The 42,396-nt window shown below is 63.9% G+C and carries 47 protein-coding genes and 1 tRNA gene (1 of these 48 cut by a window edge); 28 read left to right on the plus strand and 20 right to left on the minus strand.

The window, feature by feature from the left end; all coding sequences use genetic code 11:
• The 5 genes from IAE40_RS10490 to IAE40_RS10510 all read left to right on the plus strand — a co-directional run.
• Positions 1 to 204, plus strand: the 3' portion of a protein-coding gene (locus tag IAE40_RS10490) for a hypothetical protein (RefSeq protein ID WP_200603136.1). Its footprint begins 45 nt before the window's first position; only the last 204 of its 249 coding nucleotides appear in the window; the start codon falls outside the window, past its left edge; it ends in the stop codon at positions 202 to 204.
• A 10-nt stretch (positions 205 to 214) separates the two neighbouring features.
• Positions 215 to 460: a DUF3077 domain-containing protein gene (locus tag IAE40_RS10495; RefSeq protein WP_153772492.1), complete on the plus strand. Its 246-nt coding sequence runs from the start codon at positions 215 to 217 to the stop codon at positions 458 to 460.
• A 131-nt stretch (positions 461 to 591) separates the two neighbouring features.
• Positions 592 to 668 (plus strand) — tRNA-Arg (locus tag IAE40_RS10500).
• A 157-nt stretch (positions 669 to 825) separates the two neighbouring features.
• Entirely contained in the window at positions 826 to 2,556 is a 1,731-nt protein-coding gene (locus IAE40_RS10505) for a dipeptidase (protein ID WP_197889740.1), read from the plus strand.
• Between the two features lie 156 nt (positions 2,557 to 2,712).
• On the plus strand, positions 2,713 to 3,150 hold the full coding sequence (locus IAE40_RS10510; RefSeq protein ID WP_063542152.1) for a CBS domain-containing protein: 438 nt from the start codon (positions 2,713 to 2,715) through the stop codon (positions 3,148 to 3,150).
• A 9-nt stretch (positions 3,151 to 3,159) separates the two neighbouring features.
• Here the strand turns inward: IAE40_RS10510 and IAE40_RS10515 are convergent, their stop codons facing one another.
• The 5 genes from IAE40_RS10515 to IAE40_RS10535 form a co-directional block, all read right to left on the minus strand.
• Positions 3,160 to 3,798 carry a hypothetical protein gene (locus tag IAE40_RS10515; protein ID WP_054891625.1) on the minus strand — a complete coding sequence of 213 codons (639 nt, stop codon included), beginning with the start codon at positions 3,796 to 3,798 and terminating at the stop codon, positions 3,160 to 3,162.
• 70 nt (positions 3,799 to 3,868) lie between these two features.
• A complete protein-coding gene (locus IAE40_RS10520; protein WP_200603137.1) occupies positions 3,869 to 4,111 on the minus strand; it encodes a DUF2789 domain-containing protein in 243 nt (80 codons plus the stop codon).
• Positions 4,112 to 4,245: 134 nt separating this feature from the next.
• Positions 4,246 to 4,878, minus strand: a complete 633-nt coding sequence (locus IAE40_RS10525; RefSeq protein WP_054891623.1) for a LysE family transporter — start codon at positions 4,876 to 4,878, stop codon at positions 4,246 to 4,248.
• Between the two features lie 133 nt (positions 4,879 to 5,011).
• Positions 5,012 to 5,599, minus strand: a complete 588-nt coding sequence (locus IAE40_RS10530) for a mechanosensitive ion channel domain-containing protein (protein ID WP_054891622.1) — start codon at positions 5,597 to 5,599, stop codon at positions 5,012 to 5,014.
• The gene (locus IAE40_RS10535; RefSeq protein WP_200603138.1) at positions 5,599 to 7,509 is read right to left on the minus strand and encodes an ATP-binding cassette domain-containing protein; all 1,911 of its coding nucleotides are present in this window, start codon (positions 7,507 to 7,509) and stop codon (positions 5,599 to 5,601) included. Before IAE40_RS10535 ends, IAE40_RS10530 begins: the two co-directional genes overlap by 1 nt.
• Positions 7,510 to 7,579: 70 nt before the next feature.
• Between IAE40_RS10535 and IAE40_RS10540 the strand changes: the two genes are divergently transcribed.
• Positions 7,580 to 8,062 carry a TIGR02444 family protein gene (locus IAE40_RS10540; protein WP_197889739.1) on the plus strand — a complete coding sequence of 161 codons (483 nt, stop codon included), beginning with the start codon at positions 7,580 to 7,582 and terminating at the stop codon, positions 8,060 to 8,062.
• On the opposite strand, the gene IAE40_RS10545 is transcribed toward IAE40_RS10540, so the two are convergent.
• The gene (locus IAE40_RS10545; protein ID WP_200603139.1) at positions 8,038 to 9,153 is read right to left on the minus strand and encodes an AlgP family protein; all 1,116 of its coding nucleotides are present in this window, start codon (positions 9,151 to 9,153) and stop codon (positions 8,038 to 8,040) included. The two genes, IAE40_RS10540 and IAE40_RS10545, sit on opposite strands and share 25 nt — an antisense overlap.
• Positions 9,154 to 9,378: 225 nt before the next feature.
• Between IAE40_RS10545 and IAE40_RS10550 the strand changes: the two genes are divergently transcribed.
• Positions 9,379 to 10,044: an FKBP-type peptidyl-prolyl cis-trans isomerase gene (locus IAE40_RS10550; RefSeq protein WP_200603140.1), complete on the plus strand. Its 666-nt coding sequence runs from the start codon at positions 9,379 to 9,381 to the stop codon at positions 10,042 to 10,044.
• 9 nt (positions 10,045 to 10,053) lie between these two features.
• Here IAE40_RS10550 and rsd read toward each other — a convergent pair whose 3' ends face one another.
• The 7 genes from rsd to IAE40_RS10585 form a co-directional block, all read right to left on the minus strand.
• Complete coding sequence (gene rsd, locus IAE40_RS10555) at positions 10,054 to 10,524, minus strand: sigma D regulator (protein ID WP_153772497.1); 471 nt, start codon at positions 10,522 to 10,524, stop codon at positions 10,054 to 10,056.
• Positions 10,525 to 10,745: 221 nt separating this feature from the next.
• Entirely contained in the window at positions 10,746 to 11,246 is a 501-nt protein-coding gene (locus IAE40_RS10560) for a disulfide bond formation protein B (RefSeq protein ID WP_200603141.1), read from the minus strand.
• 264 nt (positions 11,247 to 11,510) lie between these two features.
• Positions 11,511 to 12,752: a heme biosynthesis HemY N-terminal domain-containing protein gene (locus tag IAE40_RS10565; protein ID WP_200603142.1), complete on the minus strand. Its 1,242-nt coding sequence runs from the start codon at positions 12,750 to 12,752 to the stop codon at positions 11,511 to 11,513.
• A complete protein-coding gene (locus tag IAE40_RS10570; protein WP_054891616.1) occupies positions 12,749 to 13,849 on the minus strand; it encodes a uroporphyrinogen-III C-methyltransferase in 1,101 nt (366 codons plus the stop codon). The genes IAE40_RS10565 and IAE40_RS10570 overlap by 4 nt, the downstream gene beginning before the upstream one ends.
• Positions 13,850 to 13,895: 46 nt before the next feature.
• A complete protein-coding gene (locus tag IAE40_RS10575; protein WP_063542134.1) occupies positions 13,896 to 14,663 on the minus strand; it encodes a uroporphyrinogen-III synthase in 768 nt (255 codons plus the stop codon).
• Positions 14,660 to 15,601, minus strand: a complete 942-nt coding sequence (gene hemC, locus IAE40_RS10580) for a hydroxymethylbilane synthase (RefSeq protein WP_112897100.1) — start codon at positions 15,599 to 15,601, stop codon at positions 14,660 to 14,662. Before hemC ends, IAE40_RS10575 begins: the two co-directional genes overlap by 4 nt.
• A 115-nt stretch (positions 15,602 to 15,716) precedes the next feature.
• On the minus strand, positions 15,717 to 16,457 hold the full coding sequence (locus IAE40_RS10585) for a LytR/AlgR family response regulator transcription factor (protein ID WP_054891613.1): 741 nt from the start codon (positions 16,455 to 16,457) through the stop codon (positions 15,717 to 15,719).
• Positions 16,458 to 16,766: 309 nt separating this feature from the next.
• Between IAE40_RS10585 and argH the strand changes: the two genes are divergently transcribed.
• On the plus strand, positions 16,767 to 18,161 hold the full coding sequence (gene argH / locus IAE40_RS10590) for an argininosuccinate lyase (RefSeq protein ID WP_063542128.1): 1,395 nt from the start codon (positions 16,767 to 16,769) through the stop codon (positions 18,159 to 18,161).
• Between the two features lie 116 nt (positions 18,162 to 18,277).
• On the opposite strand, the gene IAE40_RS10595 is transcribed toward argH, so the two are convergent.
• The gene (locus tag IAE40_RS10595; protein ID WP_200603143.1) at positions 18,278 to 18,937 is read right to left on the minus strand and encodes a glutathione S-transferase; all 660 of its coding nucleotides are present in this window, start codon (positions 18,935 to 18,937) and stop codon (positions 18,278 to 18,280) included.
• A 146-nt stretch (positions 18,938 to 19,083) separates the two neighbouring features.
• Here IAE40_RS10595 and IAE40_RS10600 point away from each other — a divergent pair, with 146 nt between their 5' ends.
• The 4 genes from IAE40_RS10600 (at position 19,084) to IAE40_RS10615 (ending at position 23,688) form a co-directional block, all read left to right on the plus strand.
• Complete coding sequence (locus IAE40_RS10600) at positions 19,084 to 19,389, plus strand: hypothetical protein (protein ID WP_054891610.1); 306 nt, start codon at positions 19,084 to 19,086, stop codon at positions 19,387 to 19,389.
• Positions 19,390 to 19,434: 45 nt separating this feature from the next.
• Positions 19,435 to 19,680, plus strand: coding sequence for a TIGR02647 family protein (locus IAE40_RS10605; protein WP_197889736.1), 246 nt, complete (start codon positions 19,435 to 19,437; stop codon positions 19,678 to 19,680).
• Between the two features lie 226 nt (positions 19,681 to 19,906).
• On the plus strand, positions 19,907 to 22,768 hold the full coding sequence (locus tag IAE40_RS10610) for a class I adenylate cyclase (RefSeq protein WP_200603144.1): 2,862 nt from the start codon (positions 19,907 to 19,909) through the stop codon (positions 22,766 to 22,768).
• Positions 22,769 to 22,845: 77 nt separating this feature from the next.
• Positions 22,846 to 23,688, plus strand: coding sequence for a hypothetical protein (locus tag IAE40_RS10615; RefSeq protein WP_200603145.1), 843 nt, complete (start codon positions 22,846 to 22,848; stop codon positions 23,686 to 23,688).
• 46 nt (positions 23,689 to 23,734) lie between these two features.
• Here the strand turns inward: IAE40_RS10615 and rnk are convergent, their stop codons facing one another.
• From rnk to cyaY, 3 genes are all read right to left on the minus strand, one after another.
• The gene (gene rnk, locus IAE40_RS10620; protein ID WP_197889734.1) at positions 23,735 to 24,145 is read right to left on the minus strand and encodes a nucleoside diphosphate kinase regulator; all 411 of its coding nucleotides are present in this window, start codon (positions 24,143 to 24,145) and stop codon (positions 23,735 to 23,737) included.
• A 131-nt stretch (positions 24,146 to 24,276) separates the two neighbouring features.
• Positions 24,277 to 24,498 carry a DUF1289 domain-containing protein gene (locus tag IAE40_RS10625; RefSeq protein WP_054891606.1) on the minus strand — a complete coding sequence of 74 codons (222 nt, stop codon included), beginning with the start codon at positions 24,496 to 24,498 and terminating at the stop codon, positions 24,277 to 24,279.
• 1 nt (position 24,499) lies between these two features.
• Complete coding sequence (cyaY, locus tag IAE40_RS10630) at positions 24,500 to 24,832, minus strand: iron donor protein CyaY (RefSeq protein WP_054891605.1); 333 nt, start codon at positions 24,830 to 24,832, stop codon at positions 24,500 to 24,502.
• 211 nt (positions 24,833 to 25,043) lie between these two features.
• On the opposite strand from cyaY, the gene lptM reads away from it, so the two are divergent.
• From lptM to IAE40_RS10660, 6 genes are read left to right on the plus strand one after another with little or no spacing between them, the layout of a single operon-like run.
• Positions 25,044 to 25,247 (plus strand): LPS translocon maturation chaperone LptM, encoded by a 204-nt coding sequence (gene lptM / locus IAE40_RS10635; protein ID WP_054891604.1) that lies wholly within the window; start codon positions 25,044 to 25,046, stop codon positions 25,245 to 25,247.
• Between the two features lie 9 nt (positions 25,248 to 25,256).
• Complete coding sequence (gene lysA, locus IAE40_RS10640) at positions 25,257 to 26,504, plus strand: diaminopimelate decarboxylase (protein WP_200603146.1); 1,248 nt, start codon at positions 25,257 to 25,259, stop codon at positions 26,502 to 26,504.
• Positions 26,505 to 26,508: 4 nt separating this feature from the next.
• On the plus strand, positions 26,509 to 27,339 hold the full coding sequence (gene dapF / locus IAE40_RS10645; RefSeq protein WP_112897096.1) for a diaminopimelate epimerase: 831 nt from the start codon (positions 26,509 to 26,511) through the stop codon (positions 27,337 to 27,339).
• A 13-nt stretch (positions 27,340 to 27,352) separates the two neighbouring features.
• Positions 27,353 to 28,063: a DUF484 family protein gene (locus IAE40_RS10650; protein WP_054891601.1), complete on the plus strand. Its 711-nt coding sequence runs from the start codon at positions 27,353 to 27,355 to the stop codon at positions 28,061 to 28,063.
• Positions 28,063 to 28,962, plus strand: coding sequence for a tyrosine recombinase XerC (xerC, locus tag IAE40_RS10655; RefSeq protein ID WP_063542116.1), 900 nt, complete (start codon positions 28,063 to 28,065; stop codon positions 28,960 to 28,962). The genes IAE40_RS10650 and xerC overlap by 1 nt, the downstream gene beginning before the upstream one ends.
• Complete coding sequence (locus tag IAE40_RS10660) at positions 28,959 to 29,654, plus strand: HAD family hydrolase (RefSeq protein ID WP_200603147.1); 696 nt, start codon at positions 28,959 to 28,961, stop codon at positions 29,652 to 29,654. The genes xerC and IAE40_RS10660 overlap by 4 nt, the downstream gene beginning before the upstream one ends.
• Before the next feature lie 91 nt (positions 29,655 to 29,745).
• Here the strand turns inward: IAE40_RS10660 and sutA are convergent, their stop codons facing one another.
• From sutA to glnK, 3 genes are all read right to left on the minus strand, one after another.
• Positions 29,746 to 30,075, minus strand: a complete 330-nt coding sequence (sutA, locus tag IAE40_RS10665; protein WP_054891598.1) for a transcriptional regulator SutA — start codon at positions 30,073 to 30,075, stop codon at positions 29,746 to 29,748.
• 438 nt (positions 30,076 to 30,513) lie between these two features.
• Positions 30,514 to 31,848: an ammonium transporter gene (locus IAE40_RS10670; RefSeq protein ID WP_200603148.1), complete on the minus strand. Its 1,335-nt coding sequence runs from the start codon at positions 31,846 to 31,848 to the stop codon at positions 30,514 to 30,516.
• Between the two features lie 47 nt (positions 31,849 to 31,895).
• Positions 31,896 to 32,234 (minus strand): P-II family nitrogen regulator, encoded by a 339-nt coding sequence (glnK, locus tag IAE40_RS10675; protein ID WP_002555808.1) that lies wholly within the window; start codon positions 32,232 to 32,234, stop codon positions 31,896 to 31,898.
• Between the two features lie 411 nt (positions 32,235 to 32,645).
• Here glnK and IAE40_RS10680 point away from each other — a divergent pair, with 411 nt between their 5' ends.
• From IAE40_RS10680 to IAE40_RS10725, 10 genes are all read left to right on the plus strand, one after another.
• Positions 32,646 to 32,909 carry an accessory factor UbiK family protein gene (locus IAE40_RS10680; RefSeq protein ID WP_065861730.1) on the plus strand — a complete coding sequence of 88 codons (264 nt, stop codon included), beginning with the start codon at positions 32,646 to 32,648 and terminating at the stop codon, positions 32,907 to 32,909.
• Positions 32,910 to 33,809: 900 nt separating this feature from the next.
• Positions 33,810 to 36,524 carry a magnesium-translocating P-type ATPase gene (gene mgtA, locus IAE40_RS10685; protein WP_200603149.1) on the plus strand — a complete coding sequence of 905 codons (2,715 nt, stop codon included), beginning with the start codon at positions 33,810 to 33,812 and terminating at the stop codon, positions 36,522 to 36,524.
• A gap of 20 nt (positions 36,525 to 36,544) precedes the next feature.
• Complete coding sequence (locus IAE40_RS10690; RefSeq protein ID WP_200603150.1) at positions 36,545 to 36,931, plus strand: DUF2493 domain-containing protein; 387 nt, start codon at positions 36,545 to 36,547, stop codon at positions 36,929 to 36,931.
• On the plus strand, positions 36,921 to 37,088 hold the full coding sequence (locus tag IAE40_RS10695; protein WP_153772505.1) for a hypothetical protein: 168 nt from the start codon (positions 36,921 to 36,923) through the stop codon (positions 37,086 to 37,088). The genes IAE40_RS10690 and IAE40_RS10695 overlap by 11 nt, the downstream gene beginning before the upstream one ends.
• Positions 37,089 to 37,578: 490 nt before the next feature.
• Positions 37,579 to 37,827, plus strand: a complete 249-nt coding sequence (locus IAE40_RS10700; protein ID WP_054893665.1) for a hypothetical protein — start codon at positions 37,579 to 37,581, stop codon at positions 37,825 to 37,827.
• Between the two features lie 27 nt (positions 37,828 to 37,854).
• Positions 37,855 to 38,106, plus strand: a complete 252-nt coding sequence (locus tag IAE40_RS10705; RefSeq protein WP_153772506.1) for a DUF3077 domain-containing protein — start codon at positions 37,855 to 37,857, stop codon at positions 38,104 to 38,106.
• Positions 38,107 to 38,265: 159 nt separating this feature from the next.
• Positions 38,266 to 39,012 carry a hypothetical protein gene (locus IAE40_RS10710; RefSeq protein WP_200603151.1) on the plus strand — a complete coding sequence of 249 codons (747 nt, stop codon included), beginning with the start codon at positions 38,266 to 38,268 and terminating at the stop codon, positions 39,010 to 39,012.
• Between the two features lie 380 nt (positions 39,013 to 39,392).
• Positions 39,393 to 40,880, plus strand: a complete 1,488-nt coding sequence (locus IAE40_RS10715) for a YifB family Mg chelatase-like AAA ATPase (RefSeq protein WP_200603152.1) — start codon at positions 39,393 to 39,395, stop codon at positions 40,878 to 40,880.
• A gap of 143 nt (positions 40,881 to 41,023) precedes the next feature.
• Entirely contained in the window at positions 41,024 to 41,278 is a 255-nt protein-coding gene (locus IAE40_RS10720; RefSeq protein WP_200603153.1) for a DUF2790 domain-containing protein, read from the plus strand.
• 33 nt (positions 41,279 to 41,311) lie between these two features.
• Complete coding sequence (locus tag IAE40_RS10725; RefSeq protein ID WP_200603154.1) at positions 41,312 to 42,328, plus strand: alpha/beta hydrolase; 1,017 nt, start codon at positions 41,312 to 41,314, stop codon at positions 42,326 to 42,328.
• The last annotated feature ends 68 nt before the right edge of the window (positions 42,329 to 42,396 follow it).

Below are 42,396 nucleotides of genomic sequence, written 5' to 3' on the forward strand. Positions count from 1 at the left end.
AATCCCGCCTTCTCCATCCAAACCGACATGATCGCCCCCGACGCCCTGGTCCACGCCAGCGCACTGCTGCTCGGCGTTGCCGAAACCATCGACGAGCATTGCCGCGCCTGCGCCGGAGCGCCCGGCCTGAACATGCTGGCCAACGCTGCCCAAAGCGCCGAAACCGCGCGGGCACTGGTTGAACATGCCTTGAACCGGATCTGAGGGAATGTCCATGGACGATCAATCGAATCACTACACCACTGCCGGCATCGCCACATTCCTGGACATGTTCAGGGTGCAGCCCGGCGTACCGCTGGAGCGGGTGCTGGAGGAAGTCTCGGTCGTGCTCGGCTGCATCCGTGACCTGAGCGACCAGGAAGACGCGCGCCCTGCCGCAGTAACGGCACTGCACTACCTCAGCGCCCTGGCCAAGGGGTTGATGAATGATCTGGAGATAGCGCGCAACAGCGTGCATTGAGCCATCCAGTACTCTGGTGACCTCTTCGCGGGTTTGCCCGCGAAGCAGGCAGCGCCGGTCCCCCGGGAAAAACACCCACGGATCAAGGCGATGGACGCCACCGGCGCAGATGGGTATCATTGCGCCGCGTTGCACTCGTAGCTCAGCTGGATAGAGTACTGCCCTCCGAAGGCAGGGGTCGTGGGTTCGAATCCCGCCGAGTGCGCCATCTCCGAAAGCCCCGGGAAATCTCCCGGGGCTTTTTCGTTTGTGCGCCACGTCGCGTTCCCGCCACTCCCCCGACACCGCCCATTGGTGTTAGCGTGGGCATGTTTCCTACCAATGGACATCCCTTTTAAACCCTTCGCGAAGGAATGCGCTTACCCATGCCCTTGCCCAAGCTTTCTGCCGTCTCCGTGATGCTCGCCAGCCTTGCGCTGTTCACCATCCCAGCCCACGCCAACCTCAGCCCGCAACAGTCCGCCGCCATCCTCAAGGCCTACGACGGCAGCGACCCGGCCGACTTCAAGCAATTCATCGGCAAGCTGGCCAACAGCGACCTGGCCAAGGCCGACAAGCTCGACGAAACCCTCAAGGCCTATCTGGCAGGCAAACCGCTCGCCGCCGAGCAGCAGAACGAAATCAACCGCCTGCTGGGCCTGTACACCCGCATCAAGTACGGCAAGGCCGCCACCGAGACCCTGCGCGAGCTGGTAGAGATCCCGACCTTCCAGGTCGAGGGCCTGCCACAGCACGAGAACCCTGAATTCCACAAGATCGCCGACAAGATCAAGGCACTGGCCGAAAGCTTCGGCCTTGAGTTCCGCAACATCGACAACCGCGTCTACGAGATCACCCTCGGCGAAGGCAAAGAAGTGATTGGCATCCATGCTCACGCCGACGTGGTGCCGGTCAATCCGGACAACTGGAAGCTGGAAGACGGCACGCGCCTCGATCCGTTCAAGGTCACCCTGGTGGGTGATCGCATGTACGGCCGTGGCACCGAGGATGACAAGAACGGCATCGTCGTCGCGCTCTACGCACTGAAGGTCGCCAAGGACGAGAAGCTGCCACTGGCGCGTCAGTTCAAGCTGTTGGTGGATACCACCGAAGAAACCTCCGGCGACGCCATTCCCTACTACTTCGCCCGCAACGCCACACCGGACTACAACCTGGCGCTGGATGGCGGCTACCCGGTGGTGATCGCCGAGAAGGGCTATGGCACCGTCATGGCCAGCTTCAGCAAGCGCGCGGGTGAAGGCAAGGGCGCCGAGGTGATCAACCTCACTGGCGGCCTGGCCACCAACCAGATCCCCACCACCTCGGTGGCGACGCTGATCGGTGACCATCCGGCCGATCTGGCCCGGCGTCTGAAAAAGGCTGGCAACGAGTACCGCAAGGCCAACGGCAAGGACTTCAAGATCGACACCGTGGTCTCCGGCAAGCAGGTGATCCTGACCGTGACCGGCGTCTCCGCGCACTCCTCCTCGCCACAGTCAGGGGTCAACCCGGTGGCACGCATGCTCGACTTCCTCAACGGCCTGGGCGATCGCGTGCCGCTCAAGCACAACCACATCACCGATGCCGCACGCTACGCCGCCGACAACTGGGGGCTGGACTACCTGGGCACCAAACTGGGGGTCGGTTTCAAGGACGATTTCATGGGGCCGCTGACCGCCTCGCTGACCTACGTCGGCCTGGACCAGAAAGCCCTGAAGCTGGCGGTGAACCTGCGCATCCCCAAAGGCAAGCCGATCGACACGATCAAGGACGAGTTGGCTGACAAGCTCGGTGATTGGGCGCGTACCAGCCACACCTCGGTGGCCTTCGAGTACACCCTGGACGAGCCGATGTACCGCAACCCCGAAGGCGAGTGGGTCAAGGCGCTGCTGGATGTGGCCACCGAGAACCTCGGCCTGCCCCATGAGTTCGGCACCTCTGCTGGCGCCACCTCGGTGCACGACTTGCCCAACGGCGTACAGTTCGGCCTGTCGATGCCCGGCGTAAAGTACACCGGCCACAACGACAACGAGTTCAAGACCGTGGAGCAGTTCATGCTCGACCTGCAGGTGATCAGCGAAATGGTCGCGCGGATCGGGCAGATGCCCAAGCTCTGAGCGACTCCCGGCGAGGGCCGCCCGTCGGCCCTCGTGCGCTGCGACCAATGACGTTTTTCAATCGCCTCGATGCCGTTTCCTGCATTGCCGTGCAGAGCGCGGTCCCGGATGCTTTTATTAATCCAGGACAGCGCTTTTTCCACCCACGAGGCCCCCATGAAGAACGTCGAACAGATTCTCAAGACCAAGTCCCAGCACCAGACCGTCTACACCATAGGGCCTGACGACTCGGTGCTCGAGGCGCTGAAGCTGCTGGCAGAAAAGAACATCGGCGCGCTGCCCGTGGTGGAGAACAAACAAGTGGTGGGCATCGTCAGCGAACGCGACTATGCGCGCAAGCTGGTGCTCAAGGGCCGCTCGTCGGCAGCCACGCCCGTACGCGAGATCATGAGTTCGCCGGTGGTCACCGTCGATCCCAAGCAGAACCTCGAGTACTGCATGAACCTGATGACCAACCGTCACCTGCGCCACCTGCCGGTGGTCGACAATGGCCAACTGCTGGGCCTGCTGTCGATCGGCGACCTGGTCAAGGAAACCATTGCCGAACAGGCCAACCTGATCCTGCAACTGGAACAGTACATCCGCGGCGAATGAGCCGCCGGTTCAGTGGTAGGCGCGCTCCAGCTCGTCCAGCTGATGGTCGAAGCTGCGCAGACGCGCCGACCAGGTGTACACCAACACCTCCAGGTCACGATTGAGCACCGCGGTATTACCACCGTCACGCCCCTGCGGGTCGCACAGGTCGAGCTGATACCGCTCGCGCGCCATGGCCGTGGCCACACTCGACAGGTCACGGGCATTGGCCAGCCAGTGGTGATGGTGATCGTGCACCTCCCGGTCCAGCGCTCGACATTGGCGCTTGAGCGCATCAAGGCACTGATCCAGCGGCGTGCCCTTGAGCTCGCCCATGACCTCCTCGAAGGTGCGTCCGGAATGCCAGTAGCTGCCCCAGAAATAGCGGTCGAACACCGTTTCGACCCGACGCAGGGCGACCTTGGTGTTCCAGATGGCCACCAGCGTTCGGCCCTGGGCCACTTCACGCTTGTTCAGGTGCAACTGCTGCCAGGCGATCCACGCCAGGCCGCAGAGGGCCACCGCCGCGGTGACCGCAGCGGCGGCATACAGAAACTGCACCGCCTGGTTCATCTGATGGGTGTGCCGGATACCGTAGAAGTAGCCAGCCGTCAGGGTGCCCAGGATCATCACGGTGCACCAGAAGCCTGGTGCGTAGGGATCTTTCATCGCGCTATCCCCTTTTTGTTTTCCTGAGCATAGCAACGCTGAAATCAACCATCAGGTGCCGCTCGGCGCTTTATTGCTTGCGTGGGTGCAGCGCCTCGTTCAGTTGATCAATCATGACTATCCAATCGGAATCGGCGATGTAGTTTTCCGTGAGGAACGCGCGCTGGGAATCGTTCCAGAACGGCGCATCCACCAGTTTCACGCCATCGTCCAGCGGCGAGTGGGTAGTGATGAAACGGTCGATCTCGACCGGGTCGTCATCAAGGCCCAGTTGCTTGAAGATTTCAGAGAACGGATGAATCGGTGCGTCCATGGTGCATGCCTCCGGCTTGGCCTGGTTTGAATTGCCTACCACTAGACAGCGTAGACCCCACCCTGACTCGATCGAATGCGCTGCACCATGAAAAAAGGGGCCGCTGTGGGCCCCTTCATGGCATGACCGGACGATCAGATCGGCGCGCGACGCAAGGTGGCGAGGAAGGTCGCCGCACCGATGAACAGCCCCGCGAAGGTACGGTTCAGGCGCTTCTGCTGTTTCGGCGTGCGCAACAGGCGCAGCACCCGCGAGGCCAAGCCGGTGTAACCTGCCATCACCAGCATGTCGACGCTGATCATGGTCGCGGTGATCGCCAGGTATTGCGCCAGCAGTGGCTGGTGCGGGTCGATGAACTGCGGCAACACCGCGAGCATGAACACCAGCGCCTTGGGGTTGCTGACGTTGACCAGAAAGCCCCGGAACACCAGGCTCAATGGCTTGCCGATAGGGCGCACGGCAGACTCTTCGCTCATGTCCATCGGCAGCGCACGCCATTGCCGGTACGCCAGGTACACGAGGTAGGCGACACCGAACCACTTGATGATCTGGAAGGCAGTAGCCGATGCGGCGAGGATCGCGCCGACACCGGCGGCGATGATGGCGATCTGCACGATCAGGCCCAGTTGCAGGCCCAGGGCGTTCCAGTAGCCACGCCAGAAACCGTATTGCAGGCCGCTGGACATCGAGGCGATGGCCCCGGCCCCCGGCGACAGGCTGATGACCCAGCACGCGGCAAAGAAGGCCAACCAGGTTTCCATCGACATCACACACCTCGCTCGAACGAATGTTGCAAAACGTTAAGCTAAGGTTTTGGTGAAAAAATAACCAGTGGAATTTGTGGCGAGGCCTTGGTTTTTTCTGTGCCTTGGCCGGCCCCGCGACAGGGTCGGCAGAGGTTCAATCAGTCTCGGCCGATGTACCGTTGTTGGCGCCCTGCACCTCAGTCCCCCGCCAGCGCCGCACCGACTTCTGGAAGAACTGACTGTTGGGTACCTGCACCAGCGCCCCACCCGCCTCCGGCGTTTCCATCAGCGTGGTGTACAGCAGGTTGATGGCGATCACCCGTCCCTTCACCCCCGGCTTGTCGAGGGTATCGACCAGCTCGACCACGTCGCCAATGCGAAACGGCCCGACGGTGAAGATCAGCACCGCGCACAGCAGGTTCGACAGCACGCTCCAGATCGCGAAGAACGCCACCGCCGCCACCGCGACGAAGCCCGACAGCGCCGTCCACAACACCGTAGCCGACACCCCCATGCGCTCCAGCACGAACAGCAGCGCACTGCCCATGATCAGCCAGCGTAAACCGCCGCGCACCGGCACCAGCAGCTCCGGCGGCAGCGGGTAGCGCTGGCCAAGACGGCTCAAGGTGCGGGCGACAACGCGCTGCAGCACGAAGGCCAGCGCCAGGATCAGCAGGATCTGCAAGCCCAGCCAGAACGCATCCATCCATTGCCCCGGCAACAGCGAGCGCAGCTCCTCCATCAGGACAGCGCCTCCAGCTCGGCCTGCATGCTTTCCAGCGTTTCCAGCGCCTCCATCCAGGCCTCTTCAAGCTCGCCTTCGCGCTGCTTGAGCTTGGTCTGGCGGGCCAACAGGTCGCGCAGCTCATCCTTGCGGGCGGCGTCGTAAAGGCCGCTGTCGCCCAGCGCGGTCTCGATCTCGGCCAGTTGCGCGTGCACCTGGCCCAGTTCGTTCTCCAGCTTGTCGGCGGCCTTCTTGTGCGGTGCCAGTTGCTGACGCAGGGCGGCGGCGGCCTGGCGCTGGGCCTTCTTGTCGGTCTTGTCCGGGTTGACCGGCGTGTTGCTGACCGGGGCGGTGCGCTGGCGGTAGTCGATCAGCCAGCGGCTGTAGTCGTCCAGGTCGCCATCGAAGGTGTCGACCTTGCCATCGGCCACCAGCAGGAAGTCGTTGGTGGTGCTCTTGAGCAGGTGACGGTCGTGGGACACGACCACCACGGCACCGGCGAACTCCTGCAACGCCATGGTCAGGGCCAGGCGCATCTCCAGATCGAGGTGGTTGGTCGGTTCGTCGAGCAGCAGCAGGTTCGGCCGCTCCCAGGCGATCAGTGCCAGGGCCAGGCGGGCCTTCTCGCCACCGGAGAAGTTGACCACCGGCTCGTCGATGCGATCGCCACGGAAGTCGAAGCCGCCGAGGAAGTCGCGCAGGGTCTGCTCGCGCTCTGCCGGGGCGAGGCGCTGCAGATGCAGCAGCGGGCTGGCCTTGTCGTCCAGCGAGTCGAGCTGATGCTGGGCGAAGTAGCCGACAGCGAGGTTCTCGCCACGCGCCAGGCGCCCGGACAGCGGTTCGAGTTCGCCGGCCAGGTTCTTGATCAAGGTGGACTTGCCGGCACCGTTCGGGCCGAGCAGGCCGATGCGCGCACCGGGGGTGAGTTGCAGCTTGACCTTCTCGAGAATGGTCTTGTCGCCATAACCCAGGCGTCCTTCGGCGAGGTCGAGCAGGGGGCTGGAGATCTTGTGGGCTTCGCGGAAGACGAAGTCGAACGGCGAGTCGACGTGCGCTGCCGACAGCTCCTCCATGCGCTCCAGGGCCTTGATCCGGCTCTGCGCCTGGCGGGCCTTGGTGGCCTGGGCCTTGAAGCGGGCGATGTACTTTTCCATGTGCGCGCGCTGCGCCTGCTGCTTCTCGTAAGCCTGCTGCTGCTGCGCCAGACGCTCGGCGCGGGTGCGCTCGAAGGCGCTGTAGCCGCCCTTGTAGAGATTGAGCTTGCGCTGTTCGACATGCAGCACATGGTCGACCACGGCATCGAGGAAGTCGCGGTCGTGGGAGATCAGCAGCAGCGTGCCCGGATAACCCTTGAGCCAGTCTTCGAGCCAGAGGATCGCGTCGAGGTCCAAGTGGTTGGTGGGCTCGTCGAGCAACAGCAGGTCAGACGGGCACATCAGCGCCTGGGCCAGGTTCAGGCGCATCCGCCAGCCACCGGAGAAGTCGCCGACGCGGCGGTCCATCTGCTCGGCGGTGAAGCCCAGCCCGGCCAGCAGCTTGCGGGCGCGGGCGTCGGCGGTGTAGCCATCGGCGCTGTCCAGCTCACTGTGCAGGCGCGCCAGCGCCGTGCCGTCATGGGCCTGCTCGGCAGCGGCCAGGTCAGCCTGAACCTTGCGCAGGCGCAGGTCGCCGTCGAGCACATAGTCCACCGCCAGGCGATCGAGGGTGTCGACCTCCTGGCGCATGTGAGCGATGCGCCAATCGGCGGGGATCTGGCAATCGCCGGCGTCGGGCGACAACTCACCGCGCAGCAGGGCGAACAGGCTGGATTTGCCGGCGCCGTTGGCGCCGATGAGGCCGGCCTTGTGACCGGTGTGCAGGGTCATCTCGGCGCCTTCTAGCAAGCGCTGAGGACCACGCTGTAAAGTGAGGTTGGATAGTCTGATCATGATGGTCGCGGAGTCTATCAGCTTCCGGGTGGCCCACACAGGCCACTCGATCATTGGCGCGAGTCGAATCATGCACAGCGAATTGTGGAACCACGCCCTGGCCCTCTACGGCCGTCCAGGGGTCGAGAATGCCTGCCTGACCTTGCAGGCCTTGGGCGGCGATGTCTGCCTGCTGCTGTGCGGCACCTGGCTGCAGGCACGGCGGGTAGCCCCCGATGCGCGGCGAGTGGAAGCACTACGGCAAGTAGCCGGCCCCTGGCAGCAAGAGGTGGTTACACCCTTGCGCACGCTGCGTCAGGCGTGGCGTGCACAGGCACAAGGCGATCCGCACCTGGCGGCATTACGGGAGCAGGTGAAAGGGTTGGAACTAGAGGCGGAGCGAGCCTTGCTGGCGCGGTTGCAGACGTGCGCCGCAAAGTGGTCGGCGAGCCCGGACGGACACGCCGACGATTGGCTGGAGCGGCTAGCGCCGGACCAGGCCCGTGACCACGACGCGCTGCATCAGTTGCGCGCCGCGGCCAGAGCGCTTCAGGACGCCGAAGACGGCGACTGAGCCGGGGTGCTGGCCGGAGCCGATGGCGCTGGAGAAGCCGGAGTGCTGCTGGCAGCAGGAGCTGCGGGCTTGGCTTCGACAGGCTTGGCAGGAGCCTTGGTGGCAGCTGGCTTGGCGGCAGGTTTCGCAGCGGGTTTGGCTGCTGGTTTCGCAGCCGGTTTTGCCGCTGCTGGCTTCACGGCAGGTTTGGCTGCCGCTGGCTTGGCTGCTGGTTTAGCTGCTGGTTTGGCAGCCGCTGCAGGCTTGGCTGCAACCGGCTTGGCAGCGGCTTTGGCTGGAGCTTTGGCAGCAGCGGGCTTGGCAGCAGGTTTAGCGGCTGCCGGTTTGGCTGCCGGTTTGGCGGCAACCGGTTTGGCAGCAGCTGGCTTGGTCGCAGGTTTGGCCGCAGCTGCTTTGGCTGCTGGCTTGGCCGGGGCCTTGGCAGCCGCAGGTTTGGCAGCGGATTTGGCAGCAGCAGGTTTGGCCGCAGCGGTTTTCGCAGCTGGCTTGGCGGCTACCGCTTTGGCCGGAGCCTTGGCAGCGGCCGGTTTGGCGGCGGCTTTAGCAGCAGGCTTGGCAGCGGCGGTTTTCACGGGTGCCTTGGCGGCGGGCTTGGCAGCAGTAGCCTTGGTGGCAGGCTTGGCGGCCGCGACCTTGGTGGCAGGTTTTGCAGCAGGTTTTGCAGCAGCCTTGGTCGCAGGCTTGGCTGCCGCACGCAGGCCGAGTGCCTTGCCAGCGGCTTCACGCACCTTGCCAACACCCTGGGCCAGTTTCAGGCTCTCCTGGGCATCACGCTTGAGTTGCTGAATATAGGTACGCGTCTGCGTCTGGCGATCTTTCAGCGAATCGAGAAGTGCTTCAAGTTCACCGACTGCCCCTTGGGCCTTGCTTTGTGCCTTGGCCTTGCCGGCCTTGGCAGAGTCCTGCAACTTCAGGCGGGCATTGTGCAGTTTCTCCTGCGCCTTGCCGCGTTGTTTTTCCAACTTGGCGAGCAGTTTCTCTGCATCCGCCAGCGCTTGCGAGCAAGCCTCTTCCAGATGTTCGAGCAGGCTACCGGAAAGTTGCTGGAGCAGATGCAACGGCGTACTGACGGGCTTCTTTTTGGCCGACATGGCTTACCTCCTGGCTGACGAGATTGCGGCTCATACTATGCTTCTGCTGCTACCGCCGCTAGGGCATGTTGACAGTATTGTTTGCGCCGCGTTGCATGCCTGGGCAAAGTTGTTATCTTGCAGCTCGGTGCAAGTGTAGTAGTCGATTAAATGATTGCTGACATTTACACATTGGCCGACAACAAAGGCTGGCATACTTCGCCTTCATCGCCGCAGGAGTTGCCCGTGCCTCGTTATCTGATTCTCGGCTTGAGCCTGTTGGCAGCCTCTGCCCTGGCCGCCCCTCGAACGCCCCCCGCCAATGACCAGGACCTGGCCTACAGCCTCGGCGCAAGCCTTGGCGAACGCCTGCGCCAGGAGATGCCCGACCTGCAGCTAGATGAGCTGGTCGAGGGTCTGCGCCAGGCCTACCAAGGCCAGCCGCCGCGCATCGACAAGACGCGCATGCAGGCGATCCTCCAACAGCATGACGAGCAAGCCAACGCTGCCGCACAGCAGGCGCAGGTCGACAAGCTGCTGGTCGCAGAAAAACGCTTCATGGCCAACGAGCGCGCCCGCAACGGCGTGCACGAACTGCCCGAGGGTGTGCTCTACAGCGAGCTGGCCAGCGGCAGCGGCGCGCAACCCAAGGCGGGTGGGAAAGTGCAGGTTCGGTATGTCGGCAAGCTGCCGGACGGCTCGGTGTTCGACCAGAGCCAGCAACCGCAGTGGTTCAGCCTGGGCTCGGTGATCGAAGGATGGCAGGTGGCATTGCCACACATGAAGACAGGCGCCAAGTGGCGACTGGTGATTCCGTCGGCGCAGGCTTATGGCGCCGATGGGGCGGGCGACCTGATCGCGCCCTATACCCCGCTGGTGTTCGAGATCGAACTGCTGGCAGTTGGCGACTGAGACAGGCCGTCAGGCCTGTACCGCATCCTCTTCCTTGTGCGCGTTGTGCAGCACTTCGATCAGGCAGTCTTCGAGCTCGAAGCGTTCATGCAACAGGCTGCCCAGCTTGCCGAGCTTATCGGCGAAACGCTCGGTATCCGTGCATTCGCCTTTCTCGCAATGGTCATTGAAAGCCAGAGCGATCTGGGTGATGTCATTGATCCGGGGGTTGATTTCCTCGGCCAGCTTGAGCGCCTGCTCGTCGCCGAAAGCCTTTGCTTCAGTGACCAACTGCTCGCTTACCTCGAAATGCCAGGCCGACACGTAGTCGACCAGGATCGCGCAGAAGTCGCGGTTCTTGTCCTTGTCGGCGAAGGCTGGCTTGGCATCGCGCAGTGCGCGGAAGGCCTGCACCAGTTCATGACGCTCCTCCAGCCAACGGTCGATCAGCTTGTGAACCCCACCCCATCGTTCCTGGGCGTTCTGGCAACTATCGAGCATGGCAGTCTCATCCCTAGCTGGGCAGATGCCGCTGCACCTCGCGTCACAACTGCGCGACACAAAGGTGACATCCGCAGAGCGGCATCGAACCGTATGTTTTCAATGTGCGTGCAGGGGAGATTATTCCCGCGCGTGCTGACCATCAAGGTACGCAGTGGACTAAGTTCATACAAGCGTTTGATGCCCATGCACGGGACCATTGGTCGCGCAATTGCGCTGGGTCAACTGCCGCCAGGGTTGCGGAAACGATACGCCAGCAGGTAGTACAAGGGCAGCGCCGTCAGCAGCAGGAAGGCCATCAGGCTCCATTCGGGGAGCGTGAGGTCGAGGAAGCTCCAGCTGATCGAAATACATTCGGAGCCGCCGATCAGCAGACGCTCCAACGCCTCTGGCCAGGAGCGCTGGAGTGTATGCGCGAAAGGTTCGGGGGTAACCGCAAGCCACTCACCTTGCAGCCACACCTGTCGTGACGCCAGCGCGACACCGGCACAGGAAAAACCACCTGCCAGCCACGCATAGACACGCATGCCGGCTGCACCCGGGGCATGCAGCATGGCGCACAGGCAGACCAGGGCGTAGAGCCCCAGCAACAGGCGCTGGGTCAGGCACAGGGGGCACGGAACCAGGCCGAGCCAGTTCTCAAGCAAACTCGCCCCGCTCAAGGTGGCGAGCGAGGCGAAGAAGGCTGCAAAGAACAAGGAGCGCGAGCGAGCCAGCGACATGAGTGATGGAAATCCCGGAAGAGCAGTAGGGGCTTGAAACGGTAGAGGAAAGAGGATCACTGTTTCAAGTTACTACAGCTGGGACAAGTCGCTGATTCAAAGGGAAAGTTTTCGGATCTTGGTAGGAGATATCCGAAGCTTGGCCACTGGGCAAACTCCGTCCTACCACTGCCACGGGAAATAGCCCATTGGATGTGCCCGATCGCAACACCAGGCAGCAGGTGCCTGGTGTTGCGATCGGGCTACGCAGTGGCCAAGGCGAGCTCAGGAAGCGTGCACACCCTCAGGCAACGGCAAGGCCAGCAAGCGCTCGTCCAGTAGGCCAAGGCCCTCCTGGAACAGCTGGTTGCTGCGCTCGGTTTCGCCCAACCCAGCCAACAACCGCGCAAGCTCGGCGCAGGTTTCCGGGTTACGCTCCATGCGCAGGCTGCTTTCGAGGTAGTCGCGCGCCTTGCCCCATAGGCGGTTCTGCAGGCTCAGGCGACCCAGGGTAAGCAGCAAGCTGGGGTCTTGGGGATGATCCTTGAGCCAGCCTTCGGCGGTCTGCAATTGGCGCGCCGGGTCATCGCCGCGCACCAGGCCATAAAGGCGCGCCAGGTGGCTTTCGAACTGACGCTTCAGCGCGGTACGCAGCACCTGCTCGGCTTCACCCTGGGCGTCGACCTGGCGCAGTTGCTCGGCATAGGCCAGCACCAGTTGCGGCTCCTGGCGCTGGGCCGAGGTGAGCTGTTGCCAGGCGCGCTCCAGCGACTGGCGGGCGGCTTGAGAGTCCTCGCCCCGGGTTGCGGCCAGCGTCAGGTTCTGGCCCCAGGCACGCTGCTCCAGCTCGGCCAGCTCGTTGCCCGGCAGCACCTTGCCCTTGCGCAGGTCCGGCAGCAGGCGGATCAACGCCGGCCAGTCACCGCGCTCGCGGTGCAACCGCTGCAGCAAACGCAGCACCTGGGCGTTGTGCGGATGCCGTGCCTGCATCGCCAGCAGGGTTTCCAGGGCACCGCCACTGTCGCCGCGGTCCATCTGCAGCTGCGCATGGGTCAGGGCGATACCCAGCTCCGCCTGGGGCTGACGCTCCAAGGCGCGCTCGAGCAGGTTGTCGCTGTCTTCGGTGCGCCCCTGCTCGTTGGCCGCGCGGGCGGCGCCGAGATAGTACAGCAAGGGTTGACGCTCGGCTTCGGCGGCGCGGTGCAGGTGGCGCTGAGCGCTGGCCCAACGACCTTCGGCGAGGTCCAGTTGGCCCTGCTCGATGGCGATACGCACACGTCGGCTGCGATTGCGTCGCGACCAAGGGTTGACCACCCCGCTGGAGGCCAGCACCAGGCCGACCAGGTAACGCAGCAACAGCAGCGTCAGCACCAGCACCACCAGTGCCGCGAGCGCCGCCCACAGCCCAGACTGGTAACGGAAGCCGCCATAGGCGATCAGCACGTAGCCACTGTGCTTGGCAATGGCAACGCCCAAGGCCGCGGCGATGACGATCGCCACCACCGCCAGCAGGTAGACACGCTTCATGGCTTGCCCCCTTCGCCTTCGGCCGGCAGATGGCGCCGCTGGATATAGGCCTGCACGGCGGCGAGGCTTTCGCTCAGGTCAGGCACGACCACCGAGACGGGCTGCTCGGCCAGTGCGTTGAGGCTGTCGAGCATGGCCTTGCTTTGCGGGTTGTCCGGGTTGAAGTTGGCCAGCAGCACGCTGCGCGCATCGTCCAGCGCCTGGCTGTAGACCTTGGCCTGCCCATTGAGCGCCGCCCACTGGGCTTGCTCGATGGTAAGGCTCAGCGCGAGACGCAGCTGGTTGAGCGATTGCCCGGCCAGCAACGGGCGTACGTTCTGGTCGGCGTCGAAATCGATCTGGAAGTACTTGGAAATCTCTGCCCACCACCGGGACAGGCGGCTTGCACCATCGCCGTCGGCGGTCAGCGCACCAAGGGCATCGGCATCGCTGTTGAATTCAGGCGACTGGGCACTCAGTTGCTGTACCTGCTCGCGCTGGGCGGCGAGCTTGAGGAACAATCCGGTACGGTCGGGTTGCTGGGTGCTGTTGAGCGTCGCCAGGCTGCGCGCCAGTTGCTCGCGCGCCGCGAAGGCGCCCGGATCGCTCTGCTCGCGCAGGATCTCGTCGGCACCTTCGACCAACGCCTTGGCACTGGCGATGTCCTGCAGCGCCGACAGGCGCAGGGTGGCCAGGCGCAACAGATGCTCGGCCTCGGCCAGACGCCACTCCTTGCGGCTTTCGCCAAGCACGGTTTCCAGGCGCTGGCTGAGCCTTTGCTGGTCACTCTGCAACTGTGCCACCAGGCGGCGGCGGTCTTCGAGTTCGCTGGCTGCGGGCAAGGTCGCGAGTTGCGAGCCGAATTGCTGCTGGCGTTGTTGCAGCGCTTCGGCGCGCTGGTTCAGCGCCTCGATATGCTCGCCCTGCCCCTGCTCGCTGCCTTGCAGCTGGCGCACCTGCCATGCGCCCCAACCACCGACGGCCACACCGGCGGCGCCGATCAACAGCGCCAGCAGGGCCAGGCCATTGCCGGCGCGCTTGGCCGGTTGCTCGACGGGAGTCTGCGGCGCATCGATCGCCGAAGGTTGTTCGTTGTTGGACAAGACAGTCTCGCTCACGTATCCATCCTTTGCATGGGGGCGTCGTCGCAATCCGCTCGACGCCTTAGGAGGCAGGTGCAGCGCTGCGCTGCACGGCTGCCAGCAAGGCCGCGGCGCTCGCGCCACGGCAATCCACAACCTGTTGGGCGCCTGCCGCCCTGGCCTGTTCGGCTACGCGCGGGCTTGGCACGAACAGCGCAAGCCCCGCCAGACGCGGCCAATCCGCACCGGCCAGCTGGAGCAGGTGTTCGAAACCCTGCCCACTGCTGACCACCAGCCCGTTCAGGCGTTCCGCTTGGATCCGGCGCATCAGGCTGCCTGGGGGATAATCCGGCAGGCGACGTTCATACAGTTCCAGATAATCGACACTAGCACCTTGCTCACCAAGACGCTCGGCCAGCCATTCACGACCACCGACACCGCGGACAATCAGGACGCGTGCTGTAGGAACTGCGACAGCCTCTCGCAGGACAGATAGACCGAGCAAGGCCTCACTGTCATCACCCGCTGTAGGGAAAGTCACCTGCAGATCGGCAGCCTGGAGAATGCGTGCCGTCGCCTCCCCCACAGTGAACCAGCCCTGAAGCGGCGCCGCGATGCCCTCGTCGGCGAGCCGCTCGAGCAGCAGGCGCGCTGCGGGTTTGCTCACCACGATGATCGCCTGGTACTGGCCGATGTCGGCCAGTCGCGCCTGGGCCGTTTGATCCAGGGTCAGCGGGTCGATCGCCAGCAAGGGCAAGCGGCTGCTGGCGATTCCGACAGCAGCCAGGCTCTGCGCCAAAGCCGCGCACTCCTCTTCGGGGCGGGTCAGCAGCAGGCGCCAGCCGCTCACGGATGGCCGGCCTCGCCGTAGACTTCCTTGAGGATCGCCTCGGCGCCCTGCCCCAGCAGGTCTTCGGCCACCTGCACGCCCAGGGTTTCGGCGTCGGCACGCGGGGCGCGGGCATCTGCCATCAGTAACGTCCCGCCACTGGGCTGGCCGACCAGGCCACGCAGCCACAATTGATCGCCTTCAAGCACGGCATAGCAGGCGATCGGCACCTGGCAGCCACCGTTGAGGTGCTTGTTCATCGCCCGCTCGGCCTTCACGCGGTCAGCGGTATCGGGGTGGTTGAGCGGCGCCAGCAGGGCGTGGATCTCACTGTCGGCGCTGCGACACTCGATACCGACAGCCCCCTGGCCACCGGCCGGCAGGCTGTCATCGACACTGATGCTGGAGGTGATGCGGTCTTCGAAGCCCAGGCGAATCAAGCCTGCGGCAGCCAGGATGATGGCGTCGTACTCACCGGCGTCGAGCTTGGCCAGGCGGGTATTGACGTTGCCGCGCAGAAAGCGGATTTCCAGATCAGGGCGGCGCGCCAGCAACTGGGCCTGGCGGCGCAGGCTGGAGGTGCCGACGACGCTGCCGGCCGGCAGCGCCTCAAGGCTGTCGAACGTGTTGGAAACGAAGGCGTCGCGCGGGTCTTCGCGCTCGCAGATGCAGTACAGGCCCAGGCCTTCGGGGAAGTCCATGGGCACATCCTTCATCGAATGCACGGCGATATCGGCTTCGTTGTCGAGCAGGGCGGTTTCCAGCTCCTTGACGAACAGGCCCTTGCCGCCGATTTTCGCCAGGGGCGAGTCGAGCAGCTTGTCGCCGCGGCTGACCATCGGCACCAGGGTCACGACCAGGCCCGGATGGGCCTGCTCAAGGCGAGCTTTGACATAGTCGGCCTGCCACAGGGCCAGGGCACTTTTACGGGTGGCAATGCGGATTTCGCGAGTGGACATGTAACGCCCCGAAGCAGAGAAATGCCGCCGATGATAACAGCTCCGCCAGCCTCGCTAGCAGATCCAGGTCATCACCTGGCCCGCCATCCCTGGCAGCGGCCGGCATTCACCTCGGTCAGAGCGTCTGCATCATCTTGCGCACACCGGCCACATGCCGGCGGCTGACAGTCAGGGCATCGCCGTCGAGGCCTTTGAGAAACAGCTGGAAATGCCCCAGCGGTGTGCGCTGCAGGCGCTCGATACGCTCGCGGGCCACCAGGGCGTTGCGATGGATACGCACGAAGCGCTCGCCGAATTCGTCTTCCAGCGATTTCAGCGGCTCGTCCAGCAGCACTTCGCCAGACTCGTGGCGCAGGGTCACGTACTTGTGGTCGGCAATGAAGTAGATCACCTGGGGCAGGGGAATCAGCTCGATACCCTTGCGCGTTCGCGCACTGATATGGCTACGCGGGCCGCCTCCGCTTTCGGTGGACGGGCGGGTCAGGGCGGCGAGCTGGGTGCGGTTGGGTTTTTCCGCCTTGCGCAGGGCATCGCGCAGGGCCTGGGGCTGGGTCGTGCGACCTACATGGCTGAGGGCGCTCTGGCTGAATGCCTCCTGCTCGTCGTCATCGAGGCAGAACACCAGCGCCGGTGGCGCCTCGCGTTCGCACAGACGCGCCGCCACCTGCAGGCCATCGAGGCCCGGCATGCGGGTGTCCAGCAGGACGACATCGGGTTTGAGGCTATCGATCAGCGCCAGGGCCTCCTCGCCATTGGTGGCACTGGGCTCAAGCACCGTATAGCCCTCGAGCTCACCAAGCAGTCGGCTCAGGCGCTCGCGGGCCTGGGGTTCATCATCAACGATCAGGACATTCATAATTGCGCTGGATTCCTGAGTGAGTCTCGCAGTGGGTACAAGCGTAGACAGGAGTCGGTGACCGTTGTAACGGTCACGCTACAGACCCATGCGAAGGCCAAAGATTCACTGGTCTGGCAGAATCGCTGCCAGTCCTCTGTCCAACTGTAGACGGTCCGTGGAACACTGCCGTTCAATCGTTGAATATCCTGTGGCGCCCGCCACCCGGCGTACACCGGCAATTTCTCGCGACCGGCGCCCTGCTTAGCGAAGCCCAACCCTGCTATGATCGGCGCCACTTTTTCATTCACGCCTTCTATGAGTGGATCCATGAGCACCGACAAGACCAACCAGTCCTGGGGCGGCCGCTTCAGTGAGCCCGTCGACGCCTTCGTCGCCCGTTTCACCGCCTCGGTCGATTTCGACAAGCGCCTGTACCGTCACGACATCATGGGTTCGATCGCCCACGCCACCATGCTGGCGCAGGTCGGCGTACTCTCCGACGCCGAGCGCGACACCATCATTGATGGCCTGCAAACCATCCAGGGTGAAATCGAAGCGGGTCAGTTCGACTGGCGTGTCGACCTCGAAGACGTGCACATGAACATCGAGGCGCGCCTGACCGACCGCATCGGTATCACTGGCAAGAAACTGCACACCGGCCGTAGCCGCAACGACCAGGTCGCCACCGACATCCGCCTGTGGCTGCGTGACGAGATCGACCTGATCCTGGACGAGATCACCCGCCTGCAACAGGGTCTGCTGGAGCAGGCCGAGCGCGAAGCCGAAACCGTCATGCCCGGCTTCACCCACCTGCAGACCGCCCAGCCGGTGACCTTCGGCCACCATCTGCTGGCCTGGTTCGAAATGCTCAGCCGCGACTACGAGCGCCTGGTCGACTGCCGCAAGCGCGCCAACCGCATGCCGCTGGGCAGCGCGGCGCTGGCCGGCACCACCTACCCGATCGACCGTGAACTGACCTGCAAGCTGCTGGGCTTCGAAGCCGTGGCCGGCAACTCGCTGGACGGCGTCTCGGACCGTGACTTCGCCATCGAATTCTGTGCGGCCGCCAGCGTGGCGATGATGCACCTGTCGCGCTTCTCCGAAGAGCTGGTGCTGTGGACCAGTGCGCAGTTCCAGTTCATCGACCTGCCTGATCGCTTCTGCACCGGTAGCTCGATCATGCCGCAGAAGAAGAACCCGGACGTCCCGGAGCTGGTGCGTGGCAAGACCGGCCGCGTGTTCGGCGCCCTGACCGGCCTGCTCACGCTGATGAAAGGCCAGCCGCTGGCCTATAACAAGGATAACCAGGAAGACAAGGAACCGCTGTTCGACGCCGCCGACACCCTGCGCGACTCGCTGCGTGCCTTTGCCGACATGATCCCGGCGATCAAGCCCAAGCACGCAATCATGCGTGAAGCGGCGCTGCGTGGTTTCTCCACCGCCACCGACCTTGCCGACTACCTGGTGCGCCGCGGCCTGCCATTCCGCGACTGCCACGAGATTGTCGGGCACGCCGTGAAGTACGGCGTCGACACCGGCAAGGACCTGGCCGAGATGAGCCTGGACGAGCTGCGTCAGTTCAGCGATCAGATCGAGCAGGACGTGTTTGCCGTACTCACCCTGGAAGGCTCGGTGAACGCGCGCAACCACATCGGCGGCACCGCGCCGGCACAAGTGCGTGCAGCGGTGGCGCGCGGCAAGGCGCTGCTGGCTTCCCGCTAAGCGCGTACCGAGGGCCTCGCCCTCGAGTCACCACACAAGGCCGCTGCCACAGGACACCTCGAACCCTGTGAAGCGGCCTTGTGCCGTGATGGGCCGCACAGCGGCCCTTCTTCCCATCACCGCTTGTTCTGCACCATCTCCATGAACCTTGGCATCGCCGCCTCCTTGTCCGCCACGATCCGCGCCATGTGCGGATGCTCGCGCAGCTTCCCCAACAGCGCCGCTGCCTGTGGGAAGTCCGCCAGGAAATCGATCCCCAGCACCTTCTTGCCTACCGCACACGCCAGGTCGACCGAGAAGCAGAACATCAGGTCAGCCAGGGTCAGCTTTTCGCCAGCGACATAAGGCGCGAACTTGCCGTTGCGCTTGAGCGTGGCGAAACCTGCCAGCAGCTCGCTGCGCGCCCGCTCCTTGATCAGCGGCTCCACCGCCGTACCGAAGAACGCTTCGGCGTAGCAGGTACGTGCTGGCAGCTCGATGTACAGCTCGATCTCCTTGAGCAGCTCACGCACCTTGGCCTGCCCGAATGCATCACTGGGCAGCAGCGGATGCTCGGGGTGGGTCTGCTCGATGTAGTCGAGGATCACGTTTGTCTCACTGAGAAAGCCGTGTTCGGTTCCCAGCGCCGGAACCTTGCCACGCGGGCTGATGGCCAGCACCTCGGGCGTCTGCCCGGAAACGAACGGCACTTCCTCGAAGGGCACGCCTTTTTCGAGCAGGGCCAGCTTGACCATGTTGTAGTAGTTGCTGACCGCGAATCCGTAGAGCTTGAGCATGAACGACAGCCTCCAGGCCGTAAGGGGTTGGCCTGGCTGTTATAGCCGCCTGGCCACCCCCTGACCAGCATCATGGCGCGCGTCGATGACCGGGCATTGCCGACACAGGCATGGCACACTGTCGCTTTCATCACAGGAGTAGCGCCATGAGCGAACCCACCGACATCGAAAACGACGACGAAGAATTCGCCGAGGCGACGCTGACCCAGGCCATCGAGAACCAGATCGAGAGCGGCAATCCGCCTGCCGCCAAGGCCACCTTCAACAAGCTGACCCTGGTCGGCTACGAACGCGAAGACATCCTCAACCTCATGGCCCACGTGCTGGCCATCGAGATCGACGCGCTGCTCACCGAGGACCGCGCATTCGATACCGAGTGGTACGAAAATGCCCTGCGTGCCCTGCCCGAATTGCCACCTGAGGCAAATCAAGGCGACGACGACGAAGCCTGACTACACTCCTGACTTCCATCCTCGTCTGGAAGTCAGGAGTCGCCCATGTCCTTCACCCCCGAATTGATCGCCGAACTGGAAGTCCTTGCGCTGTTCAACCTCGACAGCAGCCAGGAAGGGATCAAGATTCACGCCAATGCCTCGCCAGCCCTGGTCGCTGCGGCCAAACGCCTGCATGACAAGCAACTGACCGATCAGCCAGACGGCGGTTACCTGACCAGCCTGGGACACGATGCGGTGGAGAGCGTGCAGTTGCTGCTGAATGTCCTGAAAAACCCACAGCCTGCATAACTGCGCCGGCCTCATCGCGGGACAAGCCCGCTCCCACAGGTGCAGCACCGTTTTCAAGGGTCTGGTTGGATCTGTGGGAGCGGGCTTGTCCCGCGATGAGGCCCATAAAGACATCGCACTTTCTCAGACGCTGGAAAAATGGCGTCAAAATGCCACTCACCCTCTTATCCGCCCTCGCCACTCAGGCTAAACTCGCCGGTGCTCCCCCGGCCTGTCTGAGTGCGTCATGAACCACCCCCATGAAATTCGCCCCGATCTGCACGACGGTATCGACCGCAAGGTGCTGTCGACCCTGCGCGGGCGTTTTCTCCAGCTGAACCAGGGGCGCCTCGAGCGGGCCATGGAAGGACTGTCCAGCCGCCAGCAGCAGGTACTGACGCTGCTGCCGCTGTTCTTCCACGTCAATCATCCGCTGCTGCCGGGCTATGTGTCGGGCAGCACGCCAGCGGGCGTCTCGGGCTTCGAGCCGGACGCCGATCTGTTGGCCGAGGCCCAGCGCCTGACCCGCTCCTTCACCTACAAGGCCCGCCACGGCAACCCGCCACGGCCGATTCACGGCCTGTTCCTCATGGGCAGCCTCGGCACCCTGGCCCAGGCCGAGCAAAGCGACATGGACCTGTGGGTCTGCCATGCACCGGGGATTGGCGAGGGCGCCCTGGCCGAGCTGCGGCGCAAATGCCAGTTGCTCGAGGCCTGGGCCGCTACCCAGGGCGCCGAGGCGCATTTCTTCCTGATCGAGCCCCAGGGCTTTGTCCAGGGCGAACGCGACAGCCAGCTCAGCTCCGACGACTGCGGCACCACCCAGCATTACCTGCTGCTCGACGAGTTCTATCGCACGGCGATCTGGCTGGCCGGACGCACGCCGCTGTGGTGGCTGGTGCCGGTCTACGAAGAGCACAACTACCAGGCTTACACCCAGACGCTGCTGTCCAAGCGCTTCATTCGCGCCCAGGACGACCTCGACCTCGGCCACCTCGCGCACATCCCGCCGGGTGAGTTCGTCGGCGCCGGGCTGTGGCAACTGTTCAAGGGCATCGACTCGCCCTACAAATCGCTGCTCAAGCTGCTGCTGACCGAGGTCTACGCCAGCGAGCACCCCGAAGTGCGCTGCCTGAGCCTGGACTACAAACGTGCGGTGTTCGCCAACCGCCTGGACCTCGACGAGCTGGACCCTTATGTCATGGTCTACCGGCGGATCGAGCAGTACCTGCAGCGCCGCGGCGAGCACGCGCGCCTGGAGCTGGTGCGACGCAGCCTCTACCTGAAGGTCAACAAGAAGCTCAGCGCCCTGGCCCGCACACGCAGCACCGGCTGGCAGCGCCAGCTCCTGGAGCGCCTGACCGAGGAGTGGGGCTGGGACGAGCGCCAACTGGCCCTGCTCGACAGCCGCAGCCAGTGGAAGGTCCGCCAGGTGGCGGTCGAGCGTCGCGAGCTGGTGGCCGAGCTGAACTACAGCTACCGCTTCCTCAGCCAGTTCGCCCGCGACCAGAACGCCAGCAGCCGCGCCGATCAACGCGACCTCAACGTGCTGGGTCGACGCCTGTACGCAGCCTTCGAGCGCCGCGCCGGCAAGATCGAAGTCATCAACCCGGGCATCGCCCCGGACGTCGCCGAAGACACGCTCACCCTCGTCCAGTCGCCCAACCGCAAGGAGCCGGGCACCCACCACTGGGGCCTGTACAACGGCAACCTGGGCGTGCACGAGTGGGAACATTTCAGCCCGATCAAACGCTGCCGCGAACTGCTCGAACTGCTGACCTGGGCGCACCGCAACGGCGTCATCGACAGCAGCACCCGCCTGGCTCTGCACCCTGGTGTCAGCGACCTGAGCGAATTCGAGCTGTTCAACCTGCTGGGAAGCTTGCAGCAGAGCCTGCCGCTGCCGCTGCCGAACGTCAGCGACATCGACCTGCTGCAACCGAGCGTGGCCCAGGAAGTCCTGCTGCTGGTGAATGTCGGCCTCGATCCGCTGCGTCAACACCGTGACCTGAACATCCTGATGACCACCGAGCGCACCGACTCTCTGAGCTACGCTGGGTTACGCGAAAACCTGGTGCTGACGCTCGACCAGGTCACCCTCAACAGCTGGAACGAAGTGCTGGTGCAGCGCTACGACGGCGAACACGCCTTGATGCGCTGCCTGCGCGACTTCCTCAACAGCCGTGGCCTACGCAACCCGCGCCCGCGCCTGACGGTGCGCTGCTTCTGCCACAACCGCGCGCAGGCCATCGCCCAGCGCGTCGAGGAACTGTTCAACACCGTGCAGGGCCTGCTTGAGCGCGATCTCGGTCATCGCTTCCTGTTGCAAGTGGCGCAGCATACCCATGTGCTGGCTCTCGACGCGGGCCAGGTCGAGCTGACCACGCTGGAAGGGCACGCTGCGCTGCTCACCCACCTGGGCGAAGAACGCGCGCACTACAGCCCCTTGCAACTGGATGGCCAAGCCCTGACGGACCACGACTTGCCGCTGTTGCTGGCACTGGGTCAGCCGGAGTGCATTCAGGTGTTCTATCGCCTGCATGAAGCGTACGCCGACCTCTACGTGCTCGACGAGCATGGTGCGCTGTGGCATCAACAATCGCCGCTGCAGGACGAAGAGCACATGCTGTTGCCCTTGCAGCGTTTCCTGAACTCGGTGGCCATGCGCCGCAGGGCGCGTCTGCCGCTGGACGGTCGCCAGGCGGCGCTGGATATCCACTATTACCAGTTGCTGCCCAATGGGCCGGGAAAAGCGCGGAGCGTGGAGCGGCGCCCGACACCGGCAGTGGACGAAGCCCAGCCCTACTACGAAGTGCAGGCGATCGTTCAGGCCGCCCCGCAGCAGGCGCCACAGGTCACGCTGTATTGCAATCAGCTCGAGTATTCCGAGCTTGAGTACGGCGACCAGCTGTATGCCGTGGTCGCGCGGCAGATCCTTGAGCAGCGCCGTAGCGCCGGTCATTACCGCTGCTATATCACTGACTTGGACTTGTCGGGCCTGGACGACGAACTACCGGCCTCGACTGTGGTTCTGCTGCGGCACAAGCAAGCCCTCGAGCAGGCACTGAACGAAGGCCTGCACCTGCAACAGCGCACTTCGCAGTACTGACCCAGCATTGATTCCCGCTGCTACCAACCCATTGGCCGCACCACCATCAAGCGCTCTCAGCACTGGAGTACTTGATGATGAACAAAGCATGTTGGATGGGCTCGTCCCCTGAACTGGGCAGCTTGCGTATTCACGAACTGATTCTGCCCGGCAGTCACGACTCGGGCATGGACACCGAGGTCGGCGGCGTGATCGCCCAGGAGCTCACCCAGGACGTTCCCTGTATCGATCAGGTCCGTGGCGGTATTCGCGTGCTGGACTTGCGCGTGCGGGCATACCACGAATACACCCTGGATCAACCCTACCGCTATCAGCTGTTCCATATGAGCAGCTCCGGGCGCACCCTGTTCGGCGACGTCCTCAATCAGCTCAAGCAGTTCTTCAAGGAGCCGGCCAACGCCAAGGAAATCGTGATCCTCGACTTCCATCAGTTCGATCGGTTCGGCGAAAACGAACACGGCTGGCTGCGCGAGGCGATGAACCAGCACTTCGGCTCGATGTTTATCCCCAGGTCACTGAGCAACCTGACACTGGACGATTTGTGGAGCCAACACCCGGGCAAGAACATCGTGATCGCCTACAACCATGGAGACCGCGGCGATTACTGGCCTGGCGTACGTCAGGTGTGGATCGGTGAAAACGCACCGTCTACCGCCACACTGAAGGCGTTCATGGACAAGCAACCACCGGTGGACGATACCTGGGGCGAGCTGAGCGCAATCCAGTGCGCCAAGTACAACTTGGCCGAACTGTTCCGCCCGGATGACTTCAGCGACAAGATCGACCAATGGTTCGAATCGAAGGACTTGAACAGCTACATCCAGAAATTCCGCATCATCAACACCGACTGGTCGCTGCGCAGCCGCATAGTCGACAACTGCATCCATGCCAGCCAACTGCGGGCCAGGCAGGCCCGCTGATGCATGCCCGGCAAGGCCTCGCCTGTGGCCTTGCCGTATTAGCCAACTACAGGTCGAAATCACCCGCCGCTTCAGGCTGGTATTCCACCTCGAGCAGCTTGAGCTTCAGCGTCTTGCCACCCGGCGCCGGCCAGTCGATCTGGTCGCCCACCGACAACCCCAGCAGCGCACAGCCGATCGGCGCCAGGATCGAGACGTTGCCTTCGGGCCCTGCATCCTTCGGGTAGACCAGGGTCAGGTGATAATCCTTGCCGGTGGCTTCCTCGCGGCAGTGCACGCGCGAGTTCATGGTCACCACGCCCGCCGGGACCTCCTCGTGGCCGACCACCTGTTCGGCGCGGTCCAGCTCGTCCTGCAGGGCGAGCACACCCGGCGTGCTTTCGTCGAGGCTGTCGAGCAGACGCTCAAGACGCTGCACGTCCAGTCGGGTGAGGATGAGGGAAGGCTTGGTGCTCATGGTCCAGTCAGACTCCTTTCAACGAAGTATTTCAAGCTGTAGATAAAGCAAAACCCCGCCCAAGGGCGGGGTTTGAGAATGCTTCTGGCGCGGCCAGTACCGGATTGACACTACCACAGCCGGGCAAATACTCAAGCCTGTGGCGTCGAAGCCCTCAACGCATCGGCCTCGCGGCAGATCTGCCGCCGCCGTTCGTCATCGGCCGAACGCCATTCACGGATATGCTCCACATGCCGCATGCATCCGGTGCAGACCCGACGCTCGTCGAGTCGGCAGACGCTGATGCACGGCGAAGGCACGGCCGGGCTGACGTTGCTGTAGAGCGGCTTGGGCGGCCGCGGTTGCTCGCTCATCTCAGATCTCGTCGAAGTCCAGCTTCTCGCCGACTCGCTCCCAGACGATGCGCTCGAGCATCTCACCGAGCAGTTCTTCGCTCTTCTCGCAGACCCACTTGCCGCTCTCTTCGTCATAGTCGAAGTGGAAACCGCCCGAGCGGTCGGCCAGCCACAGCTGACGCAGCGGCTCCTGGCGGCTGAAGATCAGTTGGCTGCCGTTGTCGAACTTGATCGTCAGGACACCGGCGGAGTTTTCCATGTCCAGATCCAGGTCGGTCTCATCGAACAGATCCTCCAGGGCCTGTTGGGTCGCGTCGACCAGGTCGTGGAAACGCGCTTCGCTCAAACTCATTGCAGGAACCTCGAAAATGGCTGCACACACGCAAGCCGGGCACGATACGACCGCTGGGCGCTGATTGCAAAGACTAGCGACCGGCAGCACCGAGCCCAACCCTCACAGCCACCAAGCCTGGCCCGCCCGACGGACCGGCCCTTGCATAGGCAATCCGCTGGTCGCTCGGTATACTCGGGCGCAATACTGCTTATTTCAAAGGATTTCACCCATGAAGCGCCTGATTTCCTCCATTGCGGCGCTGGTCGCTGTAGCCTGCCTCGTTTCGGCCTGCGGTCAGAAAGGCCCCCTGTACCTGCCTGAAGACGGCAAGGACGGCAAGAGCGCACGCAAGTCGTCGCACCAGCACGCGCAGCCGGCCAAGGCCGCCCCGCAAGACGAAGAATCGCTGCCAGAGCAGTCGCCAGAGCAGTAAGGAAATCCAATGGACGCATTCAACTACCGCGACGGTGAACTGTTCGCGGAAGGCGTGGCCCTGTCGGCCATCGCCGAACGTTTCGGCACCCCCACCTACGTCTACTCGCGCGCCCACATCGAGGGCCAGTACCGTAGCTACACCGACGCCCTGCAAGGGGTCGAGCACCTGGTGTGCTTCGCGGTCAAGGCCAACTCCAACCTCGGCGTGCTGAACCTGCTTGCACGCCTTGGCGCGGGCTTCGACATCGTTTCCGGTGGCGAACTGGAGCGTGTGCTGGCCGCCGGCGGCCGGGCCGACCGCGTGGTGTTCTCCGGCGTCGGCAAGACCCGTGAGGACATGCGCCGCGCGCTGGAAGTCGGCGTGCACTGCTTCAACGTCGAATCCACCGACGAACTCGAGCGCCTGCAAGTGGTGGCCGCCGAGATGGGCAAGGTCGCCCCGGTCTCGCTGCGGGTCAATCCGGACGTCGATGCCGGCACCCATCCGTACATCTCCACCGGCCTCAAAGAGAACAAGTTCGGCGTCGCCATCGCCGATGCCGAAGCCATCTACGTGCGCGCCGCACAGTTGCCCAACCTGGACGTGGTCGGTGTCGACTGCCACATCGGCTCGCAACTGACTACCGTCGACCCATTCCTTGACGCCCTCGACCGCCTGCTCGACCTGGTCGACCGCCTTGCCGACTGCGGTATTCATCTGCGTCACCTCGACCTGGGCGGTGGCGTCGGCGTGCGCTATCGCGACGAACAACCACCGCTGGTGGCCGACTACATCAAGGCCATCCGTGAGCGCGTCGGCGCTCGCGACCTGGCCCTGGTGTTCGAGCCGGGCCGCTACATCGTCGCCAACGGCGGCGTGCTGCTGACCCGCGTCGAATACCTCAAGCACACCGAGCACAAGGACTTCGCCATCATCGATGCGGCGATGAACGACCTGATCCGTCCGGCGCTGTACCAGGCCTGGATGGGCGTCAGCGCGGTCAAGCCACGTGAAGGCGAAGGCCGTGCCTACGACCTGGTCGGCCCGATCTGCGAAACCGGTGACTTCCTCGCCAAGGATCGCCAGCTGAACCTGGCCGAAGGCGATCTGCTGGCCGTGCACTCCGCGGGCGCCTATGGTTTCGTCATGAGCTCGAACTACAACACCCGTGGCCGTTGCGCCGAAATCCTGGTCGATGGCGACCAGGCCTTCGAAGTCCGCCGCCGCGAGACCATTGCCGAACTGTTCGCCGGCGAAAGCCTGCTGCCGGAGTGAACCCATGCTGCTGCGTTTCACCAAGATGCACGGGCTGGGCAACGACTTCATGGTCCTGGACCTGGTCAGCCAGCACGCGCACATCCAGCCCAAGCATGCCAAGCAGTGGGGTGATCGCCACACCGGCATCGGCTTCGACCAGCTGTTGATCGTCGAGGCACCGAGCAATCCGGAAGTGGATTTCCGCTACCGGATCTTCAATGCCGATGGCTCCGAAGTCGAACAGTGCGGCAACGGCGCGCGCTGCTTTGCCCGTTTCGTGCTGGACAAGCGCCTGACCGCCAAGAAACGTATCCGCGTCGAAACCAAAGGCGGTGTCATCGAGCTTGATGTGCAGAACGACGGCCAGGTCTGTGTCGACATGGGCCCGCCGCGCTTCATCCCGGCCGATATCCCCTTCGTTGCCGACCAGCAGGCGCTGAGCTATCCACTGGAAGTCGATGGCCAGGTTCACTCGATCGCCGCCGTGTCCATGGGCAACCCGCATTCGGTGCTGCGCGTCGATGACGTGCGCAGTGCCCCCGTGCATGAGCTGGGCCCCAAGATCGAGCACCACCCGCGCTTCCCGCAGCGGGTCAACGCCGGCTTCATCCAGGTCGTGGACCGCCACCGTGCCAACCTGCGGGTCTGGGAGCGCGGTGCCGGCGAAACACAGGCCTGCGGTACCGGCGCCTGCGCCGCCGCCGTGGCAGCCATCGCCCAGGGCTGGATGGACTCTCCCGTGTCCATCGACCTGCCGGGCGGGCGCCTGAGCATCGAATGGGCTGGCCCCGGCAAACCGGTATTGATGACCGGCCCAGCCGTACGCGTCTACGAAGGACAGGTTCGTCTCTAAGCGAGTATCCGCCATGACCGATCAGCCACAGGTTGTACCCAAGCAAGCCGCCGACCTCGACGCCGAGGCGGTGGTCGCCTACCTGCGTGCCCACCCAACCTTCTTCTCCGAACATGACGAACTGCTCATCGAGCAGCGCATCCCCCACCAGCGCGGCGACAGCGTGTCGCTGGTGGAACGTCAGCTCAAGCTGCTGCGTGACCGCAACATCGAGATGCGCCATCGCCTGTCGCAATTGATGGATGTGGCCCGCGACAACGACCGACTATTCGACAAGACCCGCCGCCTCATCCTCGACCTGCTCGACGCCAGCAGCCTGGAGGAAGTGGTAATGGCGGTCGAAGACAGCTTGCGCCAGGAGTTCCAGGTGCCCTTCGTCAGCCTGATCCTGTTCGGTGAGAACGCCGCGCCGGTCGGCCGCTGGGTCAGCAGTGCCGAGGCGCAACAAGCCATCGGTGGCCTGCTGGGCAGTGGCAAGACGGTCAGCGGCAACCTGCGCGAGCATGAGCTGGCATTCCTGTTCGGCGAAGACCAGCGCAAGGACGTCGGCTCCAGTGCCGTCGCCTCGCTGGAGCATCAGGGCTTGCACGGCGTGCTGGCCATTGGCAGCCGCGACCCGCAGCACTACAAGAGCAGCGTCGGCACCCTGTTCCTCACCTACATCGCCGAAGTCCTCGGTCGCGTGGTTCCGCGCTTCACCCAGACGCTGCGCTCGGTACGCTGATGGAACGCCAGCTGGAAGCTTATTGCGCGCACCTGCGCAACGAGCGCCAGGTGTCCGAGCACACCCAGCTGGCCTACCGCCGCGACCTGGAAAAAGTGGTCGAATTCTGCAACACCCAGGGCATCGCCAGCTGGCAGGCCCTGCAGATCCAGCAACTGCGCCAGTTGATCGCACGCCTGCACCACCACGGCCAGTCATCGCGCAGCCTGGCGCGCCTGCTCTCGGCGGTGCGCGGCCTGTATCGCTACCTCAACCGTGAGGGGCTGTGCCAGCACGATCCGGCCAACGGCCTGACCCCGCCCAAGGGTGAGCGTCGCCTGCCCAAGACCCTCGACACCGACCGCGCCCTGCAACTGCTCGACGGCGGCGTCGACGACGACTTCATCGCCCGTCGCGACCAGGCCATTCTCGAACTGTTCTACTCCTCGGGCCTGCGCCTGTCGGAACTGACCAACCTCGACCTCGAACAACTGGACCTGGCCGGCGGACTGGTCCAGGTGCAGGGCAAGGGTGGCAAGGCCCGCGTCCTGCCGGTCGGGCGCAAGGCGCGCGAAGCGCTGCAGGCGTGGCTGAAACTGCGCGGGATCAGCGCGCCACGCGACGGTGCGATGTTCGTCACCCGCCAAGGCAAGCGCCTGGGGCCACGGGCCATCCAGTTGCGGGTCAAGGTCGCCGGAGAACGCGAACTGGGCCAGCACCTGCACCCGCACATGCTCCGCCACTCCTTCGCCAGCCACCTGCTCGAATCGTCCCAGGACCTGCGCGCGGTACAGGAGATGCTCGGTCACGCCGACATCAGCACCACGCAGATCTACACCCACCTGGACTTCCAGCACCTGGCCGCCGTCTACGACAGCGCCCATCCCCGAGCCAAACGCAGCAAAGGCAGCGACTCATGAGTATCAAGCTGATCACCTTCGACCTGGACGACACCCTGTGGGACACCGCACCGGTGATCACCAGTGCCGAAACCGTCCTGCGCGACTGGCTTGCCGCCAATGCCCCAACCCTGGGCGGTGTGCCGGTCGAGCACCTGTATGCCATCCGCGAACGCCTGGTGCAGGCCGAACCGGGCCTCAAGCACCGCATCAGCGCCCTGCGCCGGCGTGTGCTGTTCCACGCACTGTCCGAGGTCGGCTACAGCGAGCAACACGCCCAGGCGCTCGCCAATGAGGCCTTCGAGGTGTTCCTGCATGCCCGGCATCAGGTCGAGGTGTTTCCCGAAGTGCAGCCGGTGCTGGAGATCCTGCGCCATCACTATGTGCTGGGCGTCGTGACCAACGGCAATGCCGATGTGCGGCGGCTTGGGATTTCGGACTACTTCCGCTTCGCCCTGTGCGCCGAGGACCTGGGGATCGGCAAGCCCGACCCTGCGCCCTTCCGCGAAGCCCTCAAGCGCGGTGAAGTGGAGGCCAGTGCCGCAGTGCATGTCGGCGATCATCCGGGTGACGACATCGCCGGGGCCCAACGCGCCGGCTTACGCGCAGTCTGGTTCAACCCCCAGGGCAAGGCCTGGGCCGGCGAGCAGGCGCCCGATGCCGAGATCCAGCGCCTGTCGCAGTTGCCCGAGGTGCTGGCACGCTGGCGCTGACGGCCCTATCGCGGGCTAAGCCCGCACGAACACCCAAATTCCACCCACAAAAAAGCCCGCAGCGACCGCGGGCTTTTTTGTATCCAGCCACTCAGATAGGGCGGCTGCCGTACTTGTTGTCCGGCTTCTTGGGCGGATCGGCGACCACGTTGGCCTCGACTTCCTGGACCTTGCCACCGCGTGCCAGGAACTCTTCCATGGCGCGCGCCAGCGCGTCGCGTTCCTTCTGCTTGGCTTCCATGCTCGGCATCTCGTCTACCGAGACTGCCGCCTTGGACTTGCCTTTGGCGGCAGGTGCAGGGCTGCTGTCGTCGTCGCCGGCGTCTTCCGCGCCGTCGTCGGATGCCGCTTCAAGGGCCTCATCACCCTCGTCTTCGTCGCCTACTTCGAGGTCATCATTTTCCAGATCGTCGTCGCTCATGTTCTACCTCATGACTTGCGAAAAGCAGGTTAGTTATAGACCAGTGATGCCGTAGACCGGCAGCCACCAGTGAAAATTCAACTGGCCGTGGGTTGGCCACTGCCTTGGATGTACGGCCCCTGGTGAGGGCGTTTCACCCAGCAGATCCCAGCTCCTGGCGGGATCTGACGAAATCCTTGAGCCACCGCTGCTGGCCTTGCGCTATTGGCAAGCCTAGCAAAGCGTGGCGAAGTGTGTGGAAGGCACTGCAAACACCCTTCCGGCGCGCATTCTAGCGCGCCGGGAGAAAAAACAAAGCTCCATCAGTACCCGCTTTTCTGTAAGTTTTCTGCCTGCGTCACGAACGTGCCGGATAAACCGTTTGCCTACCGGCGAAACGGTAAAAATCAGGCAAAAAAATGCCCGGACAAGCCGGGCAAGTTTTTTACTGCAGGGCGGTTACAGGTTGTAGCCGCGCTCGTTGTGCTGAGCCAGGTCGAGGCCGACCGACTCTTCTTCTTCGTTGACCCGCAGGCCCATTACCACGTCCAGCACCTTGAGGATCACGTAGGTGACGATGGCGGTGTAGGCCACGGTGAAGATCACGCCCTTGGCCTGGACCCAGACCTGCGCACCGATATCGGTGACCGCGCCGAAGCCGCCCAGGGCCGGTGCTGCGAACACACCGGTGAGAATCGCGCCGACGATACCGCCGATACCATGCACACCGAAGGCATCCAGCGAGTCGTCGTAACCCAGCTTGCGCTTGAGGCTGGTGGCGCAGAAGTAGCAGATCACACCCGACGCCAGGCCGATTACCAGGGCGCCCATCGGGCCGACGGCGCCGGCAGCCGGAGTGATGGCGACCAGGCCGGCGACCACACCCGAAGCGATGCCCAGGGCGCTTGGTTTGCCGTGGCCGATCCACTCGGCGAACATCCAGCCCAGCGCGGCGGCGGCGGTGGCGATCTGGGTCACCAGCATGGCCATGCCGGCAGTGCCGTTGGCCGCTGCAGCGGAACCTGCGTTGAAGCCGAACCAGCCGATCCACAGCATGGCAGCGCCGACCAGGGTGTAGCCGAGGTTGTGCGGAGCCATCGGCGTGGTCGGGTAGCCTTTGCGCTTGCCCAGTACCAGGCACGCCACCAGGCCTGCGATACCGGCGTTGATGTGCACCACGGTGCCGCCCGCGAAGTCCAGTACGCCCCAGTCCCACATCAGTGCGCCGTCACCGCTCCAGACCATGTGCGCGATCGGCGCATAGACCAGGGTGAACCACACGCCCATGAACACGAGCATGGCGGAGAACTTCATGCGTTCGGCAAAGGCACCGACGATCAGTGCCGGGGTGATGATGGCGAAGGTCATCTGGAAGGTGATGAACACCGCCTCAGGGAACAGCGCGGTGGCCGAGGTCAGGCCAGACGGCGTCACACCGGCGAGGAAGGCTTTGGAGAAGCCGCCGATGAACGAGTTGAAGTTGAGCACGCCCTTTTCCATACCGGTGGTATCGAAGGCGATGCTGTAGCCGTAGATGACCCACAGGATGCTGATCAGACCGGTGATGGCAAAGCACTGCATCATCACCGACAGCAGGTTCTTGGAGCGCACCATGCCACCGTAGAACAGGGCCAGGCCCGGGATGGTCATGAACAGTACCAGCGCCGTGGCCGTGAGCATCCAGGCGGTGTCGCCGGAGTTCAGTACCGGGGCGGCTGCTTCCTCTGCCAGGGCCAGGCCAGGCATTACGAGGGACAATAGGGCTCCTAGCCCTGCGATCTTGCGCAGAGTCATTTGTTTTCTCCTGGGGCGTTTGGGTTTGGTGAGGCTTGTTGTGTCGCTTAGATCGCGTCGGTATCGGTCTCGCCGGTACGGATGCGGATCGCCTGCTCCAGATTCACCACGAAGATCTTGCCGTCGCCGATCTTGCCGGTGTTGGCCGCCTTGGTGATGGCTTCGATCACCCGGTCCAGGTCCTTGTCATCGATGGCGACATCGATCTTGACCTTGGGCAGGAAATCGACCACGTATTCGGCGCCACGGTACAGCTCGGTGTGGCCTTTCTGCCGGCCGAAGCCCTTGACTTCGGTCACGGTGATGCCTTGCACGCCGATTTCCGACAGCGACTCGCGCACGTCGTCCAGCTTGAACGGCTTGATGATGGCAGTGACTAGCTTCATGAAACTCTTCTCCCGATTTGGTGGACTTGCCCCAGGAAAACAAACCCGTCTCAAGTCTAAGCGCAGCGCCTGGCTTTGTAACGCGTCGTCGGCTCCATTCCCCCACCGACACACGTTTCGGCGGGTGGAGAGGGAGCCTTGCGGCTCCGCCTGCACACTGCCCGATCACAAGGGACTGCATCAGTGCATGGCGCACAGAGGCCTTTGCAGAAACCTTGCCAGATCCGGCAAAGGGCCGGAAAACAAGTAGTTGCGCACAATGCTCGGGATTAGCCCATGGCCAGTACGCTGAAAGCTGCACGATTCTGGTGCGTCGAGCTGCCAGCGGCTGCTCAAAAAGTGTGCGTCCGACCGCCGAAATGCGCCGTGCTACACTGCCCACCTTTCACACGCCACGGAACAGCCTGACCCATGCTCGCGCCCAAAGCCCTTCTCGACGCCCTGAGCGACCAGGCCTCGCGCCTGTTCAGCGGCGACACCGCGCAGCCGCGCGCCGAACTCGAAAGCCAGTTCAAGATCCTGATGCAGAGCGCGTTCAGCAAACTGGACCTGGTCAGCCGGGAAGAATTCGACAGCCAGATGGTGGTCCTGGCGCGCACCCGCGCGCGCCTCGAAGCCCTGGAGAAGCAAGTGGCCGAGCTGGAAGCGCGCATGGCGCCACCAGCCCAGGACTAGCCACCCTGAGGGATATACGGCCGGCCTCCGCGCAGAGGCCGGCCGCAAACTTCAAACGCTTCCTACAAACACCAGGGAGCATTCAAACAAGATGAAACTTATTTAAAGTTCACCTCCCCGGTTGACTTCGATACTACCCTTGAATAAAGTTCGCTCGCCCTGAGAGAAGGGGCCTTTTTTCCATTCACTGAAGAATTCAATGGACACAGTATCTAGTCGCTGCCTGACCGCCGCCGCACGGCCCGGTCAGGCACTTGAACCGGAACACCGGTCCCGACACCCTGGTCGGGCAAGCCGCGCCAGAGCCTGATGCTCCGCCGTGACTTGCCACAGCCGGTGTCCGCCGGTTGGAGGCAAGCTCATGAACCTCACGTCATTCGTTTCACATCGCCTGCACGCCTGCCTCGCGCGTTTGCAGGCCCGCGCCTGGCCGCCTCGTGGCCCGTGCGCTCCAGCCCAGCCCTCGGCCGCCGTGCGCGGCCCGCAGTTGCGTGCCGTATGGCAGGCACACCCCTGCCACGGAAAACTCCAGTTGCGCCTGCACTGGCACCACGACGACAGCCAGGACCCACCAGGTAGACAGGGGGCCGCTGGCACGCTTTGCGCTCGCCTGAGACCCCGCACACTCCACTGAACAACTGATATTGAACAGTAACTTTTGATCGAACTTTCAACATTGAAAGTTCGCCGGACCGTTATTGCCCATTATTTATCAACGAGGAATACAAACATGGACTGCGCGAGTAGAAAGTTCGCTGCCGAAACAACTTCCGACTCTCGGCAGCGGACAGACAACTGTCGGAAAAACCAAGCATTTTTCTGCGACCCGACATGCCTACGTTCACCCCCTGAGTGAAACGTCTGTGTGTCGTGCCGCCGCAGCGGCAGGAGCACAGCAACATGACCGTCAAACACCGCAACACCCCATCGGCCAAGGCCGAACGCGAAACCCGCCTGTCCACCCGCGCCGCCCGTGAAGCGCGCAATGGCCTGTCCGTCACCCTCGCCAACCTCGATGCCAGCGAGCATGGCCTGACCGAGCACGAAGCCGCCAAGCGCCTGCAACGCGACGGCGCCAACCAGGTGGCCCACGACCAGCAACCCCACGCCCTGGTGCAACTGCTCAAGGCCCTGCACAACCCCTTCATCTACGTCCTGCTGACCCTGGCCGGGATCAGTTTCGTCACCGACTACTGGATGCCGATCAGCGCAGGTGAAGCGGACGACGCCGACCTGACCAAGGTCATCATCATCATGACCATGGTCAGCCTCAGCAGCCTGCTGCGCTTCTGGCAGGAGTACCGCTCGAACAAGGCCGCCGACGCCCTCAAGGCGATGGTGCGCACCACCGCCACCGTGCTGCGCCGCGAACAGTTCGGCCAGCCGCCGCGCCTGCGCGAAGTGCCCATGGACGAACTGGTGGCCGGCGACATCGTGCAGCTTTCGGCGGGCGACATGATCCCCGCCGACATCCGCCTGCTCGAATCACGCGACCTGTTCATCAGCCAGGCGGTGCTCACCGGCGAGGCACTGCCGGTCGAGAAGTACGACACCCTGGGCAATGTCGCGCAGAAGTCCGCCACCGATGACAGCGGCAACCAGGACAACCTGCTCGAACTGCCGAACATCTGCTTCATGGGCACCAACGTGGTCAGCGGCCGCGCCCGCGCCGTGGTGGTCGCCACCGGCCGGCGCACCTACTTCGGCTCCCTGGCCAAGGCCATCTCCGGCTCGCGCAGCCAGACCGCCTTCGACCGCGGCGTGAACAGCGTCAGCAGCCTGCTGATCCGCTTCATGCTGGTGATGGTACCGGTGGTGTTCATGATCAACGGCCTGGTCAAGGGCGACTGGGGCGATGCCTTCCTCTTCGCGCTCGCCGTGGCCGTGGGCCTGACCCCGGAAATGCTGCCGATGATCGTCAGCGCCAACCTGGCCAAGGGCGCCGTGGCCATGGCCCGGCGCAAGGTGGTGGTCAAGCGCCTGAACGCCATCCAGAACCTCGGTTCGATGGATGTGCTGTGCACCGACAAGACCGGCACCCTCACCCAGGACCGGATCATCCTCGAGCACCATGTGCGCATCGACGGTGAGCGCGACAAACGCGTGCTGGAACTGGCCTGGCTCAACAGCCACCACCAGAGCGGCGTGCGCAACCTGATGGACCAGGCCGTGCTGCACTTCGCAGGCCAGGAGCGTGAGTTCCAGGCGCCCTACGCCTACGCCAAGGTCGACGAGTTGCCGTTCGACTTCATTCGCCGTCGCCTTTCGGTCGTGGTGAAGAACGCCTTGGGCGATCACCTGATGGTGAGCAAGGGCGCCGTCGAGGAAATGCTCGCCATCGCCACCCATGTGCAGGAAGGTGACAGCGTCGTGGCCCTCGATGAGCGTCGGCGCCAGCGCCTGCTGGCCAGCGCCGATGCCTTCAACCGCGACGGCTTCCGCGTGCTGGTGGTCGCCACCCGCGACATTCCGGCAAGCGAAGGCAAGGCGCAGTACCACACCGACGACGAGCGCGACCTGGTGATCCAGGGCTTCCTGACCTTCCTCGACCCGCCCAAGGAAACCGCCGGCCCAGCCATTGCCGCCCTGCGCGACATGGGTGTAAGGGTCAAGGTGCTGACCGGCGACAACCCGGTGGTCACCTGCAAGGTGTGCCGTGAAGTCGGCCTGGAGCCCGGCCTGCCGCTGCTCGGCCAGGACATCGAGCGCATGGACGACACCACCCTGAAGATTCAGGTCGAAGAACGCACCGTCTTCGCCAAGCTCACCCCGCTGCAAAAGTCCCGCGTGCTCAAGGCCCTGCAGGCCAACGGTCACACCGTGGGCTTCCTCGGCGACGGCATCAACGACGCCGCCGCCCTGCGCGACGCCGACGTCGGTATCTCGGTAGACAGCGGCACCGATATCGCCAAGGAATCGGCCGATATCATCCTGCTGGAAAAAAGCCTGATGGTGCTCGAAGAGGGTGTGCTCAAAGGCCGCGAAACCTTCGGCAACATCATGAAGTACCTGTGCATGACCGCCAGTTCCAACTTCGGCAACGTGTTCTCGGTGCTGGTGGCCAGTGCCTTCATTCCCTTCCTGCCGATGCTGGCGATCCACCTGCTGCTGCAGAACCTGATGTACGACTTCTCCCAGCTGTCGCTGCCGTGGGACCGCATGGACAAGGAATTCCTCAGCGAACCGCGCAAGTGGGATGCCCGCAACATCGGCCGCTTCATGCTGTGGATCGGCCCGACCTCGTCGATCTTCGACATCACCACCTTTGCCCTGATGTGGTACGTGTTCGCCGCCAACAGTGTCGAGATGCAGGCGCTGTTCCAGTCTGGCTGGTTCATCGAAGGCCTGCTGTCGCAAACCCTGGTGGTGCACATGCTGCGCACGCGCAAGGTGCCGTTCTTCCAGAGCACTGCAGCGCTGCCGGTGATCCTGGCCACGGGCCTGGTGATGGCGCTGGGCATCTACATCCCGTTCTCGCCGGTGGGCACTATGGTCGGTCTGGTGCCGCTGCCGTGGGAATACTTCCCTTGGCTGGTCGCCACCCTGCTGGGCTACTGCGTGGTCGCACAGACCATGAAGACCCTCTACATCCGCCGCTTCGGACAGTGGTTCTGAGCCTGTAGGGAGAGCAGACCATGCGCGTACTGATCTGTGCGGGACGCAACTACGCCGACACCCGGCGCTGCCGCCAGGCCCTGGACGATGTCCAGCGCCAGCGGCCGATCCGGGTGTTGATCCACGGCGGCAGCCAGTTCCTTGGTGGCGAGATCGAAAGCTGGGCACGCGAGCACGGCGCCGACCTGGTGCGCTACCCGCCCAACTGGCAGTTGCACGGCAAGCAGGCCGAACGCCTGCGCAACCTGTTCATGTTCAACGACAGCCGCCCCGAGTTGTTGCTCGCCCTGCCCGGGGGCGACGACACCGAGGAGCTGCTGGCCAGGGCTCGCGGCGCTGGTGTGCAGGTGATCTGCGGCAGGCAACCACGACAACCCGAGCGAGAGGAGCATTGCCATGACGCCTGAAAAGCCTGATGAGCGAGCCCGTTTCTCGCTCACCCACGACCTGCCACCCGCCCAGGCCCGGGCGGCGCGGCGCAATGTGCTGTTTGTGATCGTGACCTTGGTGTTGAGTGGGGTGTTGGTGGTGTTGTTTGGGGTCGAGGCGCGGTTGTCTGGATGATGCGCCGCAACAGGCTTGTGGGGCGCCGCGAACGCCGGCACTGCCGGTGCCAACCACCACGGTGTCTGCTTCGCGGGCAAGCCCGCTCCCACAAGTGCTGCACCGACTCCGGTGCCTGTGCCCCCCCTGTGGGAGCGGGCTCGTCCCGCGATCGGGCGCGCAGCGGCCGCCAACGTACGAAAGTTCTGAAACCTCTAGCAGGAGCCTTCGATCCGTAAACCTTGGGAAGTATCCTACGCGCTTTGCGGAAGCCTCTTAATTGTCGGGGAAATACCTCAGGGATAACTTCGCTGGGTCGCCCACATTGGCGACTGGGTGTGAGAAGCCCAAGTGTTTCAGGAATGGCTTCCCGTCATGGTAGCCGTGCGCGAGCAGGTTTCGACCTGGCCGTGTCCCTGGACCACGGACTTCTCACCTCGTGCACGGCTGCCACCCTAATCCGTGAGAAGGGTTCTGGTGGCAGCTCCAGATGTCGTCCAGGAGTTGAACCATGAAGAAACTCGTCCCCGACCCACCCCGCCTCAAGCTCATCAACAACCCCTACTTCTCCATCCACACCGACATGACTCCTCCCGACGCCCTGGCCCACGCCAGCGAGCTGTTGCGCGGTGTCGCCGAAACCATCGACGAACACTGCCGGACCTATGCCGGTGTACCCGGCCTGCACATGCTGTCGAACGCCGCGCACTCCGCCGAAACGGCTCGCGCGCTGATCGAACATGCGCTGAACCGGATGTGACCCTGAGCCCGTCAAGGAGTGATGAACATGAGCGGTAACCAATCCGGTCGCACCACCGCAGGTGTTGCCACCTTTCTCGAGATGTTCCGCGTACAGCCCGGTGTCCCCTATGAGCGCGCCATCGAAGAAATCTCAGTGCTGGTGGGCTGTACACGTGATCTGAGCGATCAGTTCACAGGGGAGGCAAACCCTGCGGCAATCACCGCCCTGCACTACCTCAGCGCCCTGGCCAAGGCGTTGTTGAATGATCTTGAAGTCAGCCGCAACGCTGGCGACTGAGACCAGGCCAATCGCCTCGATGCCATCCGGCATCGAAGGCGCTAGTGAATGACCTCCCACTTCCATGAAAACCAACGCAAAAGTCCGGTCATTAAAGTATTCCTCCACCACGCCGTTAACTGCCTCAAATGGAGAAGTCGAGTTAACAAGGAGGTCAGCATGACCAGCATCAATGGCACAGGCATACCATCCACACCCACCGCAAACGCTCAGGACAGTCGGGTAAAGTCGCTGGATGAGTCAGCCAAAGCCGGCGCCAAGTCGAACACAACTGCCGTACCGGCAGCGGTTAGCACCGACACCGCGAAGTTGTCTTCACTGGCGCAGATGCTCAGCGAAGCTGCAACACGTGCCGCCGAGCGCGACACCAGCAATGACCGCAAGAGCCTGGCGACCATCGCCGCGCGCGCGACCCAGCCGATTCACAGCCCCGTATTCGAACAGACCAAAACCGCTCGCGACGCCGAACTGCCGCAATCCAATGATCCGCAACGCTTGCAGCAAGCCCGGCAGGCGACTGCCTTTCTAGACGGCAAAGGCGCCAATCCTTTCAGCAGCCTGTCCCGCGAACAGTTGTCCCTGATCATCCATGATGAGAGCGGCGCCTTCACAGTCAATGAACGCAGGGCGGCCTTGACCGCTTCCGACGATCAGTATCAAGCCTGGGCGCGCGCCGTCTCTGCGCAATTGATGGACGACTACAACCGCAACGGCTATCTGTCACCAAAGACCCTCAAGGGCATCCTCGACTACTACAAAAGCCTGCCGCCGATCATGGAGGCTCAACTGCCAGACAGCTACGAACAAGACCTGAGCACATTGATTGCGCACGCCGAGAACTCGCAGTCACACAGTAAGGATCAACTACAGTCATTGCTGGATCTGCTAATGGCACAGCGAATGTAGCGCTGTGAAGGATGGAGGGGGTGCAGTAAGCAGATAGAACAACCCACACCTCCAGGCGTATTTTTAAAGTCAACCCTTTCCACCAGAGCTTACTTCGACCGTGCATAACGTCTGGCCTGTTGTTTTTGCACTACCCCGCCTTCCCAGCCACAATCTCCCGCTCCTTGGGCACCAACGCCGACTCGCTATAGAAATACAGCTTCCCATCCGGCGCCACAACACTCGCACCAAACGCCAAGGGGCCAAGCCACCACCTCTCGAAACCGAGCCTCAAGCCCTCGGCAAAACCCCGTCGTACTCTTTCCCCTGCATATCCGGCCACCGACACTATCCTTGCCCCTGCCGCAGGACGCGGCATCCCCAGTGACCAAGGAGTGTCCATGTCTCTCGCCCTCGTCCACAGCCGCGCCCAGGTCGGGGTGCTGGCACCCGCTGTCAGCGTCGAAACTCACCTGGCCAACGGCCTGCCCAACCTCACCCTGGTCGGCCTGCCCGAGGCCACGGTCAAGGAAAGCAAGGACCGGGTACGCAGTGCCATCGTCAATTCGGGCCTTGAATACCCGGCCCGGCGCATCACCCAGAACCTCGCGCCAGCCGACCTGCCCAAGGATGGCGGGCGCTACGATCTGGCCATCGCCCTGGGCATCCTCGCCGCCAATGGCCAGGTGCCGGTGGCGACCTTGGTCGATTTCGAATGCCTGGGAGAGTTGGCGCTATCCGGGGCGTTGCGCCCGGTGCAGGGCGTGCTGCCAGCGGCGCTGGCGGCGCGGGAGGCCGGGCGGGCACTGGTGGTGCCGCGGGAGAATGCCGAGGAGGCGAGCCTGGCCAGCGGGCTGGTGGTGTATGCGGTCGGGCATCTGCAAGAGCTGGTAGCGCACCTCAATGGCCAGGCACCGCTGCCAGCCTATGCCGCCAATGGACTGACACTGCGCGCGCGCCCCTATCCGGACCTCAGCGAAGTACAGGGGCAAATCGCGGCAAAGCGCGCCCTGCTGGTCGCGGCGGCGGGGGCGCACAACCTGCTGTTCACCGGGCCACCCGGCACTGGCAAGACCTTGCTCGCCAGCCGCCTGCCAGGGTTGCTGCCACCGCTGGACGAACACGAGGCGCTGGAGGTTGCGGCCATCCAGTCGGTCAGCGGCAAGGCACCGATCGACTGCTGGCCGCAGCGGCCGTTTCGCCATCCTCATCACAGCGCGTCGGGCCCGGCACTGGTCGGTGGCGGCAGTCGGCCGCAGCCTGGGGAAATCACCCTGGCCCATCATGGGGTGCTGTTTCTTGACGAACTGCCCGAGTTCGAACGGCGTGTGCTGGAGGTGCTGCGCGAACCGCTGGAGTCGGGCGAGATCGTGGTGTCACGAGCCAAGGACCGGGTGCGCTTTCCTGCGCGCTTTCAGCTGGTAGCGGCGATGAACCCCTGCCCCTGCGGCTACCTGGGCGACCCGGCAGCCCGCTGCCGGTGCAGCCCTGAGCAGATCCAGCGCTACCGCAACAAGCTCTCGGGCCCGCTGCTCGACCGCATCGACCTGCACCTGACCGTCGCGCGCGAAAGCACCACGCTCAGCCACCAGCCCAGTGGCGAGACCAGCGCCAGCGTCGCCGCCCAGGTCGCCCAGACCCGCGAGCTGCAGCAGCGCCGCCAGGGTTGTGCCAACGCGTTTCTCGATATGCCAGGCCTGCGCAAGCATTGCGACCTGAAAGCCGCTGACCAGTCATGGCTGGAGGGCGCGTGCGAGCGACTCAACCTTTCATTGCGCGCCGCCCACCGTCTGCTCAAGGTCGCCCGCACCCTGGCCGACCTCGAACAAGCCGAACGCATCGCCCGCCCCCATCTGGCTGAGGCCCTGCAATACCGCCCCGGTAGTTGACCCGACGTCCGCACAACCACCGATTACCCCACTCAATCTTCTCCATAGCCGAAATATATTTTGCGCACTAAATATTTGCGCGCAATATTTATCTCAAGCAGCAAGCAGTCGCTGACCCCTTACCGAACCCTTGGAGAACGATCATGACCACTCTTCGCAAAGCCTTCGCCATCGCCACCCTGACCCTCGGCACCACTGCAGGCGCCTTCGCCCAGTCCATCGAGGCCACGCCGTACCACTACGGCATGAACCTGGACATCGCCCAGGTCATCGCGGTCGATGCCCCGAACAGCACCCGCAGCCATGCCTCGGCCGCCACCCTCACCTACCGCGACAGCAGCGGCCAGTTGCAGAAGGTCAGCTACATCCACCCCACCACCGCCGCCAACCAGAACTGAACCCCACGGCCCGACACCAGAGGAGCTTGAACCATGAAACTGTCCCGCACCCTGACCACCGGCCTGCTGGCCCTCGCCGTCAACAGCGCCTTCGCAGCCGGTAGCCCCGGCGTCGAGCACACCACCCAGGGCTTCCTCGACGCCCTGGCCGCCGGTGGTGGCAAGCCGCTGGAAACCTTGGCGCCCAAAGACGCACGGGCCGTGCTCAGCGGTGCGCAGGCCAGCGTCAAGGTCGACCTCTCGGGTATCGAGGTCGAGCGTCGCAGCCTGCAGATCGACGGCAAGCCGCTGGACATCCGCGTGGTGCGCCCGCAAGGCGCGAAGGGTGAGCTGCCAGTGTTCATGTTCTTCCACGGCGGCGGCTGGGTGCTGGGCGACTACCCGACCCACGAGCGGCTGATCCATGATCTGGTGATCGGCTCCGGCGCGGCGGCGGTCTATGTCGACTACACGCCATCGCCAGAAGCCAAGTTCCCCACCGCAATCAACCAGGCCTACGCCGCGACCCGCTGGGTAGCCGAGCACGGCAAGGAAATCGGTGTCGATGGCAGCCGACTGGCCGTGGCCGGTAACAGCGTCGGCGGCAACATGGCGGCGGTGGTGGCGATCAAGGCCAAGGAAGCAGGTACGCCCAAGCTGCGGTTCCAGGCGCTGTTGTGGCCGGTCACCGATGCCAACTTCAACAATGCGTCGTACAACCAGTTTGCCGAAGGGCACTTCCTGACCCGCAACATGATGCAGTGGTTCTGGGACAGCTACACCACCGACCCGCGCCAGCGTGACGACATCCATGCTTCGCCGCTGCGGGCTAGCCTGGATCAACTCAAAGGCCTGCCACCAGCACTGGTGCAGACTGCCGAGATGGATGTGCTGCGTGACGAAGGCGAAGCCTACGCCCGCAAGCTCGATGCTGCCGGTGTGCCGGTTACTGCCGTGCGCTACAACGGCATGATCCATGACTTCGGATTGCTGAACGTGCTGGGGCAGGTGCCCGGAACTCGTAGCGCGATGGGCCAGGCGGCGCAGGCGCTGAAGGAACATCTGCAATAACGATAGTGGCCTCACGGGCCTCTTCGCGGGCAAGCCCGCTCCCACATTTGTAGGAGCTGGCTTGCCCG

Origin of the sequence: Pseudomonas sp. S44 (genome assembly GCF_016624805.1) — a bacterium.
Lineage (GTDB): Bacteria > Pseudomonadota > Gammaproteobacteria > Pseudomonadales > Pseudomonadaceae > Aquipseudomonas > Aquipseudomonas machongensis.

Bases quoted from the DNA above. Each gene is read 5' to 3' on its own strand.
- cyaY (WP_054891605.1), bottom strand. From the start codon at position 24,832: ATGAGTTTGAGCGAAGCGCGTTTCCACGACCTGGTCGACGCGACCCAA.
- dapF (WP_112897096.1), top strand. From the start codon at position 26,509: ATGCTGCTGCGTTTCACCAAGATGCACGGGCTGGGCAACGACTTCATG.
- lptM (WP_054891604.1), top strand. From the start codon at position 25,044: ATGAAGCGCCTGATTTCCTCCATTGCGGCGCTGGTCGCTGTAGCCTGC.
- IAE40_RS10720 (WP_200603153.1), top strand. From the start codon at position 41,024: ATGACCACTCTTCGCAAAGCCTTCGCCATCGCCACCCTGACCCTCGGC.
- IAE40_RS10535 (WP_200603138.1), bottom strand. From the start codon at position 7,509: ATGATCAGACTATCCAACCTCACTTTACAGCGTGGTCCTCAGCGCTTG.
- mgtA (WP_200603149.1), top strand. From the start codon at position 33,810: ATGACCGTCAAACACCGCAACACCCCATCGGCCAAGGCCGAACGCGAA.
- IAE40_RS10600 (WP_054891610.1), top strand. From the start codon at position 19,084: ATGAGCGAACCCACCGACATCGAAAACGACGACGAAGAATTCGCCGAG.
- IAE40_RS10690 (WP_200603150.1), top strand. From the start codon at position 36,545: ATGCGCGTACTGATCTGTGCGGGACGCAACTACGCCGACACCCGGCGC.
- IAE40_RS10520 (WP_200603137.1), bottom strand. From the start codon at position 4,111: ATGGACGCACCGATTCATCCGTTCTCTGAAATCTTCAAGCAACTGGGC.
- IAE40_RS10715 (WP_200603152.1), top strand. From the start codon at position 39,393: ATGTCTCTCGCCCTCGTCCACAGCCGCGCCCAGGTCGGGGTGCTGGCA.
- IAE40_RS10710 (WP_200603151.1), top strand. From the start codon at position 38,266: ATGACCAGCATCAATGGCACAGGCATACCATCCACACCCACCGCAAAC.
- IAE40_RS10615 (WP_200603145.1), top strand. From the start codon at position 22,846: ATGAACAAAGCATGTTGGATGGGCTCGTCCCCTGAACTGGGCAGCTTG.
- IAE40_RS10560 (WP_200603141.1), bottom strand. From the start codon at position 11,246: ATGTCGCTGGCTCGCTCGCGCTCCTTGTTCTTTGCAGCCTTCTTCGCC.
- IAE40_RS10545 (WP_200603139.1), bottom strand. From the start codon at position 9,153: ATGTCGGCCAAAAAGAAGCCCGTCAGTACGCCGTTGCATCTGCTCCAG.
- rnk (WP_197889734.1), bottom strand. From the start codon at position 24,145: ATGAGCACCAAGCCTTCCCTCATCCTCACCCGACTGGACGTGCAGCGT.
- rsd (WP_153772497.1), bottom strand. From the start codon at position 10,524: ATGCTCGATAGTTGCCAGAACGCCCAGGAACGATGGGGTGGGGTTCAC.
- argH (WP_063542128.1), top strand. From the start codon at position 16,767: ATGAGCACCGACAAGACCAACCAGTCCTGGGGCGGCCGCTTCAGTGAG.
- IAE40_RS10650 (WP_054891601.1), top strand. From the start codon at position 27,353: ATGACCGATCAGCCACAGGTTGTACCCAAGCAAGCCGCCGACCTCGAC.
- IAE40_RS10625 (WP_054891606.1), bottom strand. From the start codon at position 24,498: ATGAGCGAGCAACCGCGGCCGCCCAAGCCGCTCTACAGCAACGTCAGC.
- IAE40_RS10525 (WP_054891623.1), bottom strand. From the start codon at position 4,878: ATGTCGATGGAAACCTGGTTGGCCTTCTTTGCCGCGTGCTGGGTCATC.
- IAE40_RS10565 (WP_200603142.1), bottom strand. From the start codon at position 12,752: ATGAAGCGTGTCTACCTGCTGGCGGTGGTGGCGATCGTCATCGCCGCG.
- IAE40_RS10595 (WP_200603143.1), bottom strand. From the start codon at position 18,937: ATGCTCAAGCTCTACGGATTCGCGGTCAGCAACTACTACAACATGGTC.
- IAE40_RS10680 (WP_065861730.1), top strand. From the start codon at position 32,646: ATGCTCGCGCCCAAAGCCCTTCTCGACGCCCTGAGCGACCAGGCCTCG.
- lysA (WP_200603146.1), top strand. From the start codon at position 25,257: ATGGACGCATTCAACTACCGCGACGGTGAACTGTTCGCGGAAGGCGTG.
- IAE40_RS10585 (WP_054891613.1), bottom strand. From the start codon at position 16,457: ATGAATGTCCTGATCGTTGATGATGAACCCCAGGCCCGCGAGCGCCTG.
- IAE40_RS10660 (WP_200603147.1), top strand. From the start codon at position 28,959: ATGAGTATCAAGCTGATCACCTTCGACCTGGACGACACCCTGTGGGAC.
- IAE40_RS10530 (WP_054891622.1), bottom strand. From the start codon at position 5,599: ATGGAGGAGCTGCGCTCGCTGTTGCCGGGGCAATGGATGGATGCGTTC.
- IAE40_RS10495 (WP_153772492.1), top strand. From the start codon at position 215: ATGGACGATCAATCGAATCACTACACCACTGCCGGCATCGCCACATTC.
- IAE40_RS10540 (WP_197889739.1), top strand. From the start codon at position 7,580: ATGCACAGCGAATTGTGGAACCACGCCCTGGCCCTCTACGGCCGTCCA.
- IAE40_RS10605 (WP_197889736.1), top strand. From the start codon at position 19,435: ATGTCCTTCACCCCCGAATTGATCGCCGAACTGGAAGTCCTTGCGCTG.
- IAE40_RS10700 (WP_054893665.1), top strand. From the start codon at position 37,579: ATGAAGAAACTCGTCCCCGACCCACCCCGCCTCAAGCTCATCAACAAC.
- IAE40_RS10725 (WP_200603154.1), top strand. From the start codon at position 41,312: ATGAAACTGTCCCGCACCCTGACCACCGGCCTGCTGGCCCTCGCCGTC.
- IAE40_RS10670 (WP_200603148.1), bottom strand. From the start codon at position 31,848: ATGACTCTGCGCAAGATCGCAGGGCTAGGAGCCCTATTGTCCCTCGTA.
- sutA (WP_054891598.1), bottom strand. From the start codon at position 30,075: ATGAGCGACGACGATCTGGAAAATGATGACCTCGAAGTAGGCGACGAA.
- IAE40_RS10505 (WP_197889740.1), top strand. From the start codon at position 826: ATGCCCTTGCCCAAGCTTTCTGCCGTCTCCGTGATGCTCGCCAGCCTT.
- xerC (WP_063542116.1), top strand. From the start codon at position 28,063: ATGGAACGCCAGCTGGAAGCTTATTGCGCGCACCTGCGCAACGAGCGC.
- IAE40_RS10510 (WP_063542152.1), top strand. From the start codon at position 2,713: ATGAAGAACGTCGAACAGATTCTCAAGACCAAGTCCCAGCACCAGACC.
- glnK (WP_002555808.1), bottom strand. From the start codon at position 32,234: ATGAAGCTAGTCACTGCCATCATCAAGCCGTTCAAGCTGGACGACGTG.
- hemC (WP_112897100.1), bottom strand. From the start codon at position 15,601: ATGTCCACTCGCGAAATCCGCATTGCCACCCGTAAAAGTGCCCTGGCC.
- IAE40_RS10515 (WP_054891625.1), bottom strand. From the start codon at position 3,798: ATGAAAGATCCCTACGCACCAGGCTTCTGGTGCACCGTGATGATCCTG.
- IAE40_RS10705 (WP_153772506.1), top strand. From the start codon at position 37,855: ATGAGCGGTAACCAATCCGGTCGCACCACCGCAGGTGTTGCCACCTTT.
- IAE40_RS10610 (WP_200603144.1), top strand. From the start codon at position 19,907: ATGAACCACCCCCATGAAATTCGCCCCGATCTGCACGACGGTATCGAC.
- IAE40_RS10695 (WP_153772505.1), top strand. From the start codon at position 36,921: ATGACGCCTGAAAAGCCTGATGAGCGAGCCCGTTTCTCGCTCACCCAC.